This is a genomic window from Leifsonia shinshuensis, from assembly GCF_031456835.1.
GTDB lineage: Bacteria > Actinomycetota > Actinomycetes > Actinomycetales > Microbacteriaceae > Leifsonia > Leifsonia shinshuensis_C.
The window spans coordinates 163895-218596 of the sequence record NZ_JAVDVK010000001.1 but is presented as its reverse complement, the minus strand read 5'-3'; the positions used below and the strand labels follow the sequence as shown (position 1 = coordinate 218596).

Sequence of the window (54702 nt, the reverse complement as noted above, 5' to 3'; positions counted from 1 at the left end):
CCGGTGAACTTCTTCGCCATGTAGGTGTTCTGCGAGAGGAACTGCTGGATCCGGCGCGCACGCGACACCGTGATCTTGTCCTCCTCCGACAGCTCGTCCACACCGAGGATCGCGATGATCTCCTGCAGCTCCTTGTTCTTCTGCAGGATCTGCTTGACCGTGGTGGCCACGCGGTAGTGGTCCTCACCCAGGTAACGGGGGTCGAGGATGCGCGAGGTCGAGGTCAGCGGGTCGACGGCCGGGTACAGACCCTTCGACGCGATCTCACGGGAGAGCTCGGTCGTCGCGTCCAGGTGGGCGAACGTGGTCGCCGGCGCCGGGTCGGTGTAGTCGTCCGCCGGCACGTAGATCGCCTGCAGCGAGGTGATCGAGTGACCGCGGGTCGAGGTGATGCGCTCCTGCAGCTGGCCCATCTCGTCGGCCAGGTTCGGCTGGTAGCCCACCGCGGACGGCATGCGGCCGAGCAGCGTGGAGACCTCGGAACCGGCCTGCGTGAACCGGAAGATGTTGTCGATGAAGAGCAGCACATCCTGGTTCTGCACATCGCGGAAGTACTCCGCCATGGTCAGCGCCGAGAGGGCGACGCGGAGACGCGTCCCCGGCGGCTCGTCCATCTGGCCGAAGACGAGGGCCGTCTTGTCGAAGACGCCCGCCTCCTCCATCTCGTGGATGAGGTCGTTGCCCTCACGGGTGCGCTCACCGACACCGGCGAACACCGACACACCACCGTGGTCCTGCGCAACGCGCTGGATCATCTCCTGGATGAGGACGGTCTTGCCGACACCGGCGCCGCCGAACAGGCCGATCTTGCCACCCTGCACGTACGGGGTCAGCAGGTCGATGACCTTGATGCCCGTCTCGAACAGCTGCGTCTTCGACTCGAGCTGGTCGAACGCCGGCGGGTTGCGGTGGATCGGCCAGCGCTCGGTGATCTCCACCTTCTCGCCGGGCTCGAGGTTCAGGATGTCACCGGTGACGTTGAACACCTTGCCCTTGGTCACGTCGCCCACCGGCACGGTGATCGGCGAACCGGTGTCGCGCACCTCGCCGCCGCGGACCAGGCCGTCGGTCGGCTTCAGCGCGATCGCACGCACCAGGTCGTCGCCGAGGTGCTGCGCGACCTCGAGCGTGATCTCGGTCGACTCCTCGCCGATCGTGATCGTGGTCTTCAGAGCATTGTAGATACCCGGGATCGCATCGTGCGGGAACTCGATGTCGACGACCGGGCCGGTGACGCGCGCGATGCGCCCGACGCCACCCGGCTGCGCGGTCGAAGCCTGGGCTTCGGCGGTAGCGGTAGTCATGATTCGTTCTCTCTCGTTAGGACGTTTACTTTGCCGAGCTCAGGGCGTCGGCGCCGCCGACGATCTCGGAGATCTGCTGGGTGATCTCCGCCTGACGGGCGTTGTTGGCCAGACGCGTGTAGTCGGTGATGAGCTTGTCGGCGTTGTCGCTCGCGGCCTTCATCGCCTTCTGCGTCGCCGCGTGCTTGGAGGCGGCGGACTGCAGCATCGCGTTGAAGATGCGGCTCTCGATGTAGACGGGCAGCAGAGCGTCGAGCACGGTCCCTACATCCGGCTCGAACTCGTACAGCGGCAGGACCTGCGTGCGGTCCGGCTCCTCCACGCCCTCCACGACCTCGAGGGGCAGCAGGCGCACGACCTGCGGCTCCTGCGTCAGCATGCTGACGAAGCGGTTGTAGATGATGTGGATCTCGTCCACCCCGCCGTCGGAGGCGTCGCGCAGGAACGACTCGAGGATCGCGTCCGCGACCTCCTTCGCCTGCTCGAACTCCGGGGCATCCGTGTTACCGGTCCAGACCCGCTCGAACGCGCGACGGCGGAAGCTGAAGTAGCCCTGCGCCTTGCGGCCGATGAGGAAGTACACGACCTCCTTGCCCTGGCTGCGGAGCAGCTCGGCGAGCTTCTCGGACTCCTTGAGCACGTTCGAGTTGAACGCACCTGCGAGGCCGCGGTCGGACGAGAAGATGACGATCGCTGCGCGCTCGATCTTCTCCGGCTCGGTGGTCAGCACGTGGTCGACGTTGGAGTAGGTGGCCACCGCCGACACCGCGCGCGTGATCGCGCGGGCGTACGGCGTGCTGGCGGCCACCCGCGCCTGCGCCTTCTGGATGCGGGAGGCGGAGATCAGCTCCATCGCACGGGTGATCTTCTTGGTCGTCTGGGCAGACCTGATCTTCTGCCGGTAGACCCGAAGCTGGGCTCCCATGTGTCTCCTCTTACCTATTCTTCGATCGCGGCGGCGCTCAGCGCTTGGCCTTGACGATGCGCTCCTGGTCGACCTCGTCCGCGTCGATGGCCTCGAACTCCTCGCGTCCGACCGAGGCGAGCGGCTTGCCCTCGCCGGTTTGGAACTCGAGCTTGAACGCGTCCACCTCGGAGTCGAGCTTCGCGACCGTGTCGTCGTCGAGGACGTTGGTCTGGCGGAGCGTGTCCAGGATGTCGGTGTTGCGGCGCAGGTGATCCAGCAGCTCCGACTCGAAGCGCAGGACGTCCTCCACGGCGACCTCGTCGAGCTTGCCGTTGGTGCCCGCCCAGATCGAGACGACCTGCTCCTCCACCGGGAACGGCGAGTACTGCGGCTGCTTGAGCAGCTCGGTCAGGCGGGCGCCGCGCGCCAGCTGACGGCGGCTCGCCGCGTCGAGGTCGGACGCGAACATCGCGAACGCCTCGAGCGAGCGGTACTGCGCCAGCTCGAGCTTGAGCGTGCCGGAGACCTTCTTGATCGACTTCACCTGCGCGTCGCCACCGACTCGGGAGACCGAGATGCCGACGTCGACCGCGGGACGCTGGTTGGCGTTGAAGAGGTCGGACTGCAGGAAGATCTGGCCGTCGGTGATCGAGATCACGTTGGTCGGGATGTACGCGGAGACGTCGTTCGCCTTGGTCTCGATGATCGGCAGACCGGTCATCGAGCCGGCGCCCAGCTCGTCGGAGAGCTTGGCGCAACGCTCCAGCAGGCGGGAGTGCAGGTAGAAGACGTCGCCCGGGTAGGCCTCGCGTCCCGGCGGACGGCGGAGCAGCAGCGACACGGCGCGGTACGCCTCGGCCTGCTTGGACAGGTCGTCGAAGACGATGAGGACGTGCTTGCCGCCGTACATCCAGTGCTGGCCGATGGCCGAGCCGGTGTAGGGCGCCAGGTACTTGAAGCCGGCCGGGTCGGAGGCGGGGGCCGCGACGATGGTGGTGTACTCCATCGCGCCGGCGTCCTCGAGCGCGCCCTTCACCGAGGCGATGGTCGAGCCCTTCTGGCCGATGGCGACGTAGATGCAGCGGACCTGCTTGTTGACGTCGCCCGACTCCCAGTTGGCCTTCTGGTTGATGATCGTGTCGATCGCGATGGCCGTCTTGCCGGTCTGGCGGTCGCCGATGATCAGCTGGCGCTGACCGCGGCCGACCGGGATCATGGCGTCGATCGCCTTGATGCCGGTCTGGAGCGGCTCGTGCACCGACTTGCGCTGCATGACGCCGGGCGCCTGGAGCTCGAGCTCGCGGCGGCCCTCGCTGGCGATCTCGCCGAGGCCGTCGATCGGGTTGCCGAGCGGGTCGACCACGCGACCGAGGTAGCCGTCGCCGACCGGGACGGAGAGGACCTCGCCGGTGCGGGTCACCTCCATGCCCTCGACGATCTCCTCGAACTCGCCGAGCACGACCACGCCGACCTCGTTCTCGTCGAGGTTCTGGGCGAGGCCGAGGACGCCGTTCGAGAAGCGGATGAGCTCGTTGGCCATGACGCTGGGGAGGCCCTCGACGTGCGCGATGCCGTCGGAGGCGTCCAGCACGTGGCCGATCTCGGTCGCCTCGGCGCCGGTCGGCTCGTAGCTGTTGACGAAGTCCTTGAGCGCGTCGCGGATCTCGTCGGGGCTGATCTGGATGTCTGCCATTGTGATTCCTATCTTGAGGCGGTCAGCCCGCCAGCTGAAGCCGGAGTTCGGCGAGACGCGACGCGATGCTTCCATCGATGACGTCGTCACCGATCTGCACGCGCAATCCGCCGATGATCGAGGGGTCGACGACCTGGTTGATCTTCAGGTCGCCGTAGGTGGCACTGAGCGCGGAGCGCAGCCGCTCGGTCTGGGCCTCGGGCAGCGGAGCCGCCGTGTAGACCGTCGCAATCGTCAGGCGGTCCTGCGAGGCCACGACGCGCGCTGCGGCACGGAGCGACTCGCGGATGCTGCGGCCGCGGGGCTGCTGGACGAGCTGGCGCACGATCGCGGTCGTCTGCTGCGAGGAGCGCCCGGCGAGCAGGCGCTCGACCAGGGCGACCTTCGACTCCGTCGAGGCGAGCTTGCTGCGCAGGGCGAGTTCGAGCTGCGCATCGGAGGTCACGGCGCCTCCGAAGGCGAACAGCTCGGCCACGATGTCGACGTCGCGCGGCGCCGAGGCGGCGATCGCGCGGATCCCGAGCTCCTCGATCGCGGCGAGCAGGTCGTCGTGCGACGACCAGCGCTGCGCGACGATGACGCCGAGCAGCGCGACGGTGTCCGCCGGCAGCGAGACGAAGACGCGCTTCACGAGCGTCGCCTTCGCCGCCGGGTCGGCCGTGGGGTCGCTGAGGACGGCTCGGAGCTGGGCCGAGTCGGCGACGACCCGTCCTGCGGCGAACAGGTCCTCAGCCGTCGCCAGATCGGCCTTGGATCCCAGGTCGGCGAGTGCCGACACGGACCGGGCCAATGCTTCTCTGGTGGCGCTTCCCATCAGTTGCCCGATCCTGCCTTCTGCTCGTCCGCCTCGAGGTCCGCCAGGAAGCGGTCCACGATGGCCTGAGCGCGCTTGTCCTCGTCGAGCGCTTCGCGCACGACCGTCGACGCGAGGTCGATCGCAAGCGAGCCGACCTCGCCGCGCAGCTGGACGAGCGCCGTCTGGCGCTCCGCCTCGAGCTGAGCCTGCGCCTGGGCGGTCACGCGAGCGGCCTCCGTCGCTGCGGCCTCGCGGGCCTCCGCGACGATCTTCTGTCCGTCGGCACGAGCGGTCTCGCGGATCTTGCCCGCCTCCGCACGCGCCTCGGCGAGCTGGGCGGTGTACTCCTCCAGCAGGGCCTCGGCCTTGCGCTGCGCTTCATCGGCCTTCTCGATGTTGCCTTCGATCGCCTGCGCACGCTCATCCAGCAGCTTCGTCATGCGCGGAAGCACGAGCTTCCAGAAGAAGAACAGGATGACGATGAAGCAGATCAGCGCGCCGATGATGTCGGGCCACTCCGGGATGAGCGGGTTGTGCGACTCTTCCGCGGCTGCGATCACCACACTCTTAAGCATGGTTCCTCCTTACTGAGTGAGAAAAGAGGACTCAGACGAAGATGAAGTAGGTAGCGATACCGATGAAGGCGAGCGCCTCGGTGAACGCGATACCGATGTACATCAGGACCTGGAGACGGCCGGCCAGCTCGGGCTGACGGGCCACGCCCTCGATGGTCTTGCCGACGACGATGCCCACGCCGATGGCCGGGCCGATGGCCGCGAGGCCGTAACCGACGGTGGCGATGTTGCCGTTGATTGCAGCGATGTCCACGTTGTGTGTTTCCTTCCGTGATGGCGATCCGTGCGGGTGCGCGGATCGTTCTTAGTGTTCCTCGGCGACTGCCAGCTGGATGTAGACAGCGGTGAGCAGCGCGAAGACGTAGGCCTGCAGGACTGCGACCAGGATCTCGAAGAGCGTGAAGACGAACCCGAAGGCGAAGGTGCCGATGCCGAACAGGGCCCACCAGCCGCCCGCGGTGAAGAAGAAGAACGTCGTCGCCGTGAAGAACAGGACGAGCAGCAGGTGCCCGACCACCATGTTCATCAGGAGTCGGAGAGTCAGCGTGATGGGACGCAGGATGAAGGTCGAGACGAACTCGATCGGCGTCACGATGATGTACAGCGGCCACGGCACGCCGGGCGGGAAGAGCGCGTTCTTGAAGAAGTTCTTCGGGCTCTTCTTGATGCCCGCGTAGATGAACGTGATGTACGCGACGATCGCGAGCAGCAGCGGAACCGCGATCACCGACGTGCCCGCGATGTTCAGGAAGGGGATGATGCCGGTGATGTTGAAGAACAGCACCATGAAGAAGATGGTCGTGAGCAGCGGCAGGAAGCGACGTCCGTCCTTCTTGCCGAGCAGGTCCTCCGCGATGTTGACGCGGACGAAGTCGAGGCCCATCTCGACCACGGACTGGTAACGCCCGGGGATGAGGCGCATCCGGCGCGTGCCCAGCCAGAAGATGAGGAGGAGCGCGATCGTCGCGAGTACGCGGACGACGATGATGCGGTTGAACTCGAGGCCACCGATGGTGAACAGGGTCGGGGGGAAGAACTCGTTGATCGAGGGCCCGTGGAAGCTTCCATCATCGGAGCTTGCGGCCTGGACCAGCAGGTTCACAGCGTTAGCTAACAGCGCTATCTCCTGTTTCGGGGCGTCGAGCTCATGGCTCTCGCGACGACGAACGGTGGGTAACCCTGCACTACTCGCACGTCACGTGTTCTGAGCGCGAACGGGTGGGGGATCACTGACAACTCTACAAGAGTTTTCAGCCCATAACGAATTGGATACGGGTCAGCGCTTCTCACCCGGAAGGGTGACGTCGCTGGCGTACGGGACGCGCGACCGGAAGACTACGATCATGTCCACGACGAGCGAGCCGATCACCCCCGCGATCAGGCTCAGGAACAGCACGACCGGGTTGATCCAGGGCTGGTCGCGCAACAGGATCGCGAGCACCAGGAACAGCACGAACTTGACGATCCAGCCGCCCAGCACGATCCCGAAGAACAGCCCGACGAACAGGTCGGAGCCGATGAAACGGTTCGCGATCAGGATGCTCAGCGCGGTGATCGAGAGGAACACCGCCGCCATCGCCGTGCCGATGAGGGCGCTCGTCACGCCGATCCAGCCGGCGAACAGGCCGCCGAGCAGCATCCCGACGACGGCGATGACGCCGGCCAGGATCAAGCCGTAGCGCAGCACGTCGCGCAGGACGGGGTTGGAGGACGGCTGCGCGGGGGCGGCGTGGGTGCTGTCGGTCATCGGGACTCCTCGGTGAGGGCGGGTTCTGTCGTGGCGGCCGGGCGCTCGCTGGCGGCGTCGAGCTGGTCGAAGCGGGCGGTCTCCTCGGCCTCGCGGCTCCCCGCGGGTGCGAGCTCGGCGACGGCCTCGTTGGCCTTGCGGCGGCTCAGCGGTGCGAGCGTGAAGGCGGTGCAGACGACCAGGCCGATGGCGACGAAGACGATCGCCATCCAGTACGGGTCGAAGAAGAACAGCAGGCAGCCGATCGAGAGCACGGCCGTCCACGCGTAGAAGATGAGCACCGCGTGCAGGTGGGTGTGTCCCATGTCGAGCAGGCGGTGGTGCAGGTGCTTGCGGTCGGCGCTGAACGGCGACTTGCCCGCGCGCAGGCGCCGGATGACGGCGAGGCCGAAGTCGAGCAGCGGCACGACGAGCACGGCGAACGGCAGGATGACCGGGATGAACGCGGGCACCAGCGACGACTTGCCGAGGGTCTGCAGCGCCTCGGGGTTGATGGTGCCGGTCACCGAGATGGCCGAGGTCGCCATGAGCAGGCCGATCAGGAGCGCCCCCGCATCCCCCATGAACATCTTCGCCGGGTGCCAGTTGAGCGGCAGGAACCCCGCGCACGCGCCGACCAGGATCGCGGCGATGACGCCGGCCAGGCTGAAGTAGTTCTGCGGGCTGATCTCGCGCTGCAGCAGGTACGTGTAGACGAGGAACGTGCCGTTCGCGATGAGGGCGACGCCGGCGACCAGGCCGTCCAGGCCGTCGATGAAGTTGATCGCGTTCATCACGAGCACGATCGCGAACAGGGTGATGATGATGGACATCACCGGCGAGCCGACCGTCAGGCCGCCGATCGGCAGCGAATAGATCTGCACGCCGAGCCACGCGACGAGACCGGCCGCGACGAACTGGCCGGCGAGCTTCGTCATCCAGTCGAGGTCCCAGATGTCGTCGGCCACGCCGATCACGACGATCAGCAGGGACGCGCCCAGGATGGCGAGGATGGGCCCCTGGTCCGAGAAGATCAGCGACAGCACGCCGAACTGGCTCGACAGCAGCCACGAGACGCCGAACGCGACGAGGATGCCCAGGAACATCGCGACGCCGCCGAGCCGGGGCGTCGGCCGGGTGTGCACATCCCGGGCACGGATCTTCGGGTAGAGCCGGTAGCGCATCGCCAGCTTGTAGACGACGAACGACATCCCGAAGGTGATGACCGCCGAGATGAGCGCGAGGGCGAGGAGGAGGGTCACGGGTCAGGCGTCCGAGGGCACGGCGAGGGCGTCGCCGACGACCTCCCGCAGCTGGTCGACCGAGACCACGCCCTGGCGGAGGATGCGCAGCCCGCCCGACCCGGAGGCCAGGGCGGTCGCGTCCACGATCGTCGAGGACGAGTCCTTGCCCTCGACACGCTCGTAGGCTGAGCCGGCCTCTCCCCCGTCGAGGTAGACGGAGATCGAGTCGCCGAGCATCGCCTCGGCCTCGGCGGCGGTGCGCGCGGCGGGACGGCCGGTCAGGTTGGCGGACGACACCGCGAGCGGCCCCGTCTCGGAGAGCAGCTCGAGCGCGATAGTGTCCTTCGGCATCCGGAGGGCGACCGTGCCCTTCGTCTCGCCGAGGTCCCAGACCAGCGACGGGGATGCGGGCAGCACGATGGTGAGGCCGCCCGGCCAGAACGCCTGGACCAGCGCATCCACCTCGTCGGGCACCCGCTCGGCGAGCGCGGCCAGCGTGGGGATGCCGGGGACGAGCACGGGCGGCGGGGACTGGCGTCCGCGACCCTTCGCGTCGAGGAGGCGCTGCACGGCGGCGGGGTTGAAGGCGTCGGCCGCGACCCCGTAGACGGTGTCGGTGGGGATGACGACGAGTTCGCCGCGCCCGATCGCCGCCCGGGCGAGACGCATGCCGGTGAGCAGTTCGGAGTCGACCGAGCAGTCGTAGATGGGAGCCATGACGGCTCCAATGATAGCCGGGGCATGGAGGGCGAGACTGGGAGGACGATACTGGAGTCGATGGATGTCTACTTCTTCGACTGCGACAAGACGCTCTACGACTACGACTTCCACAAGCGGCTCCCGAAGCTCGCGGAGCTCGGACGAGTGAGCCAGTACCGGCTCGCGTCGTCCTGGTGGGCGGGCGGATTCGAGCGCGCGGCGGAGATCGGCGAGTACTCCACCAGCGAGGAGTACCTCGACGCCTTCGCCGAGGTGACCGGCGCGCGGCTCTCCCTCGCCCAGTGGCAGGAGGCGCGGAAGGCCGCGATGACGCCCATCCCGGGCGCCATCGCCGCCCTGCACGAGGCGGCGGGGCTCGGCACGGTGTCGCTGCTGTCGAACAACCCGATCCCGTTCAAGGACTCGCTGCCCGTGCTCACCCCGGAGATCGTGGACGTGCTCGGCGGGAACGACCTCGTCTCCGCCGTGCTCGGCGCCCGGAAGCCCGAGCGCCGCATCTACACGCGCGCGCTCGGGCGGTACGGGGTGAAGCCGGAGGACGCCATCCTGTTCGACGACTCGATCGCGAACGTGGAGGGCGCCCGCGAGACGGGCATGCACGCCTACCACTTCGTGAAGCGCGACGACGGCACCTTCGACACCGACGGCATGCGCGACGCCATCCACGCCTTCGCGAACCGCCTCCGCTGACTGCGCCCCCTCCCCCTCCGTCGAGTACACGAATAGTGCACGCGACACGCCGCGCGGGCGTGCACTTTTCGTGTACTCGACGGAGGGGCGCTGGCGCTCGGGTCAGCGGCGGCCGGCGGAGCGGCGGAAGAGCCAGGCGGCCCAGACGTAGGCCGCCGCGATGATCAGCGCGCACCAGCCGACGGCCCACCACAGGTCGGAACCGGGATCGCGGCCGAACAGGAGCGACCGGATGGTCTCGATGATCGGCGTGATGGGCTGGTTCTCGGCGATCCACTGCAGCCAGGTCGGCATCGTGTCCGTCGGGACGAACGCGCTCGAGAGGTACGGCAGGAAGAGCAGCGCGAACCCGTACCCGCTCGCGGCGGTCGGGCTCTTCGCCGCTAGCCCGATGCCGGCGTAGAGCCAGGTGATCGCCAGGATGAACAGCGCCACGACACCGAGCGCCCCCGCCCGCTGCAGGGCGTTCGCCGTCGGACGGAAGCCGACAAGCAGGGCCACCGCGATGACGACGCCGGTCGCCACCAGGTTGCGCAGCAGGCTGGCGACCACGTGGCCGGTCACCACGCCGCGCGAGCGCAACGGCATCGTACGGAAGCGGTCGACGATCCCGTCGCTGAGGTCGCGCGCGACGTCGACGGCCGTGCTGGAGGCGCCGAAACCGGCGCACAGCAGGATGATCCCGGGCACCACGTACTGCACGTAGCCGCCCTCCGCATCCAGCGCGCCGCCGAACACGAAGGTGAACAGCAGCATCAGCATCACGGGCAGGACGATCGCCATCGTGAGCGCTTCGACGTCGCGGAGCGAGTGGCGGATGCCGCGCCCGACGAAGACGACGGTGCTCGTCAGCGGCGTGACCGGGCGCTCGGGGCGGGTGGGGACGGTGAGGGCGGTCATCGGACGGCCTCCTTCTCGGTCTCGTGGTGTGTGGTCTGCTGGGCGGCCGCCTGCTGCCCGGCCGCCTGCTGCCCGGTCAGGGCGAGGAACGCGTCGTCGAGCGAGGGCTTGCGGATGGCGATAGATGCGCCGGGCACGGCGAGCGCGTCCAGGTCGTCGATCGCGGCGCGCAGCGCATCCACGCTGCCGTCCGTCGGGAGCTCGCGCACGATGTCGCCGCGGGCGTCCCGCAACTCGACGACCTCGCCGCCGACCTGCGCCTTGAGCTGGGCGGCGGTACCCTCCGCGACGATCGTTCCGTGGTCGAGCACGGCGATCCGGTCGGCCAGCTGGTCGGCCTCCTCGAGGTACTGCGTGGTCAGCAGGATGGTCGTCCCCCGCCGGGCGAGGTCCTGGATGATGTCCCACAGCGTCTGCCTGCTGCGCGTGTCGAGGCACGTGGTCGGCTCGTCCAGGAAGATGACGGGCGGTGCGGCGACCAGGCTGAGCGCGAGGTCGAGCCGGCGCCGCATCCCGCCCGAGTAGGTCGACACCCGCTTCCGTGCCGCGTCGGCCAGGTCGAACCGGTCGATCAGCTCGTCGCTGCGCCGCCGCGCCACGGCCGCGCTGAAGCCGGAGAGCCGCGCCATCATCCGCAGGTTCTCGGCTCCCGTCAGCACGCCGTCGACGGCCGCGGCCTGGCCGGTGACGCTGATCGAGGCCCGGACGCCGTCCGGATCAGCCGCCAGGTCGTGCCCCGCGATGGTCACAGAGCCGGCGTCAGGCCGGACGAGCGTGGACAGGATGGTGATGAGAGTGGTCTTGCCCGCTCCGTTCGGGCCGAGCAGCGCGAACACGCTCCCCGCCTCCACGCGCAGGTCGATGCCGTCGAGGACGGTCTGCGCGCCGAACGCCTTGCGCAGCCCCGTCACCTCGATCGCCGGTCGGTTCATGGTGTTCCCTTCGACTGTGTGTCTCGTAAACTGTTTATGCCGCATACGGTTGTTTAAGTGATACACAGTTCTAGGATGGGTGTCAACACTCCGTCGGAAAGGGCGCCGAACATGGCCGAAGACGTCGAAGAGGCGCTCCCCCGCGCCGTCGCGCTCAGCTGGGGCGTCGCCGAGCACCCGCAGCGCGGCCCGAAACGCGAGCTGAGCATCGAGCGGATCGTCGACACGGCCATCGAACTCGCCGACGCGGAAGGACTCGGCGCGGTGTCGATGAGCCGCATCGCCGGGGAGCTCGGCTTCACCACCATGTCGCTCTACCGCTACGTCACCAGCAAGGACGACGTGCTGGCGCTGATGCAGGACGCCGTCTGCGCCCTCCCCATCCCGCCCGACGACGGCCTGACGAACCGCCCCGCGGGCGGCGATGGCGCTCATGACTGGCGCGGCGGACTGCGGCGCTGGGCCATGGCCACGATCGACGTGATGCGGGAGCACCCGTGGTTCCCTGACATCCCGATCAGCGGCATCCCGCTCATGCCGAACAACCTGGCGGTGCTCGACTGGGGGCTGCGCGAGATGCGGACGCTCCCCCTCACCGACGCCGAGAAGATGTCGACCGCGCTGCTGCTGTCGTCCTACGCGCGCGCCGTCGGCATCGTCGAGCGGGATGTCACCCGGGCGCGCCAGGCGGACGGGCCGCCCGCCAACGGCGAGGCGTTCACGCGGGCGCTGTCCGAACTCGTGACGCCCGAGCGGTTCCCAGACCTGGGGCCGCTCGTCGCGACGGGTGCGTATGCGGACGCCGACGGCGGCGAGCAGGACGACTTCGCGTTCGGGCTGGACCGCATCCTCGACGGGATCGAGCGCTACATCGCCGACCGCGGCGGGGCGCAGCCGCCCGCCGCACCAGAACCGCTGCCGGAGCCGGCGCCGCGGGACAAGGCCGTGCGCGAGGCCGCGAAGGCCCGGCGCGAGGCGGAGTCGAAGCTGCGCGAGGCGCGGAAGCGCGAGCGGGAGGCCATCGAGCGCGCCCGGGAGCGGGCCGCGCGCTGACGCCTCACCGCTGCGGAGCCTCCCGGGGAGACGCTTCCCGCCGAGACGGTTCCCGCCGCCTCAGATGTAGATCGCCGGGTCGATCCAGGTGTCGCCCGGGATCTGCTCGTGCCCCGAGCGCGGCCGCGGATGCGCGGGCACGCCGACGAGCAGCGAATTCGGCGGCGCGTCGCGCGTGACCACCGCATTGGCGCCGATCACCGAGTGCTCGCCGATCGTGATCGCTCCGAGCACCTTCGCCCCCGCGCCGACGGTCACGCCGTCGTGCACAGTGGGATGCCGCTTGCCGTGCCCGCTCCCCCGGCCGCCCAGGGTCACGCCGTGGTAGAGCATGACGTCGTCGCCGATCCACGTCGTCTCGCCGATCACCACGCCCATCCCGTGGTCGATGAAGAACCGCCGCCCGATGCGCGCGCCGGGGTGGATCTCGACGCCCGTCAGGAACCGCGTGAACTGCGACAGGAACCGCGCGGGTGTCCGGAGCCCCGCCCGCCACAGCCGATGGGCCACGCGGTACGACCAGATGGCGTGCAGCCCGGAGTAGGCGACCGCGATCTCGAAGGACCCGCGCGCGGCGGGGTCGTGCCGGCGTGCGTTGCGGAGGTCCTCGCGCGCCCGGAAGATCGGCACCCCGGTCAGTCCAGCAGGTCGGCCCACAGCGGCGTGGAGATGTAGCGCTCCCCGGTGTCGCAGACGATCGCGACGATGGTCTTGCCCGCGTTCTCCGGCCGCTTCGCCACCTGCAGCGCCGCCCAGATGATCGCACCGGACGAGATGCCGGCGAGGATGCCCTCCTCGCTGGCGAGGCGCTTGGCGACGTCGAGCGCGTCCTCGAGCGACACGTCGACGACCTCGTCGTAGATCGTGGTGTCGAGGATCTCGGGCACGAAGTTGGCCCCGATCCCCTGGATCTTGTGCGGACCCGGGTTCCCGCCGTTCAGGATGGGCGAGTCCAGCGGCTCCACGGCCACCACCTGCACCTCGGGCTTGCGCTCCTTGAGCACCTGGCCGACGCCGGTGATCGTGCCGCCGGTGCCGACGCCGGCGACGAAGATGTCGACGCCGCCGTCGGTGTCCGCCCAGATCTCCTCGGCGGTGGTGGCGCGGTGGATGGCCGGATTGGCCTCGTTCTCGAACTGGCGCGCCCAGATGGCGTTGTCGGTCGTCTCGACGATGCGCTTGGCGGTCTCGACCGCTCCGCGCATCCCGTCGGCGCCCGGGGTCAGCTCGACCTTGGCGCCGAACGCGCGCATGACCACGCGGCGCTCCTTGCTCGCCGTCTCCGGCATCGCGAGGATGACGGTGTAGCCGCGGGCCGCCCCCACCATCGCCAGGGCGATACCGGTGTTGCCGCTGGTCGCCTCCACGATCGTCCCGCCGGGACGCAGAGCGCCCGCCTTCTCGGCCGCGTCGATGATCGCGACGCCGATGCGGTCCTTCACGCTGGCGGCCGGGTTGTAGAACTCGAGCTTCGCGAGCACGGTCGCGTCGAGACCCTCCGTGAGCCGGTTGAGCCGCACGAGCGGCGTCCGTCCGACGGCCTCGGTGACGTTGTCGTAGATCTGTGCGGACATAGGTCTCTTCCTCGTGCGGGTGGCGGTGGATGGGAACGCGTCACCACTCTAGACGCCGAGACCCGGCACGGAACCTGTGTGACGGGACGGTAGGCTCGTCGGGCGATGACCCCCACAGCGCCCACCCCCTCTCCGCTTCCCGGCTCCGCATCCACCCCCGTCCCGGCCAGGACCCTCCGCGACGACGCGGTGGGCGTGCTGGCGCGCGCGGGCGTCCCGGACCCCGAGGTGGACGCCGAGCTGCTGCTCGCCCACGTGCTCGGCGTCGGCCGGGGCCGGGTGCAGGCGCTGATCGTGATGGATGCGGAGGTCGACGGCGCCGACGTCGAGCGGATGCGCGCCTTCGTCGAGCGCCGGGCCGCGCGGGAGCCGCTGCAGCACATCACCGGCCGCGCGCCGTTCCGGTCGCTGGAACTGAACGTCGGTCCCGGCGTCTTCGTGCCGCGGCCGGAGACGGAGCAGGTCGCCCAGTTCGCGATCGACGCGTTGCGCGCCGTCCCATCGCCCGAGCCGGTTGGAGTGGACCTCGGGACCGGCAGCGGCGCGATCGCGCTGGCCCTGGCGACCGAGGTGCCGCACGCGCGGATCTACGCGGTCGAGAACTCCCCGGAGGCGTACATCTGGGCCCGCCGCAACATCGACGAAGTGGGGGCGACCAACCTGACGCCGGTGTTCATCGACCTCGCCGACGCGCTGCCGCAGCTCGACGGCACGGTGGACGTCGTCATCTCCAACCCGCCCTACGTGCCCGACGACGCCATCCCCCGCGACCCCGAGGTGCGGCTGCACGACCCTCACGCCGCGCTGTACGGCGGCCCGGACGGCCTGGATGTGGTGCGCACGATCTCACGCGTCGCGCAGCGCCTCCTCCGCCCCGGCGGCACGCTCGTGCTCGAGCACGGCGAGCTGCAGGGCGCCGCGATCCGTGACCTCCTGACCGCCGACGGCTGGCGCGCCGCCGCCACCCACCGCGACCTCACCACCCGCGACCGCGCCACCACCGCCCTCCGCTGACCCGCGCCGCGGCTCCCGTCGCGCTCCGGGCGTCCCCCCTCCGTCGAGTACACGAAAAGTGCACGCCGCGACGGCGTTTCCCGTGCACTTTTCGTGTACTCGACGGTGGGGGCGCGGGCGATAGGGGAAAGCGGGTCAGTCGGCGAGGTTGGTGAGGCGGGTTTCCTCGTCTAGGTGGATGTTCGAGTCGATGACGGGGTCGAGGGCTCCGTTCATGACGGCGTCGAGGTTGTAGGCCTTGTAGCCGGTGCGGTGGTCCGCGATGCGGTTCTCGGGGAAGTTGTAGGTGCGGATGCGCTCCGAGCGGTCCATCGTGCGGATCTGGCCCTTGCGGAACTCGGCCGCCTCGGCGTCCGCCTCCTCCTGCTGCCGGGCGAGCAGCCGGGCGCGCAGCACGCGCATCGCCGCCTCGCGGTTCTGCAGCTGGCTCTTCTCGTTCTGCATCGAGACGACGATGCCCGTCGGCACGTGCGTGATGCGCACCGCCGAGTCCGTCGTGTTGACCGACTGACCGCCCGGGCCGGACGACCGGAACACGTCGATCTTGAGGTCGTTCGGGTTGATCTCGACCTCCTCCGGCTCGTCCACCTCGGGGAACACGAGAACACCGGCGGCGGACGTGTGGATGCGGCCCTGCGACTCCGTCGCGGGGACGCGCTGCACCCGGTGGACGCCGCCCTCGTACTTGAGGTGCGCCCAGACACCCTCGGCCGGGTCGGAGGAGTTGCCCTTGAACGCGACCTGCACATCCTTGATGCCGCCCAGGTCGCTCGAGGTCTGCTCGATGATCTCGGCCTTCCAGCGCTTGGAGTCCGCGTAGTGCAGGTACATGCGCAGGAGGTCGCCGGCGAAGAGTGCCGACTCGGCGCCGCCCTCCCCCATCTTGATCTCCATGATGACGTCGCGGCTGTCGTTGGGGTCGCGCGGGATGAGCAGCCGGCGCAGCTTCTCGGACGTGTCGGCGACACTCTGCTCGAGCCCCGGGATCTCCTCGGCGAACGCCGCGTCCTCCGACGCCAGCTCGCGGGCGGCCTCGAGGTCGTCGGACAGCTGCCGCCACTCGTTGTAGGCCGCCACGATGCGCGAGAGCTCGGCGTAGCGACGGTTCACCTTCTTCGAGCGGACCGGGTCGCTGTGCAGCTCCGGGTCGGACAGCTGGCGCTGGAGGTCGTCGTGCTCCGCGATGAGGGTGTTCACGGACTCGAACATGGGGTCTTCTTTCTGGCGGGGAGGCGGCCGGGAAACGACGAAGCGCCCGCCCGCCGTGCACAGGGCACGGCGGACGGGCGCTGATCGCAGCTAGCGGTGGTCGTTCTCGTGGCCGTGCGAGTGCGCGGTGCCGTGGCCGTTGGTCGGCGCGGGCATCGATTTCTGCACCTGCATCAGGAACTCGACGTTGCTCGAGGTCTCCTTCAGCCGGCCGAGGACGATCTCGAGCGCCTGCTGCTGGTCGAGCCCGGCGAGGGCGCGGCGCAGCTTCCAGGTGATCTTGACCTCGTCCTGGCCCATCAGCATCTCCTCGCGGCGGGTGCCGGAGGCGTTCACGTCGACGGCCGGGAAGATGCGCTTGTCGGCCAGCTGACGCGACAGGCGGAGCTCCATGTTGCCGGTGCCCTTGAACTCCTCGAAGATGACCTCGTCCATCTTGGAGCCGGTCTCGACGAGCGCCGACGCGAGGATGGTGAGCGAGCCGCCGTGCTCGATGTTGCGGGCGGCGCCGAAGAAGCGCTTCGGCGGGTACAGCGCCGACGCGTCGACACCACCGGAGAGGATGCGGCCCGACGCGGGAGCGGTCAGGTTGTACGCGCGGCCCAGGCGGGTGATCGAGTCGAGCAGCACGACCACGTCGTGGCCCAGCTCGACCAGGCGCTTCGCGCGCTCGATGGCGAGCTCGGCGACGGTCGTGTGGTCCTCGGCGGGACGGTCGAAGGTGGAGGCGATGACCTCGCCCTTGACCGTGCGCTGCATGTCGGTGACCTCTTCGGGCCGCTCGTCCACCAGCACCACCATGAGGTGCACCTCGGGGTTGTTCGCCGTGATCGCGTTCGCGATCTGCTGCATGACGATCGTCTTGCCGGCCTTCGGCGGCGCGACGATGAGACCGCGCTGGCCCTTGCCGATCGGAGCGACCAGGTCGATGATCCGCTGGGTCACCTTGGTCGGCTCGGTCTCGAGGCGCAGGCGCTCCTGCGGGTAGAGCGGCGTCAGCTTGCCGAACTCGACACGGGTCGCCGCCTCCTCCGGGGTCTGGCCGTTGATCGAGTCGACCTTCACCAGCGCGTTGTACTTCTGACGGCTGTTGTTCTCGCCGTCCCGCGGCTGGCGGATGGCGCCGACCACGGCGTCGCCCTTGCGCAGGTTGTACTTCTTGACCTGGCCGAGCGAGACGTAGACGTCGCTGGCGCCCGGCAGGTAGCCGGTGGTGCGGACGAAGGCGTAGTTGTCCAGCACGTCGAGGATGCCCGCGACGGGGATGAGGACGTCGTCCTCGGTCAGCTCCGGCTCGAACTCGTCGCCGGCGGGGCCGCCGCGGCGCTTGCGGTTGCGGTCGCGGTAACGACCGCCGCGCTCGCCCTCGGCCTGGTCGTTCAGCGGGTTCTGGCCGCGGTTCTGCTGGCCCTGCTGGCCGCCCTGCTGCAGGTCCTTCGGCTGGCCCTGGCCCTGCTGGGCGCCCTGAGCCTGCTGGCCCTGGCCCTGCTCGTTCTGCTGGCCGTTGTTCTTGTTGCGGTTGCGGTTGCGGCGGTTGCGGCCGGTGCCCTGCTGCTCGGTCGAGCCGGAGTCGTCGCCCTGCTGCGCGTCCGCGCGGCCGTCGGTCTGCTCCTGCTGCGGCTGCTCGGCGGTCGGGGCGCCCGCGGCGTCCTGACCCTGCTCGCCGTTCTGGCCGCCCTGGCCGCGGCCGCGGCGACGACGGCCGCCGTTGCCCTGGGCCTGGTCGGCGTTTTGCTGGCCGCCGTTCTGCTGGCCGTTCTGCGGCCCACGGGCCTGCTCGCGGGAGGCGAGGGCGGAGTCGAGCAGCGCATCCACGTCGGGGATGAGCGAGTCGACGCCGGTCGCGCCGGAGTTGACGTGCGAGCCGGCCGCCACACCGTTGCCGGTGGCGGTACCGGTGCCTGCGGCGGTACCGGTGCCGGTGGCGATACCGGTGCCGTCGGGGCTGCTGACGCGGCGGGAGCCGCGGCGGCGCGGCTCGGTGGAGCCCGCGTCCGCGGTGGTCGGAAGCAGCGGGTCGCCCACGGTGGGCTCGACGCGCTCGGCGCCGGCCGGCTCGGCGATGAGCGGCTCGGCGATCAGCGGCTCGGTGAGCACCTGGGACGCCGCGGCGGGCTGCGCCGCCTCGTCGCCGAAGCCCTCGAGCTGCACCGGCTCGGCGGCGTCGGCCGGAGCGGACGCCGCGCGCGCGGCGGCGATCGCCTCGACCAGCTCGCCCTTGCGGAGCCGGGTCGCGCCCTGGAGCCCGAGCCCGGCGGCGAGAGCCTGCAGCTCCGCCACCTTGAGGCCGGTCAGGTCGCTGGTGTCCACGCCCCCGGCGTGGAGTTCGACATCAGTCACGGAAGAGGATCCTTTCCCCCGGCGCGTCTTCGCGCGCCGTCTGTGAAGCTTCGCCACATGAACTGCCGGTACGTGCTGCGTTCTGATCCGCGCGACGTCGCCGCCCCGGAATCCCGAAAGGGAGTGCCGGGCAGGCAGGCAGGAGTGACGGCATGATTGCTAGGAGATCACCCGGAAAGCTGGATTCGCTCGTTACGCGGGTCCTTCTCGGGTGCGACTGCAGTTTACCACCTCGGCGACAGCGCCTCGGACGCTAGGCCGCCGGTGTGTCCGACGATGTCACATCCACCGCTGCGGCCTCCTGGCGCGCAACCGTCGCCCCCTTGAAGTCGACGGCGAGCATGAGCGGCTGCCAGCGGGTCTCCGCCGCCTCCTCCACCAGACGGGCCGCGGCGAGGCGCTGCCCCGGGTCGCTGCCGAGCACCAGGATGGACGGCCCGGCGCCCGACACGACGGCGGCGAAGCCGTTGTCGCGCAGCAGGGTGATCAGCCGGTCGGTCTCCGGCATAGCCGAGGCGCGGTAGCTCTGGTGGAGCTTGTCCTCGGTGGCCGCGTGCAGCAGCTCGGGGCTCTGGATGAGGGCCGCGACGAGCAGGGCGGAGCGGGAGACGTTGAACACCGCATCCTCGTGCGGCACGGACTGCGGCTGGAGGCTGCGGGCGAGCGCCGTCGACATGACCGTCTCGGGCACGAGGACGAGCGGCGAGACGCCGCGGTGCACGATGAGCTTCTTGAAGCGCGGGCCGTCCGGGGTCACCCAGGCGATCGTGAGGCCGCCGAACAGGGCGGGCGCCACGTTGTCCGGGTGCCCCTCCATGTCGTTGGCGAGGGCCAGCAGCTGCTGGGCGTCGAGGTCCACGACGCCTTCGAGCAGCCCCTTGGCGGCCATGATGCCGGAGACGATCGCGGCGCCGGAGGAGCCCATCCCCCGCCCGTGCGGGATGTTGTTGCGGGCGCGCAGCCGCAGCCCGGGCAGCGGCACGCCGACGGTCTCGAAGGTGTGCGCGATGGCGCGCACGACGAGGTTGCTCTCGTCGGTGGGCACCTCGCCCTCGCCGACGCCGGTCACCTCGACCGTGGCGCCGGGCTCGTCGCGCACCGACACCTCGAGCTCGTCGTACAGCGCCAGCGCGAGGCCGAGCGTGTCGAAGCCCGGCCCGAGGTTCGCGCTCGTGGCGGGCACCTTCACCACGACCGTGCGGCCGCGCAGGTCGGTCGAGCTCACGCGGTCGCCCCGGCGTTCTCCGCGGCGGAGGTGCCGCCGGCGGGCGACAGGCCGAGCACGTCGGCGATCGCGGTGGTGTCGACCGGCACGACGGTCGGCTGCACGTCGGAGCCGTCGGCGGTGCGCAGCGCCCACTGCGGGTCCTTCAGGCCGTGGCCCGTGACGGTGAGGACGACGGTGGAGCCGGCCGGGATCACGCCCGCCTCGGCACGCTCGAGCAGCCCGGCGACGCTGATCGCGGACGCCGGCTCGACGAAGATGCCGACCTCGGCGGAGAGGATGCGGTGCGCCTCGAGGATCTTGGCGTCGTCGATCGCGCCGAACCAGCCGTCGCTGTCGTCGCGCGCGTTGAGCGCGAGCTCCCACGAGGCCGGGTTGCCGATGCGGATCGCGGTGGCGATGGTGTCGGGCTCCTTGACGGCGTGGCCGAGCACGATCGGGGCGCTCCCGGCGGCCTGGAAGCCGAACATGCGCGGCAGCTTCGTCGACTCGCCGCGCTGCAGCTCCTCGGAGTAGCCGCGGTGGTAGGCGGTGTAGTTGCCCGCGTTGCCGACGGGGACGAGGTGGAAGTCCGGCGCGTCGCCGAGCGCCTCGACGACCTCGAAGGCCGCCGTCTTCTGACCCTCGATGCGGTCGGGGTTCACCGAGTTGACCAGGTGCACGGGGTAGTTGGTGGCGAGCTCGCGGGCGATGTCGAGGCAGTCGTCGAAGTTGCCCTGCACCTGCAGCAGCTGCGCGTTGTGCGCGATCGCCTGGCTGAGCTTGCCCATCGCGATCTTGCCCTCGGGCACCAGCACGACGGCCTGGATGCCCGCGTGCGTCGCGTACGCGGCCGCCGACGCGGAGGTGTTGCCGGTGGAGGCGCAGATCACGGCCTTCGCGCCGTGCTCGACGGCCTTCGAGATCGCCATGGTCATGCCGCGGTCCTTGAACGACCCGGTCGGGTTCATGCCCTCGAACTTGACGTACACGTCGGCGCCGGTGCGTGCGGAGAGCGCCGGGGCCGGGATGAGCGGCGTGCCGCCCTCGCCGAGCGTGACGATCGGAGTGGCGTCGGAGATGTTCAGGCGGTCCGCATACTCGTGCAGGACGCCTCGCCACTGACGACTGTAGGCCTTCGGCTGGGGCATTACGATCCTTCGACTCGGAGAACGGAAGAGATGGCGATCACGACGTCGCTCGCCGCGAGAGCCTCCACGGTGGCCGCGAGCGCGGCCTCCTCGGCTTCGTGGGTACCGATCACCAGGGTAGCGGTGGGGGTCGCGCCGCCGTGAATCGGGCGGGCCGCCGACGGCTCCGCGTTACCCGCGATGACGACGGGACCGGTGTGGCTCGGGACCGACTGCTGCACGGTCTCGACGCTGACGCCTCCGTCGCTCAGGATGCGCGCGACGGCGGCGAGCACGCCCGGCTGGTCCTCGACGTCGAGCGTGATCTGGTACCGGGTGACGACGCGGCCGATGTCGAGCACCGGCAGGTCGGCGTGTGTCGACTCGGCGACGCCCGGGCCGCCGACGACGTGCCGCCGGGCGGCGGAGACGACGTCGCCGAGCACCGCGGAGGCCGTCTCGACCCCACCCGCGCCCGCGCCGTAGAACATGAGGTCGCCCGCGGCCGCCGACTGCACGAACACGGCGTTGTGCGCGCCGTGCACGGCGGCGAGCGGGTGGTCGCGGCTGATCAGCGCCGGGTAGACGCGGGCCGAGACGCCCTCCTCCCCGGTCTCCCGGTCGGTGAGGCGCTCGCAGATCGCGAGGAGCTTGATGACCGCGCCGGCCTCGCGCGCCGCATCCACCTGGGCCTTGGACACGCTGGTGATGCCCTCGCGGTACACCCGCTCCAGCGGGACGGTGGTGTGGAAGGCGAGGCTGGCGAGGATGGCCGCCTTCTGCGCGGCGTCGTAGCCGCCGATGTCGGCGGTCGGGTCGGCCTCGGCGTAGCCGCGGTCGGTGGCGGTGGCGAGGGCGTCCTGCAGTGTCTCGCCGTGGATGTCCATCCGGTCGAGCACGAAGTTGGTGGTGCCGTTGACGATGCCGAGGATGCGGTTGATGCGGTCGCCGGCCAGGCTGTCCCGCAGCGGGCGGATGATCGGGATCGCGCCGGCCACGGCCGCCTCGTAGTAAAGCTGCGCGCCCACCTGCTCGGCGGCCTCGAAGAGCTCGGGGCCGTGCGTCGCGAGGAGGGCCTTGTTCGCGGTGATCACGTCGGCGCCGGAGTTGAGCGCCTCGAGCACGTACCCGCGGGCCGGCTCGATGCCGCCCATCAGCTCCACGACGATGTCCGCGCCGAGGATGAGGGAGCTCGCGTCGGTCGTGAACAGCTCGCGCGGCAGGTCGACGTCGCGCGACGCATCCACGTCGCGTACGGCGATGCCGACGAGCTCGAGCCGGGCGCCGATGCGGGAGGCGAACTCGTCGCCCTGCTCCAGCAGCAGCCGGGCCACCTGGGAGCCGACGGAACCGGCCCCGAGCAGGGCCACACGGAGGTTGCGGTACTCGATCATGCGCGGTCGCTCTCCTTCGATGCGAGGGGACGGGCGGCGGCGGGGTCGTACGCGGCGTCGCGCGCGAGCAGGTCGTCGATCGTCTCGCCGCGGACGATGACGCGGGCGTCGCCGTCGCGCACGGCGACGACCGGCGGCCGGCCGAGGAAGTTGTAGTTGCTGGCCAGCGACCAGCAGTAGGCGCCGGTCGCCGGGACGGCGAGCAGGTCGCCCGGCGTCACATCGCCGGGGAGGTACTCGGCGTTCACCACGATGTCGCCGCTCTCGCAGTGCTTGCCGGCCACGCGGACGAGGGCCGGAGCGGCGGTCGAGGTGCGGTTCGCGATGCGGGCCGAGTACTCGGCCTCGTACAGCGCGGGGCGCGCGTTGTCGCTCATCCCCCCGTCGACGCTGACGTAGCGCCGGACGGCGGTCTCGCCGTCGTCCTGGAAGGCGACCGGGACGTCCTTCGTCGTGCCCACCGTGTAGAGGGTCAGCCCGGCGGTGCCGATGATCGACCGGCCCGGCTCGAAGGCGACGACCGGCGCCGGTATGCCGAGCTGCTCGCATCCCGCCGCCACCGTCTCCGCGATTCGGTGGGCGAGTTCGTCGATCGGCGCGGGGTCGTCGGCGGACGTGTAGGCGATGCCGAAGCCGCCGCCGAGGTTCAGCTCGGGGACGTCGCCGCCCTCCAGCAGCTGCGCGTGCAGGCTGAGCAGGCGCGCAGCGGACTCGGCGAAGCCGTCCGCCCCGAAGATCTGCGAGCCGATGTGGCAGTGCAGCCCGCGGAACGCGAGCGACGGGTGCGACCGGATGCGCCCGACGGCGTCGACCGCGTGCTCGAGCGCGATCCCGAACTTCTGGTCCTCGTGGCTGGTCGCGAGGAACGCGTGGGTGTGGGCGTGCACACCGCTGTTGACGCGCAGGCGGACGCTCTGCACGACGCCGTGCCGCTCGGCCGCGGCCGCGACGCGGTCGATCTCCTGGATGCTGTCGATGACGATGGCGCCGACCCCGACCGAGACGGCCCGGTCGATCTCGGCGAGCGACTTGTTGTTGCCGTGGAAGCCGAGCCGCTCCGGGTCGACGCCGGCCGCGAGTGCGACGGCGAGCTCTCCCCCGCTGCAGACGTCGATGAACAGGCCGGCGGCATCCATCCACCGCGCGACCTCGACGCTCAGGAACGCCTTGCCGGCGTAGTACACCTTCGCGGCGGTGCCGATGTCGGCGAAGGCGCGCTCGAAGGCGGTGCGCACCTCGGCCGCGCGCGACCGCGCATCCTCCTCGTCGACGACGTAGAGCGGGGTGCCGAAGCGCTCGGCGAGCTCACCGACGGGGACGCCCCCGACGGACAGCGCGTCGCCGTCGCGGCGGACGGTGCGCGACCAGAGTCCCGGCGCGAGCGCGTTGGCGTCGGCGGGGACGCGCAACCACGACGGAGCGAGCGGATTGGGGGCGGCGGCGGGGGCGTTCGCGCTGCGGGCAGCGACGTCGGAATCGGCCATAGGGATCCTCACGGGTGGCGACGAGTGGGGGCCTCCTAGGCGAGCGGACCCGGATTGGCCCCTGAAGCCGGATGGAGAAACAGCAGAAGTCTATCGAGGCCGCGACCCGCGCTCGGTGCGTGTTACGGCGGGGATCCGCGTCACCATGCCGAAGCAGTGGCGGTCTCTAGAGGTGAGCACGACGACCGAGAGGACATCGCCATGAGCACCTTCACCTACGACCTCCGCGTGCAGGGCTGCACCCGGACCCGGCTGGCCGCGTACGCCCGCAGCCTCTCCGAGCGGCCGGTGCTCAGCATCCAGCCCATTGACGCCCCCGCGGACGCGTCCCACGGCGCCTACCGCGTGGTCGTGCGGCCCGACGGCCAGGGCCTCGACGCTGCGACGACGATCGCCCGGCTCGCCTGGCTTCTGAAGGCGACGGGGCGGCTCGTCTCGGTGCAGCCGCGCTCCTGAGCCGGCCCGAACGGTCGGGCCGGCCGGCGCAGTCGGGCTAGGAGCAGCTGCCCTTGCTGTTGAGGAACTTCTGGTCCATGACGACATCGGAGGCCGTCAGCGTCACCGTCGCGTGACCCGGGGTCACGGCGATGTCGGACACCTGCACGCCGTCCGGGAGGTACTGCGCGGCGCAGACCGGGAACGGACCCTGCGACGTCAGCGCCTGCAGCAGCTTGTCGAGGTTGACGTTGCCCGCACCGGTCTTGAGCGAGGCCTTCTCGGGTTTGAGGAGGACCTGCTTCCCCGCCGCCTCCGGGGTGGCGGTCACGGTGTAGCCGACCGGCAGGCCGAGGAGGTTGAGCGAGCCGTCGTAGCCGATGGTCCCGTCACCCAGGGTGATGTCGCCGGTGGCGCCCGGGATCTTGACGAGCTTGTTGAGCGATTCCTGGGTGATAGAGATCGTGCCCGTCGCCTCGGAGATCGGCTTCGACAGGTCGGTCGGCACGCCGGTCGCGACGAGCTTCGCGCTCAGCGGGGCCCCCTGGACGACCGCGTTCGGCGCATCCAGCTCCACCCGCTGGAACGAGCCGGCGAGGTACTGCTGGATGACCGAGAAGCCGCCGATGCGGGTCGTGACCTTGCCCTGGACGTCGGCCGGCAGGTTCTTCTGGACCTCCGCGGAGACCCGCTGCTCGGCGTACGCGCGGGCGGCGCCGTCGACCACGACCAGCAGCACGACGATCACGACGACCGGGATGCCGATCCACAGCAGCAGGCGCAGCCAGAGCGGACGCCGCCGCCGGGTGGTCCGCTCCCCCACCTCCGGGAGCACGCGGGTCGTGCTGTCGCTCATCACATGCGGTCCGGTGCGGAGACGCCCAGGAGGCCCAGGCCGTTGCGGATGACCTGACCGGTCGCGTCGTTCAGCCACAGACGCGTGCGGTGCAGGTCGGTCACGGGCTCGTCGCCGTGCGGGAGCACGCGGGTGGAGCCGTCGCGGACGGCGTACCAGGCGTGGTACAGCCCGGCGAGCTCCTCGATGTAGCGGGCGACCCGGTGCGGCTCGCGCAGTTCCGCCGCCTGGGCGACGATGCGCGGGAACTCCTGCAGGCCGCCGAGCAGGGCGGACTCCGTCTCGTGGGTGAGCCGCTCCGGCGCGAAGGTGCTGTGGTCGACGCCCGCCTTCTCGGCGTTCGCGGCCACCGAGCGCGTGCGCGCGTGGGCGTACTGCACGTAGAAGACCGGGTTCTCGTTGCTGCGCTTCGCCAGCAGGTCGAGGTCGATGTCGAGCTGCGAGTCGGTGGACGAGCGGACCAGGGCGTAGCGGGCGGCGTCGACGCCCACCGCATCCACCAGGTCGTCGAGCGTGACGATGGTGCCGGCGCGCTTCGACATGCGGACGGGCTCGCCGTCCTTCACCAGGTTGACGAGCTGACCGATGAGGATCTGCAGGTTCACGTTCGGGACGTCGCCGAACGCCTCGACCATCGCCATCATGCGGCCGATGTAGCCGTGGTGGTCGGCGCCCAGCATGATGATGTTCTGCTCGAAGCCGCGCTCGCGCTTGTCGAGGTAGTAGCCGAGGTCGCCCGAGATGTAGGCCGGCTCGCCGTTGGAGCGGATCACGACGCGGTCGCGGTCGTCGCCGAAGGTCGTGGTGCGGAGCCAGATCGCGCCGTCGGCCTCGAAGATGTGGCCCTGCTCCTGAAGGCGCTGGATGGCGCGCTCGACGGCGCCCGACTCGTGCAGCGAGTCCTCGTGGAAGTACACGTCGAAGTCGACGCCGAACGAGTGGAGGCGCTGCTTGATCTCCTCGAACATCAGCTGCGTGCCGATCGAGCGGAACACCTCCTGCTGCTCCTCGCGCGGGAGCGTGCTGAGGTCGGTGCCCTGCGCCGCGGCCTCGGCGACGACGCGCTCGGCGATCTCGCCGATGTAGGCGCCGCCGTAGCCGTCCTCTGGCGTCGGCTCGCCCAGGTAGGCGGCGAGGAGGCTGCGCGCGAAGCGGTCGATCTGCGAGCCGTGGTCGTTGAAATAGTACTCGCGCGTCACATCCGCGCCCTCGGCCTGCAGGATGCGGGCCAGGCTGTCGCCGACGGCTGCCCAGCGCGCGCCGCCCATGTGGACGGGACCGGTCGGGTTGGCGGAGACGAACTCCAGGTTCACGCGGAGGCCGTCGTAGATGTCGCCGCGGCCGTACGCCTCGCCCGACTCCACGATGGTCTGCGCCAGCTGCCCGGCGGCGGCGGCCTCCAGGCGGAAGTTGATGAAGCCGGGGCCGGCGACCTCGGCGGAGGCGACTCCGTCGATCCCGGCGGCGGCGGTCGCGATCTGCTCGGCGAGCTCGCGGGGGTTCGCGCCGACCTTCTTGGCCAGACGCATGGCCGCATTCGACGCCCAGTCGCCGTGCTCGCGGTTCTTGGGCCGCTCGAGGGGCACGTCGTCGACGGTCAGCGTCAGCTGCGGCACGTCCGCCCCGGCCTCGCGTCGCTGCTCGACGACCGTCGTGACGATGTCGAGAAGGGCGGCGGAGAGGTCAGCAGGAGTCATGAGGAACGATTCTACCGGGGCGCCGGCGGGCCTCGCGGCTCTCCCGTGCGGGGGTTGTCCGTGTGCGGGTTGATAGGGTCGTCGCGGACGCGCGCTCCCGCACGGCGCGCGCCGAGCAGAGAGACGACACGCAGCATGCCATCCACCACCCGCCGCTCCGCCCTCCTCACCGCCACGACCGCGCTCGGTCTGGTCGCCGCGCTCGCGCTGACCGGATGCTCCCCGTCGGCGAAGCCCGCCGCGTCACCGAGCGGCACCGCGGCCGCCGGCGGGACGACGTCGACCCCCGTCGCGACACCGGTCCCCACCCCGTCCGACCCGCCGACGCCGGTGGGACTGACCTGCGACCAGGTGCTGACCGCCGACCAGCTGTACGCCTTCAACCCGAACTACGGCGCCGACCCCGGGTACGCGCCGAAGGACGGCTCGCTCGAGAAGAAGATCGCGGACTGGCAGGGCGTGGCGTGCGCCTGGCTCAACCAGACGAGCGGCGACGTCATCGAGGTGGCGGTCGCGAAGCCGCCGGCCAGCGAGCTGGAGGGGCTGAAGAACGCGGCCATCACGAACGCGAAGCCGGTGCCGACCTACGGCGTCCCGCCGACGGTCGAGGGCTACTTCGAGCCCGGCACGGCCGGCCAGGTGCAGGTGTTCCGGGGCGGGTACTGGATCGTCGCCGAGTCGCCCGCCTTCTTCGAGCCGGGCGACGCGGCCCCGCTCATGGAGCCTGTGCTGGGGAACGTTCCGGCATTCTGAGCCCGGCGCCGTGAGTGGCGGGAGGAGTCGCGCCAGGATGTCACAAGCCCGCCCGCGGGGATGCTAGCCTGGTTCGGCACCCTGGCCCCCATAGCTCAGGGGATAGAGCGTCTGCCTCCGGAGCAGAAGGCCGTAGGTTCAAATCCTACTGGGGGCACCACTGATCGAGATCCCATGGACTGTTCCTACTTCGACGCCGGCGTGTGCCGCTCGTGCACCCTCATGGGCGTGCCGTATGCGGAGCAGCTCGAGGGCAAGGAGCGTCTGGCCCGGGACCTGCTCGCGCCGTTCGGCGACGCGGTCTGGCTGCCCGCCGTGGCGAGCGCCGAATCCGGGTACCGGAACAAGGCGAAGATGGTGATCGGCGGCACGATCGAGGCGCCGACGATCGGCATCCTCGACGAGGCGGGACGCGGCGTCGACCTCCGGGAGTGCGGCATCTGCGCACCCGGAATCCGCGCGGCACTCCCCGTGCTCGCGCGGTTCGTCGCGCGCCAGCGGCTGGAGCCCTACCGCGTGCCGGAGCGCCGCGGCGAGCTCAAGTTCGTGCTGGTGACGGAGTCGCCCGACGGCGAGCTGATGGTGCGGTTCGTCGCGCGGTCGGAACAGACGGTCGCGCGCGTCCGGGCGGGACTCGGCTGGTTGCAGGCGGAGCTGCCGCAGGCGCGGGTCGTGACCGTCAACCTCCAGCCGGAGCACAAGGCCGTGGTCGAGGGCGACACCGACGTGGTGCTCACCCGGGAATCGGCGCTGTCGATGCGGCTGGGCGACGTGTCGCTCCGGCTGCGGCCGCAGAGCTTCTTCCAGACCAATACGGACGTCGCCCGGGAGCTGTATGCGCAGGTCGCCGCCTGGGTGGACGACGTCTCCCCCGCGTCGGTCTGGGACCTGTACTGCGGCGTCGGCGGTTTCGCCCTGCACGTCGCGGCGCCCGGCCGCCGGGTCGTCGGGGTGGAGACCAGCCGGGAGGCGGTGCGCAGTGCCCGCGCGAGCGCGGCGGCCGCGGGGCTGCCGCAGGTCGCGTTCCGGGCGGGCGACGCCACGGCGTTCGCGCTGAACGCGGCGACGGCTCCGGAGCTCGTGATCGTGAACCCGCCGCGGCGCGGCATCGGCGCCGACCTCGCCGGGTGGCTCGAAGGGTCGGGGGCGCCGAGCGTCGTCTACTCCAGCTGCAACCCGAAAAGCCTCGCGCACGACCTGGCCCGGATGCCGTCGTACCGCGTGCGCGCGGGACGCGTGCTCGACATGTTCCCGCAGACCGGCCACATGGAGGTCGCGGTGCTGCTGGAGCGGGTGGCGTAGTCCGGCGGGCCAGCGGGCGGCGTGGGGCGGCGGTCCCGGGCGCGCTAGTGGCGGCCCAGCGGGCGGGGGCGCTCAGGAGTCGCGGCGGATCCAGCGGAACGTGATGCGGCAGGCGATCAGTCCGCCGACCAGCCACACCAGCAGGACGACGGCCACCCAGCCGAGCTCCCAGCTGCCGTTGGGCTCCTGGGCGACGAAGTCCGACGGCAGGAAGACGCTCCGCAGGCCCTGCGCGATCCATTTCAGCGGGAAGACGGAGGCCACGTTCTGCAGCCAGTCCGGCAGGACGTTGAACGGGATGTAGACCCCGGAGATGAACTGCAGGATCAGAACGATCGGGATGACGACGGCGGTCGCGCTCCGGCCCGTGCGCGGGACGGCGGACAGCGCGATCCCGAGCACCGCGGAGGTGATGATGCTCAGCGCGTAGATCCAGGCGAAGCGGAGCCACAGCTCCGGCTCGGTCGGCAGCGCCACGTCGAACGCGAGACGGGCGACGACCAGGAGCAGGCCGATCTGGAGGACGCTCGTCGCGACGACCTGGCCCATCTTGCCGAGGAAGTACGAGAACACCGGCAGCGGGGTCCCGCCGAGCCGTTTCAGCGTCCCGTCGCTCCGCTCCCCCGCGATGTCGACGGCGAGGTTCTGCACGCCGGAGAGCAGGATCCCGGCGGCGATCATTCCGGGCAGGTAGTAGGCGGCGCGGGTGATCCCTCCGCTGCCGTCCGGTGCGGCGCCGACGTTGCCGAGCCCTTGGAAGGCGACGGAGAAGATCCCGAGCATGACGACCGGGAACAGGAAGGTGAAGAAGATGGTGTCGCCCTGCCGGAAGTACATCATCGTCTCGTAGCGGGCGCGCTCCACCCCGAGCCCGATCGCGGTCATCGCGACACCTCCGCGGCCTCGTTCGCCTCGTGCACCAGGTCGAAGTAGATGTCTTCGAGGTTCGGGCGCACCACCTCCAGCGCGACCGGCTCGCCCCCGGCCTCGGCGGCGAGGCGGGCGACCAGGGACGCGGGGTTCTCGGTGCGCTCGCTCCGTTCGGTCCCGGAGGCGTCGCGCCAGCGGACGATCGGGATGCGGGCGGAGGGGCCACCCAACTCGTCGATCGCGCCCATCGCGATCAGCCGCCCCTGGCCGATGACGGCGGCCCGATCGCTGAGCTGCGCCGCCTCGTCGAGGTAGTGCGTGGTGAGCAGGATGGTGGTGCCCTCGCGCTTCAGGGAGCGGATGAGCTCCCAGAACTGCCGTCGGGCCTCGGGGTCGAACCCGGTGGTCGGCTCGTCCAGGAACAGCACCTCGGGGCGCCCGATCACGCCGAGCGCCACATCCAGCCGCCGACGCTGACCGCCGGACAGATTGCGCACGCGCGTCCGGGCCTTCTCGGTGAGGCCGACGGCGGCGATCACCTCGTCGACGTCGCGGCGGGCCGGGTAGAAGCGGGCGAAGTGCGTCAGCTGTTCGCGGACGGTGACGTTCGGCGCTTCGGCGCTGGTCTGGAGGACGATGCCCAGCCGGGCCTTCCAGGCGGTGCCTCCGGACGCGGGATCGACGCCGAGGACCGTCACCTGACCGGCGGTGCGGTGGCGGTAGCCCTCGAGGATCTCGATGGTCGTGCTCTTGCCGGCGCCGTTCGGCCCGAGCAGGGCGAACGTCTCGCCCGCCGCGATGTCGAAGTCGACGCCGCGCACGGCGCTGACCGCCCCGTAGGACTTGGCCAGGCCGCGGACGACCACCGCGCTGTCGCTGCTCACGGGGCTCAGTATGGCAAACCCTGGTGACGCGCGACGATGTCGGCGGGGCGACGGCGTCTCACCGCCGAGCCCGCGGGGCCGCTCTGTCGCGCCGCCGAACTCGCGGGGCCCGGTTACGGCCCCGCGGTTCGGCGGCTCGGCGGCTCGACGGCCTCGCGACTCGGCCGCTCGGGTCAGCTCGCGGCGGTCTCGCGCTTCGGGAGCTTCCAGCCCGGGCGCACGAAGTGGCAGGTGTAGCCCCACGGGATGCGCTCGAGGTAGTCCTGGTGCTCCGGCTCGGCCTCCCAGAACGGGCCGGCCGCGGACACCTCGGTGACCACCTTGCCGGGCCAGAGACCCGAGGCGTCGACGTCGGCGATGGTGTCCTCGGCGACGCGGCGCTGCTCGTCGTCCGCGTAGAAGATCGCGGAGCGGTAGCTGGTGCCGATGTCGTTGCCCTGCCGGTTCTTGGTCGACGGGTCGTGGATCTGGAAGAAGAACTCGAGCAGGTCGCGGTAGCTGGTGCGCTCCGGGTCGTACTCGATCTCGATGGCCTCGGCGTGGGTGCCGTGGTTGCGGTAGGTGGCGTTGGGGACGTCTCCGCCGGTGTAGCCCACGCGCGTGCTCACCACGCCGGGGAGCTTGCGGATGAGGTCCTGCATACCCCAGAAACAGCCTCCTGCGAGGATGGCCTTCTGCGTCATGGTGTTACTCCTTCGTTCGGGTCGTTACTTGGTGAAAAGGTGGGCGTACTGGCCGTATCCGGCGGACTCCAGCTCGGCGAGCGGAACGAACCGCATGGCCGCCGAGTTGATGCAGTAGCGCAGGCCGCCGGCCTCGGCGGGCCCGTCGTCGAACAGGTGCCCGAGGTGGCTGTCGCCGTGGGCGGAGCGGACCTCGGTCCGGACCATCCCGTAGGTGCGGTCGGTCTTCTCGACGATGTTGGCGGGCTCGACCGGCACGGTGAAGCTCGGCCAGCCGGAGCGGCTGTCGTACTTGTTCACGGACGCGAAGAGCGGCTCGCCCGACACGATGTCGACGTACAGGCCCTCCTCGTGGTTGTTCCAGAACTCGTTGCGGAACGCCGGCTCGGTCGCGGCCTCCTGCGTCACCGCGTACTGCTGCGGCGTCAGCTTGGAGACGGCCTCCGGGCTCTTGCGGTAGTCCTGTGTCACGTTTCCTCCTCGTGCGGCGCGCTGGCTGCGACGCCGTCAGTAGGTGGAACACCGGTCAGGCCCGGGATGGTCCCGGTGTTCCTGTGAGTTCGCCGAGTGCCGCTGCACGCGGATGGGAGCGGGGACCGCTGTTCAGTTCTTCGGGCTGCGCGTGCCGAAGTACACCGCCACCGCCACGATCAGCAGCCCAGCGGCGAACACCAGCAGGGTCACCCACCAGGGCACAGCCACCGTCAGCGCGACCGTGTCGTTGCACTCCTGCCCGCTCGGCGGAGCCGTCGCGCACGAGGCGTTGACGATGCGTTCCGGAAGGGTCGGCATCCCGTCACGGTAGCGCAGCCGGTCGGAGCAGGGAACGGATGGACGCGAGCACTGTCGGCCAGTCCTCCATGACCTGGGCGGCCGAGACGCGGAGCCGGGCGGAGCCCTGGCGCGCGAGCACCGCATCCCGAGCCCGGTCCCGTTCGAACGACTGCCGGTCGCTGTGGAACGCGAAACCGTCGATCTCGAGGAAGAGCACGCCGTCGACGCGCATGTCGACGCGGCCGACTCCGGCAACGTGCACCTGCTGTTCGACGAGGTGGCCGAGAGCGTGCAGCCGTTGTCGGACAAGCGACTCCACGCCGGACTCGGAACCCGGTCGCGCGAGCGCGGCGAGACTCGTCACCCGCGCCGGCTGTCTCTCCAGGATGCGGGGAATCGCGAGCGGCGTCGTCAGCCCCGCTGAGATGGCGGTGTCGAAGACCGCGATGGCGGTCTCCCGGTCGGCGCACCGCGCGACGGAGCGCAAGCAGTCGGCGAAGGTCACCCGCCACAGCTGCTCGTCGTGCTCGGTCGGCAGCCAATGCCGCACCGCCGCGACGGCCGGGCCGGCCCGGGCGTTGGGCGGATGCTGCAGATGCAGCCGGGTGTCGGTGCCCGACCAGAGACCGTAGGTGCGGGCCGCCGAGACGCAGGAGAGCCGCCCGCGCGCGGTGACGGCCGCCACCGCCAGCGGCGGCGCCGACGGTGCGACGTAGATGCCCTTGCGGAGGCGATGAAGCCGGCCGTCGGCGACCGCGGCGGTGAGCTCCGGAGAGGAGGCGCCGGCGGCTCGCAACTGGTGGGTGGTGGCGATTCCGCCGAGGCGCTGGAGGAGGTGTTCGTCGATCATGGGTCCAGCCTCGCGGGGGCGCGGCTGGCGCGGCGCTCGGGGAGCGAATCTGTGGAGAACCGGTCGCGGGCCGTGGCTGTGGAACGGAGGAGAAAGGTGCTCAAATCTCCGACGGAACGCTCTGCGGAGGGAGATTTGGGGCGAAATGGCCTGGATCTCCGACGATCGGTGGCAGATCTCCGACGGTAGGAGACGGCGAGGGGCACACGGCGCGGCGCCGCGCGGCGGCGCGGGCGCGGCGCGGGGGTAGACGCGGCGGAGGGGCGGACCCTAGCCTGGCGGCGTTCCCGGAGCGTCATCGAACCCGTTCACAGCACCGAACGAAAACCGAACGAAACCGAACCAAGGAGCGCCATGCCGAACCCCACCATCGTCCTCGTCCACGGAGCCTGGGCCGACGCGTCCAGCTGGAACCCCGTCATCACCGACCTGCGCGACCGCGGCTTCGAGGTGCTCGCGCCGCCGAACCTGCTGCGCGGCGCAGCGGGAGACGGCGCCTACGTCGCCTCCTTCGTCGCGCAGCGGACCCAGGGTCCCGTGGTGCTGGTCGGGCACTCGTATGGAGGCGCGGTCATCAGCGCGGCCGGGCTGAACGGCGGTGACGTGCGCGCCCTCGTCTACATCGACGCGTTCCTGCCCGACGAGGGCGAGACCGTGTTCGGGCTGCTCGGCGGGTCCGGCTCGGCGCTCGATGTTCCCGACCCGACGACGGTGCTCGACATCGTCGGCTACCCGGGCGCGCCGGAAGGGGATGCGGACGCCTACCTGAAGCCGTCGACCGTCCACCAGTTCTTCGCCCAGGATCTCTCCGAGGAGGCGCGCGACCAGATCGCGGCGGGCCAGCGGCCCATCGCGTTGGCGGCGAACACGACGCCGGCGCCGGTCCCGGCCTGGCAGAGCCGTCCCGTGTGGGCGGTCGTCGGGACGGAGGACCGGGTGATCCCGCCGGCCCTGCAGCGCCGGATGGCCGAGCGCGCCGACGCCACGATCGTGGAGACGCCGTCCAGCCACGTGTCGATGCTCTCGGCACCGGATGTGGCGACGGGCGCGATCGTCGCGGCGGTCGAATCCATCTCCTGACCGGCAGGAACGCGCGCCGGTCCAACAGGGGCCGCGCCGGCCCGAACGCCAGCGCGGACGTCAGGGCCGCGCTTCGTGACCCGGCTCGCCGTGGGTGCGCCGCTCCTCTTTCATCTCGGCCTCGAAGAGGTGGCGGCGTCCCGCGGCGAGTTCGTCGCGGGCAGCGCGCTCCAGGTCGCGGAACAGCGCGTAGTAGCCGTCGTCGAAGTCCTCGACGATCTGGAAGGTCCAGCGTCCCTCGATGACGTTGCGGCCGAGCAGTTCGCGTTCGATGCGGTCGGCGAGGTCGGTGTGCCCGGCCTCGCGCAGCTTGTCGACGGCGTCACCGAGCGTCAGGTCGGCCTTGCCGGTGAGGCGGTGGAAGCCGTAGAGCAGGCCGCGCGCGTGCTCCACCACCTCCAGCGCCTCGGACAGGGTGCCCAGCGCATCCACGGTGGCGTCGTCGAGTCCGTCGGGGCGCCGGTGCTGCTCGTCGGGCCCGTCGGCCCGGGACTCGCGGGACTCGCCGGATTCGGTCATCGGTTCTCCTTCGGTGGCGTTGTCGGTGTCGCTGTCGGTGCTGTCGCTGTTGGTGCTGTCGCTGCCGGTGTCGTCGCCGTGGGCGTCTCGCCGGGCACCGGCGACGCCGGGACCGGCTCCCCGTCCAGCTCGCGGATCACGGGGATGGCGTCCGTGAACTGCTGCGCCCGCTGCTCGCCGTCCGGCGATCCGCTGAACAGCCGGCCCTCCTCCTCGGTGCGGACGCGCGGTGGGCGCTCGTTCGGCACCGGCTCCTCGGTGAGCTCGATGCGCTGGCGCGGGAGGGAGAGCGGCGAGTAGCGCTGCATCCAGTCGATCAGGCGTTCGCGGATGAGGCAGCGCAGGTCGAAGAGGGTCGGCGCATCCTTCGCGGTGACGAGCACGCGGACGCGCACCCACCCGCCGACGGCGTCGGTGACCTGGAGGACGCCGGTGCGGTGGTCCCAGAGGTCGGTGGTCGCGAGGATGCGGTTCAGCTCGGCGCGCATCCCTCCGGTGGAGACGCGCCAGTCGAGGTCGAACTCGACGGAGCCGAGCAGCTCGCTGTGCTGGCGGGTCCAGTTCTCGAACGGCTTGGTCGTGAAGTAGGTGGACGGGAGCACGAGGCGGCGGTCGTCCCAGACGTGCACGACCACGTAGGTGAGCGTGATCTCCTCGATCGTGCCCCACTGCTCCTCGACGACGACCACGTCGTCGATGCGGATGGCGTCGGAGAACGCGAGCTGGATGCCGGCGAACAGGTTCGCGAGGCTCGACTGGGCGGCGACACCGGCGATGATGCCGACGACCCCGGCTGACGCGAGCAGGCTCGCGCCCGCCGCCTGCAGCGCCGGGAAGGTGAGCAGGATGGCGCCGAGACCGATGACGACCGCTGCGACCACGGTGAGACGGCGCAGGATGAGCACCTGCGTCCGCACGCGCCGCGCGTAGCGGTTGTCGGGCACGTCGAGCCGGTACCGGGCGAGGCCCAGGTCTTCGACGAAGATGACGAGCGCCGCGGCGAACCACACCCCCGTCGCGATGGCCAGGATCAGGAACGTGTGCCGGATGCCGTCGCGCCACGCCGACGTCGTCTCCGGCGGCAGGCTGATGGCCACGGCGATCCAGAGCACGATCACCAGCAGGAACAGCCGGAACGGGATGCGCGCCCGCCGGATCAGGACGGCCGGCCACTGCTGGTGCCGCCCGATGCCCCGCAGGATCAGAGCGAGGACGGCCGTGACGACCACCGCGAGGATGACGGCGAGCAGGCAGGCGACGGCCAGGCCGGGCCAGGTGCGCAGGGCGGACACGGGTGGGCGGGCTCCTCACGGTCGGGATTCGCGATGCAGTGTACGCGCCGCATCCCACTCCTGTCCGATCTCGCGAGCGCCACGAACCGGGACTAGCCTGTGCAGTCGGGGCAGGTCCCGACCAGCGCGTAAGGAGCGGGAATGGCAGCGACACGGACACTCTTCATCGGCGGGACGGGCGTGATCAGCTCGGCGTGCGTCGCGGAGGCGCTCGAGCAGGGTCACGAGGTCACGGTGGTGAACCGGGGCAACAGCTCCACGCGTCCGCTCCCCGACGGCGTGGAGGTGCTGCACGCCGATGTCCGGGACCCCGAGAGCGTGCACCGCGTGCTCGGCGAGCGCAGCTTCGACGTCGCCGCGGAGTTCCTCGCGTTCACGCCGGACCACGTGCGGACCGACTTCGACCTGTTCGAGGGGCGCGTCGGGCAGTTCGTGTTCATCAGCTCGGCGTCGGCGTACCAGAAGCCGCCGGCGCGGGTGCCGGTGACCGAGTCCACGCCTCTGCGCAATCCGTTCTGGCAGTACTCCCGCGACAAGATCGCGTGCGAGGACCTGCTCGTGGAGGCGTACCGCGACCGCGGCTTCCCCGTCACGATCGTGCGCCCGTCGCACACCTACGACCGCACGATGATCCCGACGAGCGGGAGCTGGACCGATCTGGAGCGGATGCGCCGCGGCGCGCCGGTCGTGGTGCACGGCGACGGCACGAGCCGCTGGACGATCACCCACAACACCGACTTCGCGGTCGGCTTCGTCGGGCTGCTCGGGCTGCCGGAGGCCGTCGGCGACACGTTTCACATCACGGGCGACGAGGCTCCGACGTGGGACCAGATCTACTGCGATCTCGCGGAGGCGCTCGGCGTCGAGGCCGAACTGGTGCACGTGGCGAGCGAGTCCATCGCGCGGGTGATCCCGGATGTCGGCCCCGGGCTGCTGGGCGACAAGGCGCACTCCATGCACTTCGACAACAGCAAGGTGAAGGCGCTCGTGCCGGGCTTCCGGGCCAGGGTGCCGTTCGCGCGCGGGGCCGGCGAGATCGTGGAGTGGTACCTCGAGGACGCCGACCGCCAGCGCGTCGACCCGGACCTGGATGCGGCGTTCGACCGCCTGGTGGAGCACGCCCGCGCGCTCGGCTGACCGACCGCGCAGGCGCTCATCACTTCGTGTAGCCGCTCCCCGAGGTGGAGGACGGTGACGACGAGGACGACGTGATCTTCGTGCCGTCCGGCGCGACCGCCCACCAGATGCCGCCGAGGCCCTGGCCGGTCACGTCTCCCGCGGAGGAGTCGCCGGCGAAGGTGTACAGCGGCCAGCCGTCGAGCGTCACCTGCTTCTTGCCGTCGACGCCGGTGATGGTGCCCACCGTGCCGGTGACCCCGGACACCGTCGGGTGGTCGCTGCTGGTCTCGATGGCGGGCCATTGCGCCGCGCAGGCGCCGGTGCAGACGCTCTTGCCCGAGTTCGCGGTGTCCTTGTCGAAGACGTAGGCGGTGAGGCCGGCCCCGTCGACGACCACGGTGCCGAGCGTCGTCGTGCCGGTCTTGAGGGCGCTCGACCCGGCGGCCGTCCCGGAGCCGCTTGAGCTGGATGAGGACGACGATCCCGAACCGCTGGGCGGCGCGTAGACCCCTCCCCCCGGGGACGAGCAGGCGGCGAGCGCGAGGAGGACGGCGGCCGCTCCGGCGGCCAGGGCGGCGATGCGCGAGGGTGAAACGGTGCTTCTCATGATGGATGTTCCCTTCCACCTGGTGCACGCTGCCCGCGGTGCCGGAGGTTCACCGTCTGAGAAAAAAGTCAGGCGGTCCGAGAAACAAGAGCTTTACTATAAAGAAACTTTCCTGATACATTCACCCGAGAACATCGTTCCAACGAAGGGATGAGGATGGCCGGACCGGTTCGGGGCACCCCCGGGTGGCTGCGCGAGACCAACGACCGCACCGCGCTGTCGCTGCTGCTCGAGCACGGCGTCCTCACCCGCACGCGCATCGGCGAGCTCTCCGGGCTCTCGAAGCCCACCGCCGCCCAGATGGTGGCGCGGCTGGAGACCGCCGGCCTCATCCACGTCGTCGGGGAGGTCTCCGGCGGGCGCGGCCCGAACGCGGCCAGTTACGCGGTGCGCACCGACCGGATGCTCGGCGTCGCCGTCGACATCGACGCGGAGGCCATCCGCTCGACCGTCGTCGACGCCGCGGGCGCGGAGCGGCCGATCGCCGTCACCCCGCTCGCCGCGCGAACCCCGGAGGACGACATCCGGACGGCGATCGACGCTGCCTGCGAGGCGTCGGGAGCGGACGCCCAGCGCGTCGGCGCCGTCTGCATCGGCGTACAGGGCGCGCTGGACCCCCGCACGGACGAGCTGACCTACATCGAGACACTCCCCGGATGGCCCAAGCAGGGCATCCGCCGGCGCCTCGCGGACGCGCTGGGCATCGCCGTCCACATCGACAACGACGTGAACCTGGCCGCCCTGGCCGAGCGGACCGACGGCGCGGGCCGGGACACCGGCGGATTCGCGCTGCTCTGGATGGACGAAGGCCTCGGCCTCTCCGTCGACCAGGGCGGCAGCATCCACCGCGGCGCTTCGGGCGGGGCCGGTGAGATCGGCTACCTGCCCATCCCCCGCTCCGCGGCCGACCTCGACCCGGAGGCGCGCGACCTGCAGGACCTCATCGGAGGCCCGGCGGTGGCACGGCTCGCGGCCGGCCACGGCCTGACCGCGCGGTTCGAGGGCGACGACCCGGCGCGCGAGCGCTTCCTGGGCGAGCTGGCGCGTCGCGTCGCCGTCGGCGTCGTGCCGGTGCTCGCCCTCCTCGACCCCGAGCTCGTGGTGCTCGGCGGCGCGACCGGCCTCGCCGGCGGACCGCGCCTCGCCGAGCTCGTCACCGCCGAGCTCCGCCCCTCCTGGGGCGACCGCAGCGTCGTCGCCACCGGCGTCGCCGCCCACCCCGTGCTCCGCGGAGCCCGGGAGCACCTCGTCGGCGATGTGCGCGACGCCCTGTTCGCCGAAGTGTCGCGGATCGCACCGTAGCGTCCCGCGTCCTGCCCTGCACCATCCACCCGCACCACCAACAGTGAGGGAGCCACACCCGTGAAACACCGTCATCTCGTCGCAGCGGCCGCGATCACCGCAGCCGCCGCGCTCGCCCTCTCCGGATGCTCCGGAGGGTCGGGCGGCGCGAACTTCAGCGACACCGCCCCGAAGGACCTGAGCGGCACCGTCTCGTTCTGGCACTTCTTCTCCGACCGCGAGGCGAAGGTCATCCAGTCGGTCGTCGACGACTTCGAGAAGAAATACCCGAAGATCAAGGTCGACGTGCACTCCGGCCAGGACGACGAGAAGCTGCAGAAGGCCATCGCCACGGGCAGCAAGGTCGACGTCGGCCTCTCGTACTCGACCGACATCGTCGGCAACTTCTGCTCGAACGGCGCGTTCCGCAGCCTCAACAAGGTGATCGAGCGCGACCACGTCGATATGGACCAGTTCTCGCCGACGGTGAAGTCGTACACCGAGTACAAGGGCACCCGCTGCGCGATGCCCATGCTCGCCGACGTGTACGGCCTGTACTACAACACCGACCTGCTGAAGGCCGCCGGGTACACCGCGCCGCCGAAGACGCTCGGCGAGCTGGAGTCGATGGCCGAGAAGCTGACCACCTTCAAGCCGGACGGCTCCATCAAGACGCTCGGCTTCAACCCGACCATGGGCTGGTACGAGAACTCGGCCGCCCACTACGGGCCGGCGGCGGGCGCCGAGTGGCTGAAGTCCGACGGCACCAGCGCGATCGGCTCCAGCGACGGCTGGAAGGAGCTGATCACCTGGCAGAAGGCGTTCGTCGACAAGATCGGCTGGGACAAGCTCAACACCTTCACCTCCGGGCTCGGTCAGGAGTTCTCGGCCGACAACGCGTTCCAGACCGGTCAGGTGGCGATGAACCTCGACGGCGAGTACCGCACGGCGTTCATCGACGACCAGGCGAAGGACCTGCACTACGGCACCGCGCCGTTCCCGACGGCCGACGGACACACCGACCTCTACGGCGGCGGCTACATCACGGGCAACATCATCGGCATCTCCAAGGGCTCCAAGGAGCCGGAGCTGGCCTGGACGCTGCTCAAGTACCTGACGACCGACACCGGGGCCGTGGTGAAGCTCGCGAACGGTCTGAAGAACGTGCCGACGACGTCCGACGCGCTGAACTCGCCGGACCTGCAGGTGTCGGAGCAGTACAAGACGTTCCTCGACATCGCGTCGGACAAGAACGTGCAGACCACGCCCGCCAGCCCGCTCGGCGCCGGCTACCAGCAGTCGTTCGAGGACTGGTGGAACAAGTACCAGAGCCAGGGCGGCGACCTCGACGCCGGGCTCGCGGCGGTCGACAAGCAGATCGACGACGCGCTCGCCCTGAGCACGGGACCGTGAGCCTCACACGATGACCGCCACCATCGACCGTGCGGGGCGGGTCGCCGCCCGCCCCGCACGACGATCCTCCGCACGGCGCCGCCGGAACCTGGTGACGCTGGCGCTCCTGGCGCCGGCGCTGCTCGGTCTGCTGATCTTCTTCGTCTATCCGCTGATCGCGTCGATCTACTACTCCTTCACGCGCTTCGATCTGATCTCCGCACCCCAGTGGATCGGCCTGCGGAACTACGAGTACCTGTTCACCCAGGACCCGAACGTGTGGCTCGCGACGCTGAACACGCTGTGGTTCGTCGTGATCTGGGTGCCGGTGAAGACGGCGTTCGCACTGCTGATCGCGGGCCTCCTGGCGCGGGCGCGCCGCGCATCCGGGATCTGGCGGACCGTGTTCTACCTGCCCGCCCTCGTGCCGCCGGTGGCGAGCGTGGTGGCCTTCGTGTTCCTGTTCAACCCGGGCACCGGCCCGGTGAACCTGGTGCTGTCCTGGTTCGGCATCCAGGGACCGCTGTGGTTCAACGACCCCGCCTGGTCGAAGCCGTCACTGGTGCTGCTCGGCATCTGGGTGATGGGCGACATCATGATCATCTTCCTGGCCGCGCTGCTGGATGTGCCGCGCGAGCAGTACGAGGCCGCCTCCCTCGACGGGGCGAACGGCCTGCAGAAGGTGCGCTACGTGACGATGCCGTCGATCTCGCCGGTGCTGCTGTTCGCGGCGGTCACGGGGGTGATCGCGGCCATCCAGTACTTCACGGAGGCGGCGGTCGCATCCTCCGTGGCGTCGGGCAAGGCCGTGGTCGGCCAGGGCATCTCGGCCAACCTCGGCTACCCCGGGGGCTCGCTGCTCACCTACACGCAGTGGCTGTACGTCCGCGGCTTCGGCACGTACCAGCTCGGCTACGCCTCGGCGCTCGCGGTGCTGCTGTTCGTGGTCGCCGCCGTCATCCTCGTCCTGCTGCTGCGCCGCTTCAAGGCGTTCACCCCGGAAGGCGCCCAATGACCTCCGCAACCCTCTCCCCCGGCACGACCGCGGCCAGCGCGCCGCCGCCGTCCCGCCGCATCCCGACGCCGCGCTCGTCGCGCGCCCGCCGCATCCTGGCGTGGATCGCCGAGCACGTGGCTCTCGTCGTGCTCGCGGTGCTGTTCATCGCTCCGGTCGTGTTCGTGTTCCTGACGTCGGTGATGTCGAGCGAGCAGACGCTGACGGCGTCGCTCTGGCCGCAGCCGTTCCACTGGGACAACTACGTGAAGGTGTTCACGACCGTGCCGCTCGCGCAGTGGTTCGCGAACTCGGCGATGTACGCGGTGCTCGCGACCGTGTTCATGCTGGTGTCGAGCGTCCCGGCCGCCTACGCGCTGGCGAAGATCCGCTTCCGCGGGTCGGGTGTGCTGTTCACCGTGATCATCATCGCGATGCTGCTGCCCCCGCAGGTGACGGCGATCCCGATCTACGTGCTGTGGTCGCAGCTCGGGCTGACGGGCACGCTGTGGCCGCTCATCCTGCCGAACCTGCTGGGCGACGCGTTCTCGATCTTCCTGCTGCGGCAGTTCTTCCTGACGATCCCGAGCGAGTACCCGGATGCGGCGCGCATCGACGGGAACGGCGAGTTCGGCGTGCTCTGGCGGGTGGTGCTGCCGATGGCGAAGCCGGGCATCGCGGCGACCGCCATCTTCATGTTCTTCGCCTCCTGGAACGACTACTACGGTCCGCTGCTGTACACCTCGGAGAATCCGGCCTCGTGGCCCGTCGCGTACGGGCTGGCGTCGTTCCGCGGCGTGCACGGCACCGACTGGGGGCTCACCATGGCGATGACGATGCTGGTCACCGTGCCCGTCGTCCTCATCTTCTTCTTCGCCCAACGCGTCTTCGTGGAGGGCATCACACTCACCGGCGTGAAGGGATAACTCGTGAAACTGACGGTCGTCGGAGGCGGCTCCACCTACACCCCCGAGCTCATCGACGGGTTCGCCCGGCTGCGGGCCGTGCTCCCGATCGAGGAGTTTTGGCTCGTCGACCCCGACCCCGAGCGGCTGCGCCTGGTCGGCGGCATGAGCCAGCGGATGTTCCGCGCCGCCGGGCATCCCGGACGCATCGTTCCGACCCCGGACCTGGTGGCCGGGGTGGCGGATGCGGACGTGGTGCTGCTTCAGCTGCGCGTCGGCGGCCAGGCCGCACGGCACGGGGACGAGACCTGGCCGCACGAGTGCGGCTGCATCGGCCAGGAGACGACGGGCCCCGGCGGGTTCGCGAAGGCGCTGCGGACCGTCCCGGTCGTGCTGCGCGTGGCCGAGGAGGTGCGCAGGCACGCCAAGCCCGACGCCTGGATCGTCGACTTCACCAACCCCGTGGGCATCGTCACCCGAGCGCTGCTGCAGGAGGGCCACCGCGCGGTCGGGCTGTGCAACGTGGCCATCGGCTTCCAGCGCCGGTTCGCCGGGATGCTGGGGCTGGAGCCCGCGCAGGTCGAGCTCGGCCACGTCGGGCTCAACCACCTGACCTGGGAGCGCTCGGTGCTCGTGCGCGACGGCGACGGCACGCGCGATGTCCTGCCCGAGCTGCTGGGCGAGCGTCTGGAGCAGCTGGCCGGCGAGGTCGAGCTGCCCGCCTCCCTGCTCCGGCTGCTCGGCGACGTGCCCAGCTACTACCTGCGCTACTACTACGCGCACGACGAGGTGCTGCGCGAGCAGCGGGATGCGCCGACGCGCGCGGAGGCCGTGCAGCGCGTCGAGCGCGAGCTGCTGGAGCTGTACGGCGACCCGGCGGTCGACACCAAGCCGGAGCAGCTGGCGCAGCGCGGCGGCGCCTTCTATTCGGAGGCGGCCGTCGACCTGATCGCGTCGCTCACCGGCGACCGGGGCGACGTGCAGGTCGTGAACCTGCGCAACGACGGCACGCTGCCGTTCCTCCCCGACGACCACGTCATCGAAGTCCCGGCCACGGTCGACGCCCGGGGCGTGACGGCGCGGCCCGTCGACCCGCTGCCGGCCGACCACGCCGCCCTGGTGGCGCACGTCGCCGGCTACGAGCGCCTCGCTCTCGACGCGGCCGTGCACGGCGGCCGCGACCGCGTGCGGCGCGCGATGCTCGCGCATCCACTCGTCGGGCAGTACGACCGGGCGGAGCGGCTCACCGACCTGCTGATCGCGCACAACCGGGAGCACCTGGCATGGGCGCAGTGAGCGGTCGCTCCGAGGAGGCGCCGCTGGTCGTCGCGGTCGACGGCGGCGGTTCGAAGACGGATGCGGTCGCGCTCGAGCTCGACGGCACCGTCGTCGCCGAGGCGCGGGCGGGTACATCGAGCCCGCACGCGATCGGGATGGACGCGGCGGCGGACCTCGTCTCCGGCCTGATCGGCAGCCTGCTCGAAAGGACCGGCCCGCGACCCTTGGCCGCCGTCAACCTGTACCTCTCCGGGCTCGACCTCCCGGCCGAGCTCGCGGAGTTCCGCGCCGCGATCGCGCACACGCCATGGGCGGGCGCGACGGTCGAGAACGACCTCTTCGCCCTGCTGCGCGCGGGCACGGGCGAACCCGACGCCGTGGCCGTCGTCTGCGGGACCGGCATCAACTGCATCGGCGTCCGTTCCGACGGCCGGGTGGTGCGCTATCCGTCGCTCGGCACCATCTCCGGCGACTGGGGCGGCGGCTGGCACCTCGGCGAGCGCGCCCTCTGGTACGCGGCGCGGGCGGTGGACGGCCGCGGCGGCCCGACGGCACTCGCCGAGGCCGTACCGGCCGCTCTCGGGCTCGGCAGCGTGCAGGAGGTGATCGAGGCGCTCCACTTCGGCCGCCTTCCGAGCAGCGGGCTGGCGCGGCTGGCCCCCACCGTGTTCGCCTGCGCCCGCGACGGCGACGCCGTCGCCCTCGGCCTCGTCGACGAGCAGGCGGAGGAGATCGCCACGATGGCGATCACCACGCTGCGCCGTCTCGACCTGCTCGACCGGCCGGTGCCGGTGGTGCTCGGCGGCGGGGTCATCGGCGGGCGGGACGAGCGGCTGCTCGGCACGATCGAGCGGCTGCTCGCCGAGGGCGCCCCGGCGGCGCGGATGGAGCTGGTCACGGCCGCGCCCATCCTCGGCGCCGCGCTGCTCGCCCTCGAATCGGCGGGCGCGGACCCGTCGGCGGTGGACGCGGCGCGCAGCGCGCTGGAGGGGCGGCCCGCCGCCGTCGTGCCGGTCCCCGGCGCCTGACGGCGGCCCGGGCGGCAACGAGGGGGCGCAACACGCCGTCATGCGCGGCGGATAACGGCGTGTTGCGACCCCTCGATGGACGCGGGCGGTGCGGGCGGACCGGCCGTGGTGGTTCAATAGCCGCACGCAGTACGACCACCTCACCGAACGCGCGCGCATGGTCGAGCAGCAGCTCGCCGCCCGCGGGATCGAGGACCAGCGCGTCCTCGACGCGATGAGACGCGTGCCGCGGCACCTCTTCGTCGAGCCCGCCGCGGCGCCGTACGCCTACGAGGACCACCCGATGCCGATCGGCGAGGGACAGACGATCTCGCAGCCGTACATCGTCGCCCTGATGCTGCAGGCCGCCCGGATCAGGCCGGAGGACGCCGTGCTCGACGTCGGGACGGGCTCCGGGTACGCCGCGGCGGTCGCCGCCGAGCTGGCCCATCGTGTGGTCAGCATCGAGCGGCATCCCGGACTCGCGGTGGAGGCGGCGGCGACGCTGGAGGCGCTCGGCTACCGGGTCGAGGTCGTCACCGGCGACGGGACGCTGGGCTGGCCCGCCAGCGCGCCGTACGACGCGATCGTCGCGGCGGCCACCGGCCCGTCGGTGCCGCCCGCATGGCCGGCGCAGCTGCGACCCGGCGGACGCATCGTCATGCCGGTCGGGCGGCCGGGGCGCGCCCAGCACCTCGCCGCGTACACGCTGCGGAAGGACGGGGAGCTGCACGAGACCAACCTCGGGGCCGTCGCGTTCGTGCCGCTGATCGGCGACCAGGGGTGGCCCGCGTCCGGCTGACGACGCGACGCAGCGAGGCAGTGCGAGGCGACGCCACGCGAGGCGCGGCCGGGCCGACGAGGCGCGGCCGGGCCGACGGGGTCAGGCCGCGACGGGCACGCGCTGGCTCAGGCCGCCCAGCAGGCTCCGGAGCTGCCCGCACGGCGCGGCGACGTCCTCCGGGTGCCACTGCACGGCCAGCACCGGCGCATCCCGGTGCTCCACCGCCTCCACGTGGCCGTCGTGCGACCGTGCCGACACGACGAGTCCCGCGCCGAGCAGGTCGACCGCCTGGTGGTGGGCGCTGCGCACCTCGATCGGCTGCTCGCCGAGCAGCCCGGCGATGCGGGTGCCGGGCTCGGCGTGGGCGGTGTGGGTCGTGAGCACCTGCGGGATGGGCACGCCGCGGTTCACGTGACCGCACTCCTCGCCGAGGTCCTGCACGAGCGTCCCGCCCAGCGCGACGTTCACGATCTGCAGGCCGCGGCAGATCCCGAGCAGCGGCGTGCGCCGCACGAGGGCGGCGTGCACCAGCGCGATCTGGGCGGCGTCCGCCGCGGGCAGGTGCCGCGACTCGTTCGGGTAGCCGGTGGGTCCGCCGTAGAAGTCGGGGTGGATGTCCTCCCCGCCGACGATGACGACGGCGTCCGCACGGGCGGTGTCGGCGAGCAGCGCGTCGGCGCCATGGTCGGCCGCCAGCCGGGTGACCGCCCAGCCCTGCGCCTCCGCCTCGGCGATGACGTTGCCGACCAGCAGCTGGACGTAGTCGTGGTACGCGGGGTCGTGTGAGCGGTCGCGCGTCGCCTCGACGACGGCGAGGGCGGGTGCGTCGGACATGCGCGACTCCTCTCGACCGGGTTCCTCCATCCCAGCAGCCCGCCGGGCTGAGCGCACGGGTGCCCGTAACAGGCGGAAACAGTGACAGCGTCCGGGAGCCCGCATAGACTCGGCGGAGTATCAGCCGGACCCGAGAGAGTGGGTGGATGCGCGTGCGACGTCTGCTGACCCGGTCCCTCCTTGTGCTGGGTCTCGTCGCCGCTCCGCTCGCGGGCGCGGCCTCCCCCGCGCTGGCGGCCGAACCGGTGGACCTCGGGCCGAGCCACGTCGTCGATCAGTCGAACGTGCTCAGCGGATCCGAGGAGCAGCGCGTCGCGGACGCCGCGCAGAAGCTGTACGACGACCACCGCATCGACCTCTACGTCGTCTACGTGCCCGAGTTCACCGATCCGACCGAGGCCGCCGATTGGGCGAACGAGACCGCGGCGAAGAACGGACTCGGCCAGCGGGACTACCTGCTCGCGGTGGCGACCGACGGCCGCACCTACTACCTGTCGGGCGACGACGCCGGCCCGGTGAGCGCGGACCAGCTCGACCGCATCGAGCAGGAGGACATCGAGCCGAAGCTGCACGCGAACGACTGGGCGGGCGCGGGTGTCGCCGCGGCCACCGGGCTGGGCGACGCCGTCGGAGGAGGCGGAAGCGGCGGTGGTGGCGGCGGCGGCGCCATCTTCTTCTGGGTGTTCCTGATCGGCATCGTCATCGTCGGCGTCGTGATCTTCGTGCTGGTGCGCTCGCGCGGTTCGCGCAAGAAGCAGGCCGCCGCAGGTCCGACCACGCCGCAGAGCGAGCTGCAGAGCATCCCGCTGGACGAGCTCGAACGCCGAGCCGGGTCCGCGCTGGTGCAGACGGACGACGCGATCCGCACGAGCGAGGACGAGCTCGGCTTCGCCACCGCGCAGTACGGGGCGGATGCGGTGGTGCCGTTCCAGGCCGCGCTCGACGGCGCGAAGGCGCAGCTGCGCGAAGCCTTCACCCTCAAGCAGCGGCTGGACGACGCGGAACCCGACACGGACGAGCAGCGGCGCGAGTGGAACATCCACATCGTGCAGCTGTGCACCGCCGCCAACCAGGCGCTCGACGCGCAGGCCGACGCGTTCGACGAGCTGCGGGCGCTCGAGAAGCGCATCCCGCAGGCGACCTCCGAGATCCAGACGCAGGCGGCCGCTCTGCGGCAGCGCCTCGCGACCACCCGGGCGACGCTCGACGGTCTCGCCCAGCGCTACACCGAGGCGTCGCTCGCGACGGTGCACGACAACGTCGAGCAGGCGGAGCAGCGCCTCGACTTCACCGACACGGCGCTCGCCGGCGCTGCGCAGAAGGCGACGGCCGGCGACGCAGGAGCCGCGGCGGTCGGCGTGAGAGCGGCCGAGGAGTCGGCGGACCAGGCCGGCCTGCTGCTCGACGCGGTCGACCGGCTCGGCGCGGACCTCGCGGCGGCGCAGCAGTCCCTCGACGGCACGCTCTCCGAGCTGACCAGCGACCTGGCCGAGGCACGCGCGCTGGCGGCGTCGAGCGACCCGGGCGGGACGATCGCCGCGGCGGTCGCCGGCACCGAGGCGACCGTGGACGACGTGAAGGCCAAGCTTGCGGCCGGGCGGGTGAACCCGCTCGAGCTCGCCCAGCGCCTCGACGGCGCCAACCGCTCCATCGACGCGGTACTCCAGGGCGTGCGAGATGCGCGTGCCCAGGCGCAGCGCGCCCAGTCGGCACTGCAGCAGACCCTGCTCACCGCCAAGGCCCGCGTCTCCGCGTGCGAGGACTTCATCACGGCACGCCGCGGCGCGGTGGGCCCCGATGCGCGCACCCGCCTCGCGGAAGCCGGGCGCCTGGTCGTGCAGGCCGAGCAGACGGCGGCCACCGATGCCGTGTCCGCCCTGGCGCTCGCGCAACGCGCCGCGCAGCTCGCGGACGAGGCGACTCAGCTCGCGCAGCAGGACGTCGGCGGGTTCCCGACCGGCGGCGGCATGCCCGGCGGCCTCGGCGACGTCTTCGGCGGCGGCACTTCGCGGGGCGGAGGCGGCGGCGCCATGGGCGCGATCCTCGGCGGCATCCTCATCGACTCGGTGCTGCGCGGCGGGATGGGCGGCGGAGGCGGCGGCTGGGGCGGCGGAGGCGGCTTCGGCGGCGGAGGCGGCGGCTTCAGCGCCGGCAGCTTCGGCGGCGGCGGCACGCGCAGCCGGCGCGGCGGCGGACGGTTCTGACCACCGGAAGACACGGAACGAGCGCCCATCGGGGGCGGGAGCGAAAGGAAGAGCACATGGCGAAACAGTCCATCTTCGGGCGGATCTCGCAGTTGATGCGGGCGAACATCAACGCCCTCCTCGACCAGGCGGAGGACCCGGAGAAGATGCTGGACCAGATGGTCCGCGACTTCACGAACAGCATCGCCGACGCCGAGAGCGCCATCGCCGAGACCATCGGCAACCTGCGGCTGCTCGAGGACGACCACCGCGAAGACGTGGAGGCGGCGAGCGAGTGGGGCGACAAGGCGCTGGCCGCCAGCCGTCAGGCCGACCAGTACCGGGCATCCGGGGATGCCGCCAACGCCGACAAGTTCGACAACCTGGCCAAGGTCGCGCTGCAGCGGCAGATCTCCGCCGAGAACGAGGCGAAGGCGGCGGAGCCGCAGATCGCCGCCCAGACCGAGGTGGTCGAGAAGCTCAAGACCGGCCTGAACGGTATGAAGGAGAAGCTCGAGCAGCTGAAGAGCAAGCGCGCCGAGCTGATCGCGCGGGCCAAGAGCGCCCAGGCGCAGGCCCAGGTGATCGATGCGGTCAAGAGCGTCGACATCATGGACCCGACCAGCGAGGTCTCCCGCTTCGAGGAGAAGATCCGCCGCGAGGAGGCCAAGGTCCGCGGGGCCCAGGAGCTCGCGGCGTCCAGCCTCGACTCGCAGTTCGAGCAGCTCGACGACCTCGGCGAGATGACCGAGGTGGAGGCACGGCTCGCCGCCCTCAAGTCCGGTGGCGCGCAGGCGGCCGTGACGTCGGGTCCCCAGGGGTGAGCGGGGCCTCGTTCCTAGTCGTGCCGCAGTGGCAGGGCTCCGGGTCGTCGCGCGCCATGCGCCTCATCGACGGGGCCGACGCCATCCGCGGCGACCTCCCGACCGCGCGCACTCACCAGGTGCCGGTGCCCGCTGCGGCGGGCGAGTCGCTGGGGACGGGCGTGAACCGGTTCTCCTCCCTCGCCGTCGTCCGTGAGGCGACGCAGGCGGAGCTCGGGCTGCTGGAGGCGCCGGTCGTGACGATCGGGGGCGACTGCGGCGCCGAGCTCGCCGCGGTGCAGCACGCGCTGGCCGCGCATCCACCCGGCGACGTCGCCGTCGTGTGGTTCGACGCGCACGGGGACCTGAACGACGTCGAGTCCTCCCCCTCCGGCGCGTTCTGCGGGATGGTGCTGCGGGCGATCCTCGGCGACGGTCCGGAGGGGCTGGCCTCCACCGGCGCGGACCGGCTGGATCCGGCCCAGCTGGTGCTGGCGGGCACGCGAGCGCTCGACGACGGCGAGTCCGCCTACGTGGACGAGCACGGCATCCGGGTCGTCGCCTCGGGCGAGCTCGACGATCCGGAGACGATCGTGAACGCGGTCGCGGCCACCGGCGCGAGCGCGGTGTACCTCCACATCGACCTCGACGTGCTCGACCCCTCCGCGATCGAGGGCATCGGTTCGCCGGAGCCGTTCGGGGTGCAGCCGGAACGGCTCACCGAGACGATCCGCGCGCTGCGGCGGCGGTTCGAGCTCGCGGGCGCGGGGCTCATGGAGTTCGCGCCGGAGACGCCGGACGCCGCCGGGCACGACCTGCCGGTGATCCTGCGCATCCTGGGTGCCCTCACCGGGCCGACCGGCGCGCCGGGCGGGGCGGACGGTGACCGCTAGCGTGGGAGACATGAGCGAGCCCAAGATCCTGACCGAGCGGCGCGGCCACATCCTGCTGATCGGCCTGAACCGCCCCGACAAGCGCAACGCCGCCGACTTCGAGCTGCTCAGCCGGCTGGCGGACGCCTACGGCGAGCTGGAGCGCGACCCGGAGCTGCGCGTCGGACTCGTGCACGCGGTCGGAGACCACTTCACGGCCGGTCTCGACCTCGCCGACCTGGGGCCACGCATCGGCCGCGACGGGCTCTCGTTCGTCGGTCCGGACGGCGTCGACCCGTGGCAGGTCTCCGGCCGCCAGCTGACCAAGCCCGTGGTCATCGCCGTGCAGGGCACCTGTCTGACACTCGGGATCGAGCTGATCCTCGCCTCGGACATCGCAGTGGCTGCACGCGGCACGCGGTTCGGCCAGATCGAGGTGACCCGCGGCATCCTGCCGTTCGGCGGCGCGACCCTCCGCTTCCCGCGGGCGGTCGGCTGGGGCGATGCGATGCGCTACATCCTCACCGGCGACCTGTTCGACGCCGAGGAGGCGCACCGGATCGGGCTGGTTCAGGAGGTCGTGGACGACGGCGCCCAGTTCGACCGCGCCCTCGAGCTGGCCGAGCGGATCGCCGCGCAGGCGCCCCTCGCCGTGCAGGCCGCGCTCGCCAACGCGAAGCGGGCGGTGCGCGACGGCGACGCCGCAGCGGAAGCGGAGCTGCAGCCGACCCTGGTGCGGCTCGTCGCCAGCGAGGACGCCCGCGTCGGGATGGAGGCGTTCCTCACGCGCACGGAGGCCCGGTTCGTGGGCCGCTGAATCCATCCGTTCCACCCGGCACGACGAACAGACAGAGAGCGGACGGCGCCGCGGCGTCCCGCAGAGCAGGAGAGAGCATGAGCGAGATCAGGGACTACGACGTCATCGTGATGGGCGCGGGCGCCATCGGCGAGAACGTCGCCGACCGGGCCGTGCAGGGCGGGATGCGCACCGTCATCGTCGAATCCGAGCTGGTCGGCGGCGAATGCTCCTACTGGGCGTGCATGCCGTCGAAGACGCTGCTGCGCAGCGGCGCCCTGCTGCGCGCGACGCAGAAGGTCGGCGGAGCCCGCGAGGCCGTCACCGGCCCGCTCGACGTCGCCGCCGTGCTCAAGCGGCGCGACGACATGACCAGCAACTGGAAGGACGACGGCCAGGTCGAGTGGCTGAACGGCGCCAGCATCGACCTCGTGCGCGGTTGGGGTGTCATCACCGCGCCGAAGGAGGTGACGGTCACCGCCGAGGACGGCACGGTCACCGTGCTCCGGGCGAAGCACGCGGTCGCCGTGTCGACCGGCTCCGCCGCCCTGATGCCCGACATCCCGGGCCTCCGCGAGAGCGAGCCGTGGTCGAGCCGCGAGGCGACGAGCGCACAGCGCGTGCCGGTGTCGCTCGCCATCCTCGGCGGCGGGGTCGTCGCCACCGAGATGGCGACGGCGTACGCCGGCTTCGGCACCGAGGTGCACCTGATCGCGCGCGGTTCGCTGCTCGGCGGCGACGAGCCGTTCGCGGGCGAGCTGGTGGCCGCCTCCCTCAAGAAACTCGGTGTCGTGCTGCACCTGGACCAGGCGACCGAGCGCGTCGAGCGGACGGACGACGACGGATTCCGCCTACAGCTCGACGACGGGACGGTCGTGGAGACCGACGAGTTCCTCGTCGCGACCGGTCGCGTGCCCCGCACCTTCGGCATCGGCCTCGACGCCTTCGGCCTGGAGGACGGCGCCTGGCTGAACGTGGACGACAGCATGCGCGTGCTCGGCGCCGACGGCGAACCGGTCGACGGCGGCTGGCTGTACGGCGTCGGCGACGTCAACCACCGGGCCCTGCTCACGCACCAGGGCAAGTACCAAGCCCGGGCCGCCGGCGACGCGATCGCCGCCCGCGCGCACGGGCGCGAGGTGTCGCTGGAGCCGTGGGGCGCCTTCGTCGCGACCGCGGACCACGAGGCGGTGCCGCAGGTGACGTTCACCGACCCGGAGGTCGCGTCCGTGGGGCTGACCGCCGAGCGCGCCGAGAAGGCCGGGTACCGCATCCGGGTCGTCGACTACCCGATCGGGAGCGTGTCGGGCGCGCACGTCGTCGCGGACGGCTACGAGGGCACGGCGCGCATGGTGGTGGACGAGGACCGGAAGGTCGTCCTCGGCGTCACGTTCGTCGGTCAGGACGTCGGCGAGCTGCTGCACTCGGCGACGATCGCGGTCGTCGGCGAGGTGCCGCTCGACCGGCTGTGGCACGCGGTGCCGTCGTACCCCACCATCAGCGAGGTCTGGCTGCGCCTGCTCGAGACGTACGGCCGGCCCGAGAAGTGACCGCCTTCGACCGCACGCCGCTCGGCATCCTGCTGCTCGACTCCCCGGTGAGCCGCGCGGGCTACCTGTACGCCACGGCCGTAGGCCTCGCCTGGGGCTTCCTGTGGAGCACCGGCCGGGTGGAGCGACGGGCCGGGCTGACCGTCTTCCGCGGCATGCCCCGGCGCACCTTCGGGCGCGGCGGCTCGTGCGTCGGCGGCGTCTACCTCACCGACCACAACGTGACGGACGACGTGCTGGAGCACGAGGCCGTCCACAAGCGGCAGTGGCAGCGCTACGGGATGCTGTTCCCGCTGCTCTACTTCGTGGCGGGGCGCGACCCGCTGCACAACCGGTTCGAGATCGAGGCAGGCCTCGAGAAGGGCGGCTACCGATGACGCGGACCGTCGTGATCACGGGCGCGAGCTCCGGCATCGGCGAGGTCGCCGCGGAGCAGCTGTCGGCGGGCGGCGACGAGGTCGCTGTCGTCGGCCGCAACCCGGAGCGGACCCGCGCCGTCGCGGAGCGGATCGGGGCGACGCCCTTCCTCGCCGACTTCGAACGGCTCGACGACGTGCGGGCGCTGGCCGCCGCGCTCCTCGACCGCTACGACACGATCGACGTGCTCGCCAACAACGCGGGCGGGCTGTACCACGACCGCGAGCTGACGGCGGACGGGCACGAGCGCACCATCCAGGCCAACCATCTCGCGCCGTTCCTGCTCACCGCGCTGCTGCGTCCCCGGCTGGTGGAGACGGCGGCGGCCGGGCGCGACGTCCGCGTCGTGTCGACCGCCAGCCTCGCGAACCGCTTCGGCAACCTCCGGGTCGACGACCTCGACTGGGAGCGCCGGCCGTGGCAGGGCGGCTGGCGCGCCTACGGCACGGCCAAGCTGGCGACCATCCTGTTCGCCTCCGAGCTCGCGGAGCGGCTCACCGGCACCGGCGTCACGGCGTACTCGTTCCATCCCGGCACGATCGCCACGAACTTCGGCAACTCGTCGCCGCTGATCCGGTTCGGCCACCTGGTCACGCGCAGCAGCTTCGGCATCCCGGTGCAGGCGGGCGCGGCGCCGCTGCTGCTGCTCGCCGGCCCCGCGCCGGTGGGCGCGCCCAGCGGGACGTACTTCGACCGGCTCAACGCCAACGGGCGCACCAACCCGCAGGCGGGCAACGCGCAACTCGGCCGCGACCTCTGGGCGGTGACGGAGACGCTCGTGGGGCTCGACGTGCCCGCCTGATTGCCGGCCGGCCGACGGCGATCGAGGGGTCGCGCGCGTCAGCGCAGGGCGGGGGCCACGACGGCGTCGTGCGCCATGCCGACCGTCTCGACGAGGTGGTCGCGCACCTCCGTCACCAGGGCGTAGCCGCCGGTGACGATGGCGCGGGTCTCGCCCGGGCCGTCGCACAGCATCTCGGCGCACCAGGCGCGGACGGCACGGGATGCGGCCTCACCGCGGGCGCAGCGCTCCCCGGTCCCGGGGCGACCGCTGCGGTCGGACCGCGTCAGCCAGGTGACCGTCATCCGCATCGGAGTCGCCAGCGGCGCGACCTGGGCGGCGTCCTCCACCTCGACGAACACGCGTCCACGGGCGCACAGCGGCAGCAGGGCCAGCTCGGCCTCCAGCTGCGTGAGCGACGTCTGGTCGCCGACGACGAGGAACTGCACGCGGTCGTCATGATGCGCGGTCGCGGCGGTGTGGGAGGCGTGGTCGGGACGGTACATCGTGGTCCAGTATAGGCAAGCCTTACCTCACATCCACCGGCTCCGAGCGCATCCTCAGCGTGACCGCATCCCTTCCGGAGGGTGGCGGTTCGCGGCATGATCGGAGCATGCGACCCTCCGCCTCGTCCCCGATCGCCCCGATGCTCGCGAAGGCGGTCCCCGCCGTGCCGGAGCCCGACAGCGTCGCCGGCGGCCTCAGCTACGAGCCGAAGTGGGACGGCTTCCGCGCCATCGTGTACGCCGAGGGCGACGGCGCGGTGGAGTCGGTGGAGATCGGCAGCCGCGGCTCCAAGATGCTGACCCGGTACTTCCCCGAGCTGGTGGATGCGTTTCGCCGCATCCTGCCCGCGCCCTGCGTGCTCGACGGTGAGATCGTGGTGCCCACCGGCGAACCGGGCAGTCAGCGGCTGGACTGGGAGGCGCTGTCGCAGCGCATCCACCCGGCGGCGAGCCGCGTGAACCTGCTGGCCGAGCAGACGCCCGCGACATTCGTCGCGTTCGACCTGCTCGCGATCGGCGACGAGTCGTACGTCGACCGTCCGTTCGGCGAGCGCCGTGCCGCGCTGGAGGAGTTCGCCGGCGACCTGCCCGCGCCGATCGAGCTGACCCGCACCACGACGGATGTCGAGCTGGCGCGGCGCTGGCTGGTCGAGTTCGAGGGCGCCGGGCTGGATGGCGTGGTCGCCAAGCCGCTCGCCGGACCGTACGC

General features: G+C 71.2%; 56 protein-coding genes and 1 tRNA gene (2 of these 57 only partly in view). 24 read left to right on the top strand and 33 right to left on the bottom strand.

The features are described from left to right. The 10 genes from atpD to J2W45_RS01105 form a co-directional block, all read right to left on the bottom strand. A protein-coding gene (gene atpD / locus J2W45_RS01150; RefSeq protein WP_310128299.1) for a F0F1 ATP synthase subunit beta crosses the window boundary here: on the bottom strand, window positions 1-1304 show its 5' portion. The gene continues 160 nt to the left of window position 1, outside the view; only the first 1304 of its 1464 coding nucleotides appear in the window; it begins with the start codon at window positions 1302-1304; its stop codon lies off the left edge, out of view. A gap of 25 nt (window positions 1305-1329) precedes the next feature. Beyond that, complete coding sequence (locus J2W45_RS01145) at window positions 1330-2229, bottom strand: F0F1 ATP synthase subunit gamma (RefSeq protein ID WP_310128297.1); 900 nt, start codon at window positions 2227-2229, stop codon at window positions 1330-1332. 37 nt (window positions 2230-2266) lie between these two features. Then, window positions 2267-3904, bottom strand: coding sequence for a F0F1 ATP synthase subunit alpha (gene atpA / locus J2W45_RS01140; protein WP_310128295.1), 1638 nt, complete (start codon window positions 3902-3904; stop codon window positions 2267-2269). Between the two features lie 22 nt (window positions 3905-3926). Continuing rightward, on the bottom strand, window positions 3927-4718 hold the full coding sequence (locus J2W45_RS01135) for a F0F1 ATP synthase subunit delta (protein WP_310128292.1): 792 nt from the start codon (window positions 4716-4718) through the stop codon (window positions 3927-3929). Beyond that, window positions 4718-5275: a F0F1 ATP synthase subunit B gene (locus J2W45_RS01130; RefSeq protein ID WP_310128291.1), complete on the bottom strand. Its 558-nt coding sequence runs from the start codon at window positions 5273-5275 to the stop codon at window positions 4718-4720. The genes J2W45_RS01135 and J2W45_RS01130 overlap by 1 nt, the downstream gene beginning before the upstream one ends. Before the next feature lie 31 nt (window positions 5276-5306). Next, on the bottom strand, window positions 5307-5528 hold the full coding sequence (gene atpE, locus J2W45_RS01125; protein ID WP_064111451.1) for an ATP synthase F0 subunit C: 222 nt from the start codon (window positions 5526-5528) through the stop codon (window positions 5307-5309). A gap of 51 nt (window positions 5529-5579) precedes the next feature. After that, a complete protein-coding gene (gene atpB, locus J2W45_RS01120; protein ID WP_310128288.1) occupies window positions 5580-6377 on the bottom strand; it encodes a F0F1 ATP synthase subunit A in 798 nt (265 codons plus the stop codon). Window positions 6378-6551: 174 nt separating this feature from the next. Beyond that, entirely contained in the window at window positions 6552-7022 is a 471-nt protein-coding gene (locus J2W45_RS01115) for a hypothetical protein (RefSeq protein WP_310128287.1), read from the bottom strand. Next, window positions 7019-8263, bottom strand: a complete 1245-nt coding sequence (locus J2W45_RS01110) for an MraY family glycosyltransferase (protein ID WP_310128286.1) — start codon at window positions 8261-8263, stop codon at window positions 7019-7021. Before J2W45_RS01110 ends, J2W45_RS01115 begins: the two co-directional genes overlap by 4 nt. Window positions 8264-8266: 3 nt before the next feature. Beyond that, window positions 8267-8962, bottom strand: a complete 696-nt coding sequence (locus J2W45_RS01105; RefSeq protein ID WP_310128284.1) for an L-threonylcarbamoyladenylate synthase — start codon at window positions 8960-8962, stop codon at window positions 8267-8269. 60 nt (window positions 8963-9022) lie between these two features. On the opposite strand from J2W45_RS01105, the gene J2W45_RS01100 reads away from it, so the two are divergent. After that, a complete protein-coding gene (locus J2W45_RS01100) occupies window positions 9023-9655 on the top strand; it encodes an HAD family hydrolase (RefSeq protein ID WP_310128282.1) in 633 nt (210 codons plus the stop codon). Window positions 9656-9757: 102 nt separating this feature from the next. Here the strand turns inward: J2W45_RS01100 and J2W45_RS01095 are convergent, their stop codons facing one another. Both J2W45_RS01095 and J2W45_RS01090 read right to left on the bottom strand, forming a co-directional pair. Further along, on the bottom strand, window positions 9758-10555 hold the full coding sequence (locus J2W45_RS01095) for an ABC transporter permease (protein ID WP_310128280.1): 798 nt from the start codon (window positions 10553-10555) through the stop codon (window positions 9758-9760). After that, window positions 10552-11487 carry an ATP-binding cassette domain-containing protein gene (locus J2W45_RS01090; protein ID WP_310128278.1) on the bottom strand — a complete coding sequence of 312 codons (936 nt, stop codon included), beginning with the start codon at window positions 11485-11487 and terminating at the stop codon, window positions 10552-10554. The genes J2W45_RS01095 and J2W45_RS01090 overlap by 4 nt, the downstream gene beginning before the upstream one ends. Window positions 11488-11598: 111 nt before the next feature. Here J2W45_RS01090 and J2W45_RS01085 point away from each other — a divergent pair, with 111 nt between their 5' ends. Next, on the top strand, window positions 11599-12540 hold the full coding sequence (locus J2W45_RS01085; RefSeq protein ID WP_310128277.1) for a TetR/AcrR family transcriptional regulator C-terminal domain-containing protein: 942 nt from the start codon (window positions 11599-11601) through the stop codon (window positions 12538-12540). Window positions 12541-12600: 60 nt separating this feature from the next. On the opposite strand, the gene epsC is transcribed toward J2W45_RS01085, so the two are convergent. Together epsC and cysK are read right to left on the bottom strand one after the other, a co-directional pair. Continuing rightward, on the bottom strand, window positions 12601-13170 hold the full coding sequence (gene epsC / locus J2W45_RS01080; protein ID WP_310128275.1) for a serine O-acetyltransferase EpsC: 570 nt from the start codon (window positions 13168-13170) through the stop codon (window positions 12601-12603). 5 nt (window positions 13171-13175) lie between these two features. Continuing rightward, complete coding sequence (gene cysK, locus J2W45_RS01075; protein WP_310128273.1) at window positions 13176-14114, bottom strand: cysteine synthase A; 939 nt, start codon at window positions 14112-14114, stop codon at window positions 13176-13178. Between the two features lie 105 nt (window positions 14115-14219). Between cysK and prmC the strand changes: the two genes are divergently transcribed. Beyond that, a complete protein-coding gene (gene prmC / locus J2W45_RS01070; RefSeq protein ID WP_310128271.1) occupies window positions 14220-15128 on the top strand; it encodes a peptide chain release factor N(5)-glutamine methyltransferase in 909 nt (302 codons plus the stop codon). Between the two features lie 135 nt (window positions 15129-15263). Here prmC and prfA read toward each other — a convergent pair whose 3' ends face one another. The 6 genes from prfA to lysA form a co-directional block, all read right to left on the bottom strand. Next, window positions 15264-16337 carry a peptide chain release factor 1 gene (prfA, locus tag J2W45_RS01065; RefSeq protein WP_310128269.1) on the bottom strand — a complete coding sequence of 358 codons (1074 nt, stop codon included), beginning with the start codon at window positions 16335-16337 and terminating at the stop codon, window positions 15264-15266. A gap of 90 nt (window positions 16338-16427) precedes the next feature. Further along, on the bottom strand, window positions 16428-18677 hold the full coding sequence (gene rho, locus J2W45_RS01060) for a transcription termination factor Rho (protein WP_310128267.1): 2250 nt from the start codon (window positions 18675-18677) through the stop codon (window positions 16428-16430). 253 nt (window positions 18678-18930) lie between these two features. Further along, window positions 18931-19902 carry a homoserine kinase gene (thrB, locus tag J2W45_RS01055; protein WP_310128265.1) on the bottom strand — a complete coding sequence of 324 codons (972 nt, stop codon included), beginning with the start codon at window positions 19900-19902 and terminating at the stop codon, window positions 18931-18933. Next, window positions 19899-21032, bottom strand: a complete 1134-nt coding sequence (gene thrC, locus J2W45_RS01050) for a threonine synthase (protein ID WP_310128263.1) — start codon at window positions 21030-21032, stop codon at window positions 19899-19901. The genes thrB and thrC overlap by 4 nt, the downstream gene beginning before the upstream one ends. Then, on the bottom strand, window positions 21032-22405 hold the full coding sequence (locus tag J2W45_RS01045) for a homoserine dehydrogenase (protein ID WP_310128261.1): 1374 nt from the start codon (window positions 22403-22405) through the stop codon (window positions 21032-21034). Before J2W45_RS01045 ends, thrC begins: the two co-directional genes overlap by 1 nt. Beyond that, window positions 22402-23889 (bottom strand): diaminopimelate decarboxylase, encoded by a 1488-nt coding sequence (lysA, locus tag J2W45_RS01040; protein ID WP_310128259.1) that lies wholly within the window; start codon window positions 23887-23889, stop codon window positions 22402-22404. The genes J2W45_RS01045 and lysA overlap by 4 nt, the downstream gene beginning before the upstream one ends. A gap of 201 nt (window positions 23890-24090) precedes the next feature. Here lysA and J2W45_RS01035 point away from each other — a divergent pair, with 201 nt between their 5' ends. Further along, window positions 24091-24345: a hypothetical protein gene (locus J2W45_RS01035; protein WP_310128257.1), complete on the top strand. Its 255-nt coding sequence runs from the start codon at window positions 24091-24093 to the stop codon at window positions 24343-24345. A gap of 37 nt (window positions 24346-24382) precedes the next feature. Here J2W45_RS01035 and J2W45_RS01030 read toward each other — a convergent pair whose 3' ends face one another. Further along, complete coding sequence (locus J2W45_RS01030; protein ID WP_310128256.1) at window positions 24383-25180, bottom strand: LmeA family phospholipid-binding protein; 798 nt, start codon at window positions 25178-25180, stop codon at window positions 24383-24385. Continuing rightward, entirely contained in the window at window positions 25180-26877 is a 1698-nt protein-coding gene (gene argS, locus J2W45_RS01025) for an arginine--tRNA ligase (protein ID WP_310128254.1), read from the bottom strand. Before argS ends, J2W45_RS01030 begins: the two co-directional genes overlap by 1 nt. A gap of 135 nt (window positions 26878-27012) precedes the next feature. Between argS and J2W45_RS01020 the strand changes: the two genes are divergently transcribed. The 3 genes from J2W45_RS01020 to rlmC all read left to right on the top strand — a co-directional run bounded on the left by J2W45_RS01020 (window position 27013) and on the right by rlmC (window position 28932). Next, window positions 27013-27630: an iron ABC transporter ATP-binding protein gene (locus J2W45_RS01020; RefSeq protein ID WP_310128250.1), complete on the top strand. Its 618-nt coding sequence runs from the start codon at window positions 27013-27015 to the stop codon at window positions 27628-27630. Window positions 27631-27714: 84 nt separating this feature from the next. After that, window positions 27715-27790: transfer RNA gene (locus J2W45_RS01015), tRNA-Arg, on the top strand. Between the two features lie 14 nt (window positions 27791-27804). After that, complete coding sequence (gene rlmC, locus J2W45_RS01010; RefSeq protein ID WP_310128248.1) at window positions 27805-28932, top strand: 23S rRNA (uracil(747)-C(5))-methyltransferase RlmC; 1128 nt, start codon at window positions 27805-27807, stop codon at window positions 28930-28932. A gap of 72 nt (window positions 28933-29004) precedes the next feature. Here the strand turns inward: rlmC and J2W45_RS01005 are convergent, their stop codons facing one another. The 6 genes from J2W45_RS01005 to J2W45_RS00980 all read right to left on the bottom strand — a co-directional run bounded on the left by J2W45_RS01005 (window position 29005) and on the right by J2W45_RS00980 (window position 32993). Beyond that, on the bottom strand, window positions 29005-29817 hold the full coding sequence (locus tag J2W45_RS01005; RefSeq protein ID WP_310128247.1) for an ABC transporter permease: 813 nt from the start codon (window positions 29815-29817) through the stop codon (window positions 29005-29007). Further along, on the bottom strand, window positions 29814-30686 hold the full coding sequence (locus tag J2W45_RS01000) for an ABC transporter ATP-binding protein (protein WP_310128245.1): 873 nt from the start codon (window positions 30684-30686) through the stop codon (window positions 29814-29816). Before J2W45_RS01000 ends, J2W45_RS01005 begins: the two co-directional genes overlap by 4 nt. A gap of 173 nt (window positions 30687-30859) precedes the next feature. After that, window positions 30860-31369 carry a peptide-methionine (S)-S-oxide reductase MsrA gene (msrA, locus tag J2W45_RS00995; protein WP_310128242.1) on the bottom strand — a complete coding sequence of 170 codons (510 nt, stop codon included), beginning with the start codon at window positions 31367-31369 and terminating at the stop codon, window positions 30860-30862. A gap of 24 nt (window positions 31370-31393) precedes the next feature. Next, window positions 31394-31840 (bottom strand): peptide-methionine (R)-S-oxide reductase MsrB, encoded by a 447-nt coding sequence (gene msrB, locus J2W45_RS00990; protein ID WP_310128240.1) that lies wholly within the window; start codon window positions 31838-31840, stop codon window positions 31394-31396. A 132-nt stretch (window positions 31841-31972) separates the two neighbouring features. After that, the gene (locus J2W45_RS00985; protein ID WP_310128238.1) at window positions 31973-32161 is read right to left on the bottom strand and encodes a hypothetical protein; all 189 of its coding nucleotides are present in this window, start codon (window positions 32159-32161) and stop codon (window positions 31973-31975) included. A 4-nt stretch (window positions 32162-32165) separates the two neighbouring features. Beyond that, the gene (locus J2W45_RS00980) at window positions 32166-32993 is read right to left on the bottom strand and encodes a type IV toxin-antitoxin system AbiEi family antitoxin domain-containing protein (protein WP_310128234.1); all 828 of its coding nucleotides are present in this window, start codon (window positions 32991-32993) and stop codon (window positions 32166-32168) included. A 354-nt stretch (window positions 32994-33347) separates the two neighbouring features. Between J2W45_RS00980 and J2W45_RS00975 the strand changes: the two genes are divergently transcribed. Next, window positions 33348-34073: an alpha/beta fold hydrolase gene (locus tag J2W45_RS00975; RefSeq protein ID WP_310128232.1), complete on the top strand. Its 726-nt coding sequence runs from the start codon at window positions 33348-33350 to the stop codon at window positions 34071-34073. A 60-nt stretch (window positions 34074-34133) separates the two neighbouring features. On the opposite strand, the gene J2W45_RS00970 is transcribed toward J2W45_RS00975, so the two are convergent. Beyond that, window positions 34134-34592 (bottom strand): hypothetical protein, encoded by a 459-nt coding sequence (locus J2W45_RS00970; protein WP_310128230.1) that lies wholly within the window; start codon window positions 34590-34592, stop codon window positions 34134-34136. Then, window positions 34589-35884, bottom strand: coding sequence for a mechanosensitive ion channel family protein (locus J2W45_RS00965; RefSeq protein WP_310128228.1), 1296 nt, complete (start codon window positions 35882-35884; stop codon window positions 34589-34591). Before J2W45_RS00965 ends, J2W45_RS00970 begins: the two co-directional genes overlap by 4 nt. 141 nt (window positions 35885-36025) lie before the next feature. Between J2W45_RS00965 and J2W45_RS00960 the strand changes: the two genes are divergently transcribed. After that, window positions 36026-37021 carry an SDR family oxidoreductase gene (locus J2W45_RS00960; protein ID WP_310128226.1) on the top strand — a complete coding sequence of 332 codons (996 nt, stop codon included), beginning with the start codon at window positions 36026-36028 and terminating at the stop codon, window positions 37019-37021. 19 nt (window positions 37022-37040) lie between these two features. On the opposite strand, the gene J2W45_RS00955 is transcribed toward J2W45_RS00960, so the two are convergent. Further along, entirely contained in the window at window positions 37041-37610 is a 570-nt protein-coding gene (locus J2W45_RS00955; RefSeq protein ID WP_310128225.1) for a COG4315 family predicted lipoprotein, read from the bottom strand. Between the two features lie 156 nt (window positions 37611-37766). On the opposite strand from J2W45_RS00955, the gene J2W45_RS00950 reads away from it, so the two are divergent. The 7 genes from J2W45_RS00950 to J2W45_RS00920 all read left to right on the top strand — a co-directional run bounded on the left by J2W45_RS00950 (window position 37767) and on the right by J2W45_RS00920 (window position 45269). Beyond that, window positions 37767-38912, top strand: a complete 1146-nt coding sequence (locus J2W45_RS00950; protein WP_310128223.1) for an ROK family transcriptional regulator — start codon at window positions 37767-37769, stop codon at window positions 38910-38912. 60 nt (window positions 38913-38972) lie between these two features. Beyond that, the gene (locus J2W45_RS00945) at window positions 38973-40304 is read left to right on the top strand and encodes an ABC transporter substrate-binding protein (RefSeq protein WP_310128222.1); all 1332 of its coding nucleotides are present in this window, start codon (window positions 38973-38975) and stop codon (window positions 40302-40304) included. Between the two features lie 10 nt (window positions 40305-40314). After that, entirely contained in the window at window positions 40315-41298 is a 984-nt protein-coding gene (locus J2W45_RS00940) for a carbohydrate ABC transporter permease (RefSeq protein WP_310128220.1), read from the top strand. After that, window positions 41295-42203: a carbohydrate ABC transporter permease gene (locus J2W45_RS00935; protein WP_310128219.1), complete on the top strand. Its 909-nt coding sequence runs from the start codon at window positions 41295-41297 to the stop codon at window positions 42201-42203. The genes J2W45_RS00940 and J2W45_RS00935 overlap by 4 nt, the downstream gene beginning before the upstream one ends. Window positions 42204-42206: 3 nt before the next feature. Next, entirely contained in the window at window positions 42207-43478 is a 1272-nt protein-coding gene (locus J2W45_RS00930) for a 6-phospho-beta-glucosidase (protein ID WP_310128217.1), read from the top strand. Continuing rightward, window positions 43475-44488: an N-acetylglucosamine kinase gene (locus tag J2W45_RS00925; RefSeq protein ID WP_396427047.1), complete on the top strand. Its 1014-nt coding sequence runs from the start codon at window positions 43475-43477 to the stop codon at window positions 44486-44488. Before J2W45_RS00930 ends, J2W45_RS00925 begins: the two co-directional genes overlap by 4 nt. 88 nt (window positions 44489-44576) lie before the next feature. Further along, window positions 44577-45269 (top strand): protein-L-isoaspartate(D-aspartate) O-methyltransferase, encoded by a 693-nt coding sequence (locus J2W45_RS00920; protein WP_310128214.1) that lies wholly within the window; start codon window positions 44577-44579, stop codon window positions 45267-45269. Between the two features lie 81 nt (window positions 45270-45350). Here J2W45_RS00920 and J2W45_RS00915 read toward each other — a convergent pair whose 3' ends face one another. Beyond that, window positions 45351-46085, bottom strand: a complete 735-nt coding sequence (locus J2W45_RS00915) for a gamma-glutamyl-gamma-aminobutyrate hydrolase family protein (protein ID WP_310128212.1) — start codon at window positions 46083-46085, stop codon at window positions 45351-45353. A gap of 146 nt (window positions 46086-46231) precedes the next feature. Here J2W45_RS00915 and J2W45_RS00910 point away from each other — a divergent pair, with 146 nt between their 5' ends. The 7 genes from J2W45_RS00910 (at window position 46232) to J2W45_RS00880 (ending at window position 53508) form a co-directional block, all read left to right on the top strand. Next, the gene (locus J2W45_RS00910) at window positions 46232-48289 is read left to right on the top strand and encodes a TPM domain-containing protein (protein ID WP_310128210.1); all 2058 of its coding nucleotides are present in this window, start codon (window positions 46232-46234) and stop codon (window positions 48287-48289) included. Between the two features lie 56 nt (window positions 48290-48345). Then, window positions 48346-49092, top strand: a complete 747-nt coding sequence (locus J2W45_RS00905) for a PspA/IM30 family protein (RefSeq protein ID WP_310128208.1) — start codon at window positions 48346-48348, stop codon at window positions 49090-49092. Then, complete coding sequence (locus tag J2W45_RS00900; protein WP_310128206.1) at window positions 49089-49964, top strand: arginase family protein; 876 nt, start codon at window positions 49089-49091, stop codon at window positions 49962-49964. Before J2W45_RS00905 ends, J2W45_RS00900 begins: the two co-directional genes overlap by 4 nt. A 10-nt stretch (window positions 49965-49974) precedes the next feature. After that, window positions 49975-50760: a crotonase/enoyl-CoA hydratase family protein gene (locus tag J2W45_RS00895; protein WP_310128205.1), complete on the top strand. Its 786-nt coding sequence runs from the start codon at window positions 49975-49977 to the stop codon at window positions 50758-50760. A gap of 77 nt (window positions 50761-50837) precedes the next feature. Continuing rightward, window positions 50838-52289: a dihydrolipoyl dehydrogenase family protein gene (locus J2W45_RS00890; protein WP_310128203.1), complete on the top strand. Its 1452-nt coding sequence runs from the start codon at window positions 50838-50840 to the stop codon at window positions 52287-52289. Next, window positions 52286-52666, top strand: coding sequence for a Fe-S oxidoreductase (locus tag J2W45_RS00885; RefSeq protein ID WP_310128200.1), 381 nt, complete (start codon window positions 52286-52288; stop codon window positions 52664-52666). The genes J2W45_RS00890 and J2W45_RS00885 overlap by 4 nt, the downstream gene beginning before the upstream one ends. Continuing rightward, on the top strand, window positions 52663-53508 hold the full coding sequence (locus tag J2W45_RS00880; protein WP_310128199.1) for an SDR family NAD(P)-dependent oxidoreductase: 846 nt from the start codon (window positions 52663-52665) through the stop codon (window positions 53506-53508). The genes J2W45_RS00885 and J2W45_RS00880 overlap by 4 nt, the downstream gene beginning before the upstream one ends. 38 nt (window positions 53509-53546) lie before the next feature. Here the strand turns inward: J2W45_RS00880 and J2W45_RS00875 are convergent, their stop codons facing one another. Beyond that, window positions 53547-53993, bottom strand: coding sequence for an SIP domain-containing protein (locus J2W45_RS00875; RefSeq protein ID WP_310128197.1), 447 nt, complete (start codon window positions 53991-53993; stop codon window positions 53547-53549). Window positions 53994-54100: 107 nt separating this feature from the next. On the opposite strand from J2W45_RS00875, the gene J2W45_RS00870 reads away from it, so the two are divergent. Further along, on the top strand, window positions 54101-54702 hold the 5' portion of the coding sequence (locus tag J2W45_RS00870) for an ATP-dependent DNA ligase (RefSeq protein WP_310128195.1). The gene runs 463 nt beyond the window's last position; only the first 602 of its 1065 coding nucleotides appear in the window; it begins with the start codon at window positions 54101-54103; its stop codon lies off the right edge, out of view.

What these genes read in the sequence shown, in the direction of transcription:
- J2W45_RS00950 (WP_310128223.1), top strand. Translation starts at nt 37,767, where the DNA reads ATGGCCGGACCGGTTCGGGGCACCCCCGGGTGGCTGCGCGAGACCAAC.
- J2W45_RS01085 (WP_310128277.1), top strand. Translation starts at nt 11,599, where the DNA reads ATGGCCGAAGACGTCGAAGAGGCGCTCCCCCGCGCCGTCGCGCTCAGC.
- J2W45_RS00880 (WP_310128199.1), top strand. Translation starts at nt 52,663, where the DNA reads ATGACGCGGACCGTCGTGATCACGGGCGCGAGCTCCGGCATCGGCGAG.
- J2W45_RS01095 (WP_310128280.1), bottom strand. Translation starts at nt 10,555, where the DNA reads ATGACCGCCCTCACCGTCCCCACCCGCCCCGAGCGCCCGGTCACGCCG.
- rlmC (WP_310128248.1), top strand. Translation starts at nt 27,805, where the DNA reads ATGGACTGTTCCTACTTCGACGCCGGCGTGTGCCGCTCGTGCACCCTC.
- J2W45_RS00955 (WP_310128225.1), bottom strand. Translation starts at nt 37,610, where the DNA reads ATGAGAAGCACCGTTTCACCCTCGCGCATCGCCGCCCTGGCCGCCGGA.
- atpA (WP_310128295.1), bottom strand. Translation starts at nt 3,904, where the DNA reads ATGGCAGACATCCAGATCAGCCCCGACGAGATCCGCGACGCGCTCAAG.
- J2W45_RS00975 (WP_310128232.1), top strand. Translation starts at nt 33,348, where the DNA reads ATGCCGAACCCCACCATCGTCCTCGTCCACGGAGCCTGGGCCGACGCG.
- argS (WP_310128254.1), bottom strand. Translation starts at nt 26,877, where the DNA reads ATGACTCCTGCTGACCTCTCCGCCGCCCTTCTCGACATCGTCACGACG.
- thrC (WP_310128263.1), bottom strand. Translation starts at nt 21,032, where the DNA reads ATGCCCCAGCCGAAGGCCTACAGTCGTCAGTGGCGAGGCGTCCTGCAC.
- J2W45_RS01005 (WP_310128247.1), bottom strand. Translation starts at nt 29,817, where the DNA reads ATGACCGCGATCGGGCTCGGGGTGGAGCGCGCCCGCTACGAGACGATG.
- J2W45_RS01115 (WP_310128287.1), bottom strand. Translation starts at nt 7,022, where the DNA reads ATGACCGACAGCACCCACGCCGCCCCCGCGCAGCCGTCCTCCAACCCC.
- J2W45_RS01020 (WP_310128250.1), top strand. Translation starts at nt 27,013, where the DNA reads ATGCCATCCACCACCCGCCGCTCCGCCCTCCTCACCGCCACGACCGCG.
- J2W45_RS01090 (WP_310128278.1), bottom strand. Translation starts at nt 11,487, where the DNA reads ATGAACCGACCGGCGATCGAGGTGACGGGGCTGCGCAAGGCGTTCGGC.
- J2W45_RS00980 (WP_310128234.1), bottom strand. Translation starts at nt 32,993, where the DNA reads ATGATCGACGAACACCTCCTCCAGCGCCTCGGCGGAATCGCCACCACC.
- J2W45_RS01100 (WP_310128282.1), top strand. Translation starts at nt 9,023, where the DNA reads ATGGATGTCTACTTCTTCGACTGCGACAAGACGCTCTACGACTACGAC.
- prmC (WP_310128271.1), top strand. Translation starts at nt 14,220, where the DNA reads ATGACCCCCACAGCGCCCACCCCCTCTCCGCTTCCCGGCTCCGCATCC.
- J2W45_RS00875 (WP_310128197.1), bottom strand. Translation starts at nt 53,993, where the DNA reads ATGTACCGTCCCGACCACGCCTCCCACACCGCCGCGACCGCGCATCAT.
- prfA (WP_310128269.1), bottom strand. Translation starts at nt 16,337, where the DNA reads ATGTTCGAGTCCGTGAACACCCTCATCGCGGAGCACGACGACCTCCAG.
- J2W45_RS00970 (WP_310128230.1), bottom strand. Translation starts at nt 34,592, where the DNA reads ATGACCGAATCCGGCGAGTCCCGCGAGTCCCGGGCCGACGGGCCCGAC.
- J2W45_RS00935 (WP_310128219.1), top strand. Translation starts at nt 41,295, where the DNA reads ATGACCTCCGCAACCCTCTCCCCCGGCACGACCGCGGCCAGCGCGCCG.
- J2W45_RS01105 (WP_310128284.1), bottom strand. Translation starts at nt 8,962, where the DNA reads ATGGCTCCCATCTACGACTGCTCGGTCGACTCCGAACTGCTCACCGGC.
- J2W45_RS00905 (WP_310128208.1), top strand. Translation starts at nt 48,346, where the DNA reads ATGGCGAAACAGTCCATCTTCGGGCGGATCTCGCAGTTGATGCGGGCG.
- J2W45_RS01045 (WP_310128261.1), bottom strand. Translation starts at nt 22,405, where the DNA reads ATGATCGAGTACCGCAACCTCCGTGTGGCCCTGCTCGGGGCCGGTTCC.
- J2W45_RS00915 (WP_310128212.1), bottom strand. Translation starts at nt 46,085, where the DNA reads ATGTCCGACGCACCCGCCCTCGCCGTCGTCGAGGCGACGCGCGACCGC.
- J2W45_RS01030 (WP_310128256.1), bottom strand. Translation starts at nt 25,180, where the DNA reads ATGAGCGACAGCACGACCCGCGTGCTCCCGGAGGTGGGGGAGCGGACC.
- lysA (WP_310128259.1), bottom strand. Translation starts at nt 23,889, where the DNA reads ATGGCCGATTCCGACGTCGCTGCCCGCAGCGCGAACGCCCCCGCCGCC.
- J2W45_RS00940 (WP_310128220.1), top strand. Translation starts at nt 40,315, where the DNA reads ATGACCGCCACCATCGACCGTGCGGGGCGGGTCGCCGCCCGCCCCGCA.
- J2W45_RS01135 (WP_310128292.1), bottom strand. Translation starts at nt 4,718, where the DNA reads ATGGGAAGCGCCACCAGAGAAGCATTGGCCCGGTCCGTGTCGGCACTC.
- J2W45_RS00960 (WP_310128226.1), top strand. Translation starts at nt 36,026, where the DNA reads ATGGCAGCGACACGGACACTCTTCATCGGCGGGACGGGCGTGATCAGC.
- J2W45_RS01145 (WP_310128297.1), bottom strand. Translation starts at nt 2,229, where the DNA reads ATGGGAGCCCAGCTTCGGGTCTACCGGCAGAAGATCAGGTCTGCCCAG.
- J2W45_RS00985 (WP_310128238.1), bottom strand. Translation starts at nt 32,161, where the DNA reads ATGCCGACCCTTCCGGAACGCATCGTCAACGCCTCGTGCGCGACGGCT.
- J2W45_RS00910 (WP_310128210.1), top strand. Translation starts at nt 46,232, where the DNA reads ATGCGCGTGCGACGTCTGCTGACCCGGTCCCTCCTTGTGCTGGGTCTC.
- J2W45_RS01035 (WP_310128257.1), top strand. Translation starts at nt 24,091, where the DNA reads ATGAGCACCTTCACCTACGACCTCCGCGTGCAGGGCTGCACCCGGACC.
- J2W45_RS01130 (WP_310128291.1), bottom strand. Translation starts at nt 5,275, where the DNA reads ATGCTTAAGAGTGTGGTGATCGCAGCCGCGGAAGAGTCGCACAACCCG.
- J2W45_RS00890 (WP_310128203.1), top strand. Translation starts at nt 50,838, where the DNA reads ATGAGCGAGATCAGGGACTACGACGTCATCGTGATGGGCGCGGGCGCC.
- J2W45_RS00895 (WP_310128205.1), top strand. Translation starts at nt 49,975, where the DNA reads ATGAGCGAGCCCAAGATCCTGACCGAGCGGCGCGGCCACATCCTGCTG.
- msrA (WP_310128242.1), bottom strand. Translation starts at nt 31,369, where the DNA reads ATGACGCAGAAGGCCATCCTCGCAGGAGGCTGTTTCTGGGGTATGCAG.
- cysK (WP_310128273.1), bottom strand. Translation starts at nt 14,114, where the DNA reads ATGTCCGCACAGATCTACGACAACGTCACCGAGGCCGTCGGACGGACG.